At 44.9% G+C, this 57,671-nt stretch carries 55 protein-coding genes and 1 tRNA gene (1 of these 56 running past the window's edge); 21 read left to right on the top strand and 35 right to left on the bottom strand.

Translation table 11 applies throughout. The features are described from left to right. From WCK19_RS05800 to obgE, 4 genes are all read left to right on the top strand, one after another. Positions 1–554, top strand: the 3' portion of a protein-coding gene (locus WCK19_RS05800) for a RimK family alpha-L-glutamate ligase (protein WP_342396426.1). The gene continues 295 nt to the left of window position 1, outside the view; only the last 554 of its 849 coding nucleotides appear in the window; the start codon falls outside the window, past its left edge; the stop codon is at positions 552–554. A 175-nt stretch (positions 555–729) separates the two neighbouring features. After that, on the top strand, positions 730–1,470 hold the full coding sequence (locus WCK19_RS05795; protein WP_342396425.1) for a hypothetical protein: 741 nt from the start codon (positions 730–732) through the stop codon (positions 1,468–1,470). Positions 1,471–1,609: 139 nt separating this feature from the next. Continuing rightward, positions 1,610–2,752 (top strand): sigma-70 family RNA polymerase sigma factor, encoded by a 1,143-nt coding sequence (locus WCK19_RS05790; RefSeq protein ID WP_342396424.1) that lies wholly within the window; start codon positions 1,610–1,612, stop codon positions 2,750–2,752. Positions 2,753–2,803: 51 nt separating this feature from the next. After that, positions 2,804–4,117: a GTPase ObgE gene (gene obgE / locus WCK19_RS05785; protein ID WP_342396423.1), complete on the top strand. Its 1,314-nt coding sequence runs from the start codon at positions 2,804–2,806 to the stop codon at positions 4,115–4,117. On the opposite strand, the gene WCK19_RS05780 is transcribed toward obgE, so the two are convergent. From WCK19_RS05780 to WCK19_RS05760, 5 genes are all read right to left on the bottom strand, one after another. Continuing rightward, on the bottom strand, positions 4,114–4,602 hold the full coding sequence (locus WCK19_RS05780) for a hypothetical protein (RefSeq protein WP_342396422.1): 489 nt from the start codon (positions 4,600–4,602) through the stop codon (positions 4,114–4,116). The two genes, obgE and WCK19_RS05780, sit on opposite strands and share 4 nt — an antisense overlap. Before the next feature lie 41 nt (positions 4,603–4,643). Continuing rightward, entirely contained in the window at positions 4,644–5,342 is a 699-nt protein-coding gene (locus WCK19_RS05775; protein WP_342396421.1) for a response regulator transcription factor, read from the bottom strand. Between the two features lie 29 nt (positions 5,343–5,371). After that, the gene (locus WCK19_RS05770) at positions 5,372–6,634 is read right to left on the bottom strand and encodes a PAS domain-containing sensor histidine kinase (protein ID WP_342396420.1); all 1,263 of its coding nucleotides are present in this window, start codon (positions 6,632–6,634) and stop codon (positions 5,372–5,374) included. A gap of 110 nt (positions 6,635–6,744) precedes the next feature. Then, complete coding sequence (locus WCK19_RS05765) at positions 6,745–7,155, bottom strand: universal stress protein (RefSeq protein ID WP_342396419.1); 411 nt, start codon at positions 7,153–7,155, stop codon at positions 6,745–6,747. A gap of 488 nt (positions 7,156–7,643) precedes the next feature. Further along, complete coding sequence (locus tag WCK19_RS05760; RefSeq protein ID WP_342396418.1) at positions 7,644–8,432, bottom strand: type III pantothenate kinase; 789 nt, start codon at positions 8,430–8,432, stop codon at positions 7,644–7,646. 505 nt (positions 8,433–8,937) lie between these two features. Between WCK19_RS05760 and WCK19_RS05755 the strand changes: the two genes are divergently transcribed. Next, positions 8,938–9,120, top strand: a complete 183-nt coding sequence (locus WCK19_RS05755; protein WP_342396417.1) for a hypothetical protein — start codon at positions 8,938–8,940, stop codon at positions 9,118–9,120. Positions 9,121–9,289: 169 nt separating this feature from the next. Here the strand turns inward: WCK19_RS05755 and WCK19_RS05750 are convergent, their stop codons facing one another. Both WCK19_RS05750 and queG read right to left on the bottom strand, forming a co-directional pair. Continuing rightward, positions 9,290–10,555, bottom strand: a complete 1,266-nt coding sequence (locus WCK19_RS05750) for a hypothetical protein (protein WP_342396416.1) — start codon at positions 10,553–10,555, stop codon at positions 9,290–9,292. 65 nt (positions 10,556–10,620) lie between these two features. Further along, positions 10,621–11,682 carry a tRNA epoxyqueuosine(34) reductase QueG gene (gene queG, locus WCK19_RS05745; protein WP_342396415.1) on the bottom strand — a complete coding sequence of 354 codons (1,062 nt, stop codon included), beginning with the start codon at positions 11,680–11,682 and terminating at the stop codon, positions 10,621–10,623. Positions 11,683–12,027: 345 nt separating this feature from the next. On the opposite strand from queG, the gene WCK19_RS05740 reads away from it, so the two are divergent. Next, positions 12,028–13,041: an MBL fold metallo-hydrolase gene (locus tag WCK19_RS05740; RefSeq protein WP_342396414.1), complete on the top strand. Its 1,014-nt coding sequence runs from the start codon at positions 12,028–12,030 to the stop codon at positions 13,039–13,041. Then, entirely contained in the window at positions 13,031–14,398 is a 1,368-nt protein-coding gene (locus tag WCK19_RS05735; protein WP_342396413.1) for a type II CAAX endopeptidase family protein, read from the top strand. The genes WCK19_RS05740 and WCK19_RS05735 overlap by 11 nt, the downstream gene beginning before the upstream one ends. 145 nt (positions 14,399–14,543) lie before the next feature. Here WCK19_RS05735 and WCK19_RS05730 read toward each other — a convergent pair whose 3' ends face one another. From WCK19_RS05730 to WCK19_RS05715, 4 genes are all read right to left on the bottom strand, one after another. Then, a complete protein-coding gene (locus WCK19_RS05730) occupies positions 14,544–14,960 on the bottom strand; it encodes a response regulator (RefSeq protein ID WP_342396412.1) in 417 nt (138 codons plus the stop codon). A 306-nt stretch (positions 14,961–15,266) separates the two neighbouring features. Then, positions 15,267–15,662, bottom strand: coding sequence for a response regulator (locus WCK19_RS05725; protein WP_342396411.1), 396 nt, complete (start codon positions 15,660–15,662; stop codon positions 15,267–15,269). A gap of 277 nt (positions 15,663–15,939) precedes the next feature. Further along, on the bottom strand, positions 15,940–16,335 hold the full coding sequence (locus WCK19_RS05720) for a 2TM domain-containing protein (protein ID WP_342396410.1): 396 nt from the start codon (positions 16,333–16,335) through the stop codon (positions 15,940–15,942). Between the two features lie 50 nt (positions 16,336–16,385). Then, the gene (locus tag WCK19_RS05715; protein ID WP_342396409.1) at positions 16,386–17,138 is read right to left on the bottom strand and encodes an RDD family protein; all 753 of its coding nucleotides are present in this window, start codon (positions 17,136–17,138) and stop codon (positions 16,386–16,388) included. Positions 17,139–17,351: 213 nt separating this feature from the next. Here WCK19_RS05715 and WCK19_RS05710 point away from each other — a divergent pair, with 213 nt between their 5' ends. From WCK19_RS05710 to bchF, 4 genes are all read left to right on the top strand, one after another. Beyond that, positions 17,352–18,539, top strand: coding sequence for an aspartate aminotransferase family protein (locus tag WCK19_RS05710; protein ID WP_342396408.1), 1,188 nt, complete (start codon positions 17,352–17,354; stop codon positions 18,537–18,539). Positions 18,540–18,682: 143 nt separating this feature from the next. Further along, positions 18,683–19,879, top strand: coding sequence for an AI-2E family transporter (locus WCK19_RS05705; protein ID WP_342396407.1), 1,197 nt, complete (start codon positions 18,683–18,685; stop codon positions 19,877–19,879). Positions 19,880–20,058: 179 nt separating this feature from the next. Next, positions 20,059–20,739 carry a tetratricopeptide repeat protein gene (locus WCK19_RS05700; RefSeq protein WP_342396406.1) on the top strand — a complete coding sequence of 227 codons (681 nt, stop codon included), beginning with the start codon at positions 20,059–20,061 and terminating at the stop codon, positions 20,737–20,739. A 157-nt stretch (positions 20,740–20,896) separates the two neighbouring features. Beyond that, positions 20,897–21,364 carry a 2-vinyl bacteriochlorophyllide hydratase gene (gene bchF / locus WCK19_RS05695; protein ID WP_342396405.1) on the top strand — a complete coding sequence of 156 codons (468 nt, stop codon included), beginning with the start codon at positions 20,897–20,899 and terminating at the stop codon, positions 21,362–21,364. 150 nt (positions 21,365–21,514) lie between these two features. Here the strand turns inward: bchF and WCK19_RS05690 are convergent, their stop codons facing one another. Together WCK19_RS05690 and WCK19_RS05685 are read right to left on the bottom strand one after the other, a co-directional pair. Next, entirely contained in the window at positions 21,515–22,006 is a 492-nt protein-coding gene (locus WCK19_RS05690) for a hypothetical protein (RefSeq protein ID WP_342396404.1), read from the bottom strand. A 195-nt stretch (positions 22,007–22,201) separates the two neighbouring features. Beyond that, positions 22,202–26,581, bottom strand: coding sequence for a tetratricopeptide repeat protein (locus tag WCK19_RS05685; protein WP_342396403.1), 4,380 nt, complete (start codon positions 26,579–26,581; stop codon positions 22,202–22,204). A gap of 194 nt (positions 26,582–26,775) precedes the next feature. Between WCK19_RS05685 and WCK19_RS05680 the strand changes: the two genes are divergently transcribed. Beyond that, positions 26,776–28,083 carry a bifunctional diguanylate cyclase/phosphodiesterase gene (locus tag WCK19_RS05680; protein ID WP_342396402.1) on the top strand — a complete coding sequence of 436 codons (1,308 nt, stop codon included), beginning with the start codon at positions 26,776–26,778 and terminating at the stop codon, positions 28,081–28,083. Positions 28,084–28,134: 51 nt separating this feature from the next. Here WCK19_RS05680 and WCK19_RS05675 read toward each other — a convergent pair whose 3' ends face one another. The 11 genes from WCK19_RS05675 to rbfA form a co-directional block, all read right to left on the bottom strand. After that, positions 28,135–28,278: a hypothetical protein gene (locus WCK19_RS05675; RefSeq protein ID WP_342396401.1), complete on the bottom strand. Its 144-nt coding sequence runs from the start codon at positions 28,276–28,278 to the stop codon at positions 28,135–28,137. Positions 28,279–28,299: 21 nt separating this feature from the next. Next, complete coding sequence (locus WCK19_RS05670; RefSeq protein ID WP_342396400.1) at positions 28,300–29,871, bottom strand: sugar transferase; 1,572 nt, start codon at positions 29,869–29,871, stop codon at positions 28,300–28,302. Positions 29,872–30,321: 450 nt separating this feature from the next. Then, positions 30,322–31,458 (bottom strand): FlgD immunoglobulin-like domain containing protein, encoded by a 1,137-nt coding sequence (locus WCK19_RS05665; protein ID WP_342396399.1) that lies wholly within the window; start codon positions 31,456–31,458, stop codon positions 30,322–30,324. A 286-nt stretch (positions 31,459–31,744) separates the two neighbouring features. After that, positions 31,745–32,983 carry an ABC transporter permease gene (locus WCK19_RS05660; RefSeq protein ID WP_342396398.1) on the bottom strand — a complete coding sequence of 413 codons (1,239 nt, stop codon included), beginning with the start codon at positions 32,981–32,983 and terminating at the stop codon, positions 31,745–31,747. A 34-nt stretch (positions 32,984–33,017) separates the two neighbouring features. Next, positions 33,018–33,743 carry an ABC transporter ATP-binding protein gene (locus tag WCK19_RS05655; RefSeq protein WP_342396397.1) on the bottom strand — a complete coding sequence of 242 codons (726 nt, stop codon included), beginning with the start codon at positions 33,741–33,743 and terminating at the stop codon, positions 33,018–33,020. 2 nt (positions 33,744–33,745) lie between these two features. Then, entirely contained in the window at positions 33,746–36,328 is a 2,583-nt protein-coding gene (locus WCK19_RS05650) for an efflux RND transporter periplasmic adaptor subunit (RefSeq protein WP_342396396.1), read from the bottom strand. 294 nt (positions 36,329–36,622) lie between these two features. Next, the gene (locus tag WCK19_RS05645; RefSeq protein ID WP_342396395.1) at positions 36,623–39,391 is read right to left on the bottom strand and encodes a hypothetical protein; all 2,769 of its coding nucleotides are present in this window, start codon (positions 39,389–39,391) and stop codon (positions 36,623–36,625) included. A gap of 6 nt (positions 39,392–39,397) precedes the next feature. Further along, on the bottom strand, positions 39,398–40,252 hold the full coding sequence (locus WCK19_RS05640; RefSeq protein ID WP_342396394.1) for a polymer-forming cytoskeletal protein: 855 nt from the start codon (positions 40,250–40,252) through the stop codon (positions 39,398–39,400). Positions 40,253–40,407: 155 nt separating this feature from the next. Next, the gene (locus WCK19_RS05635) at positions 40,408–41,223 is read right to left on the bottom strand and encodes a DUF2085 domain-containing protein (RefSeq protein ID WP_342396393.1); all 816 of its coding nucleotides are present in this window, start codon (positions 41,221–41,223) and stop codon (positions 40,408–40,410) included. Beyond that, a complete protein-coding gene (gene mtnP, locus WCK19_RS05630; RefSeq protein WP_342396392.1) occupies positions 41,224–42,096 on the bottom strand; it encodes an S-methyl-5'-thioadenosine phosphorylase in 873 nt (290 codons plus the stop codon). Between the two features lie 21 nt (positions 42,097–42,117). Beyond that, complete coding sequence (gene rbfA / locus WCK19_RS05625) at positions 42,118–42,495, bottom strand: 30S ribosome-binding factor RbfA (protein WP_342396391.1); 378 nt, start codon at positions 42,493–42,495, stop codon at positions 42,118–42,120. Between the two features lie 283 nt (positions 42,496–42,778). On the opposite strand from rbfA, the gene erpA reads away from it, so the two are divergent. Further along, positions 42,779–43,150, top strand: coding sequence for an iron-sulfur cluster insertion protein ErpA (gene erpA / locus WCK19_RS05620; protein ID WP_342396390.1), 372 nt, complete (start codon positions 42,779–42,781; stop codon positions 43,148–43,150). Positions 43,151–43,374: 224 nt separating this feature from the next. Here erpA and WCK19_RS05615 read toward each other — a convergent pair. The 4 genes from WCK19_RS05615 to pheA form a co-directional block, all read right to left on the bottom strand. Further along, positions 43,375–43,447 (bottom strand) — tRNA-Val (locus tag WCK19_RS05615). Positions 43,448–43,574: 127 nt separating this feature from the next. Next, positions 43,575–44,162, bottom strand: a complete 588-nt coding sequence (locus WCK19_RS05610) for a secondary thiamine-phosphate synthase enzyme YjbQ (protein WP_342396389.1) — start codon at positions 44,160–44,162, stop codon at positions 43,575–43,577. A 188-nt stretch (positions 44,163–44,350) separates the two neighbouring features. Continuing rightward, complete coding sequence (locus tag WCK19_RS05605; RefSeq protein ID WP_342396388.1) at positions 44,351–45,046, bottom strand: HEAT repeat domain-containing protein; 696 nt, start codon at positions 45,044–45,046, stop codon at positions 44,351–44,353. Next, positions 45,043–45,903: a prephenate dehydratase gene (pheA, locus tag WCK19_RS05600; protein WP_342396387.1), complete on the bottom strand. Its 861-nt coding sequence runs from the start codon at positions 45,901–45,903 to the stop codon at positions 45,043–45,045. Before pheA ends, WCK19_RS05605 begins: the two co-directional genes overlap by 4 nt. A 278-nt stretch (positions 45,904–46,181) precedes the next feature. Here pheA and WCK19_RS05595 point away from each other — a divergent pair, with 278 nt between their 5' ends. After that, positions 46,182–46,592, top strand: coding sequence for a PaaI family thioesterase (locus tag WCK19_RS05595; RefSeq protein ID WP_342396386.1), 411 nt, complete (start codon positions 46,182–46,184; stop codon positions 46,590–46,592). A gap of 11 nt (positions 46,593–46,603) precedes the next feature. On the opposite strand, the gene WCK19_RS05590 is transcribed toward WCK19_RS05595, so the two are convergent. The 6 genes from WCK19_RS05590 to WCK19_RS05565 are packed head-to-tail and all read right to left on the bottom strand — an operon-like array spanning position 46,604 to position 51,334. Beyond that, complete coding sequence (locus WCK19_RS05590) at positions 46,604–47,749, bottom strand: glycosyltransferase family 4 protein (protein WP_342396385.1); 1,146 nt, start codon at positions 47,747–47,749, stop codon at positions 46,604–46,606. Then, positions 47,746–48,603 carry a methyltransferase domain-containing protein gene (locus tag WCK19_RS05585; protein WP_342396384.1) on the bottom strand — a complete coding sequence of 286 codons (858 nt, stop codon included), beginning with the start codon at positions 48,601–48,603 and terminating at the stop codon, positions 47,746–47,748. The genes WCK19_RS05590 and WCK19_RS05585 overlap by 4 nt, the downstream gene beginning before the upstream one ends. A gap of 43 nt (positions 48,604–48,646) precedes the next feature. Continuing rightward, entirely contained in the window at positions 48,647–49,081 is a 435-nt protein-coding gene (locus tag WCK19_RS05580; RefSeq protein WP_342396383.1) for a hypothetical protein, read from the bottom strand. A gap of 7 nt (positions 49,082–49,088) precedes the next feature. Then, positions 49,089–49,643: a hypothetical protein gene (locus WCK19_RS05575; protein WP_342396382.1), complete on the bottom strand. Its 555-nt coding sequence runs from the start codon at positions 49,641–49,643 to the stop codon at positions 49,089–49,091. Further along, positions 49,627–50,016 (bottom strand): ACT domain-containing protein, encoded by a 390-nt coding sequence (locus WCK19_RS05570; RefSeq protein ID WP_342396381.1) that lies wholly within the window; start codon positions 50,014–50,016, stop codon positions 49,627–49,629. The genes WCK19_RS05575 and WCK19_RS05570 overlap by 17 nt, the downstream gene beginning before the upstream one ends. 13 nt (positions 50,017–50,029) lie before the next feature. Beyond that, a complete protein-coding gene (locus tag WCK19_RS05565; RefSeq protein ID WP_342396380.1) occupies positions 50,030–51,334 on the bottom strand; it encodes an adenylate/guanylate cyclase domain-containing protein in 1,305 nt (434 codons plus the stop codon). Between the two features lie 224 nt (positions 51,335–51,558). Between WCK19_RS05565 and WCK19_RS05560 the strand changes: the two genes are divergently transcribed. From WCK19_RS05560 to WCK19_RS05540, 5 genes are all read left to right on the top strand, one after another. Continuing rightward, complete coding sequence (locus WCK19_RS05560; protein ID WP_342396379.1) at positions 51,559–52,206, top strand: isochorismatase family cysteine hydrolase; 648 nt, start codon at positions 51,559–51,561, stop codon at positions 52,204–52,206. A gap of 289 nt (positions 52,207–52,495) precedes the next feature. Continuing rightward, positions 52,496–52,765: a hypothetical protein gene (locus WCK19_RS05555; RefSeq protein WP_342396378.1), complete on the top strand. Its 270-nt coding sequence runs from the start codon at positions 52,496–52,498 to the stop codon at positions 52,763–52,765. A 42-nt stretch (positions 52,766–52,807) separates the two neighbouring features. Next, entirely contained in the window at positions 52,808–53,803 is a 996-nt protein-coding gene (locus WCK19_RS05550; RefSeq protein WP_342396377.1) for a CHAD domain-containing protein, read from the top strand. 369 nt (positions 53,804–54,172) lie between these two features. Continuing rightward, entirely contained in the window at positions 54,173–54,409 is a 237-nt protein-coding gene (locus WCK19_RS05545) for a hypothetical protein (protein WP_342396376.1), read from the top strand. A gap of 42 nt (positions 54,410–54,451) precedes the next feature. Beyond that, positions 54,452–55,096: a maleylpyruvate isomerase N-terminal domain-containing protein gene (locus WCK19_RS05540; protein WP_342396375.1), complete on the top strand. Its 645-nt coding sequence runs from the start codon at positions 54,452–54,454 to the stop codon at positions 55,094–55,096. A 123-nt stretch (positions 55,097–55,219) separates the two neighbouring features. Here the strand turns inward: WCK19_RS05540 and WCK19_RS05535 are convergent, their stop codons facing one another. Further along, complete coding sequence (locus tag WCK19_RS05535) at positions 55,220–55,816, bottom strand: TetR/AcrR family transcriptional regulator (RefSeq protein ID WP_342396374.1); 597 nt, start codon at positions 55,814–55,816, stop codon at positions 55,220–55,222. Between the two features lie 148 nt (positions 55,817–55,964). Between WCK19_RS05535 and WCK19_RS05530 the strand changes: the two genes are divergently transcribed. Beyond that, on the top strand, positions 55,965–56,798 hold the full coding sequence (locus tag WCK19_RS05530; RefSeq protein ID WP_342396373.1) for a M50 family metallopeptidase: 834 nt from the start codon (positions 55,965–55,967) through the stop codon (positions 56,796–56,798). A 290-nt stretch (positions 56,799–57,088) separates the two neighbouring features. Then, a partial coding sequence (locus WCK19_RS05525) for a hypothetical protein (protein WP_342396372.1) occupies positions 57,089–57,671 on the top strand: 583 nt, incomplete at its 3' end.

Below are 57,671 nucleotides of genomic sequence, written 5' to 3'. Positions count from 1 at the left end.
CTTTTGTGGAAAATAATGTGCCTACACCGCGCACTCAAATTTCCTTTAACTTAGAAAGCGCTATGACCAGCATCAATGAGTTAAGCTTCCCGGTTATGCTTAAACCTATCACCGGGGATAAAGGCTCATTGGTAGCAAGGCTAAACGATTATGATGCTGCTAAGGCTGTGCTAGAATACAAAGATCAGCTTGGACAGTACGACCATGCCATCTATTATTTACAGGAATATCTCCAAAACCGCCCCGGTAGAGATATTCGCGCTTTTGTTATTGGCAAGCAGGTCGTCAAAGCAATTTATATGATTGCCAACCGCGCTACCAGCAGTGGTGACAAGAATTTGACCGTAATTGATTGCCCGCTCACTCCACAAATAGTCGAAGTAGCGTTGGCAGCTGCAAATGCGGTTGGTGGGGGAGTATTAGCGGTTGACCTGATTGAAGATGGGGATAGCCTCAAAGCAATCGAGGTTGATTATACAATCGAGTTCAGTTCGCTAGGTTTGGCAGAAGAACTTGCGCCGCTTATTATTCAGTATGCCCTCGCACAAATATAAGCAGCACGTCCCGACACCGGATTATAACTCCGGTGTTTGGGCAATTTGTAAAAAGACGCTTTTGCTGGAAAAGAAGTAATGTAGTTTTTCATAAAGATTTATAATGAGGGCATCTAGAATTAAAGTTGTAATCTTAACCATATTGGCCGCTTTTTTTCTTACTGCTTGTAGCACGATGCCGACTCCAACTTTACAACTAAATACACCAACGCCTTTAACCACTACAGCTTCAGTAACAGCTACCCCAATCTCCAAAAACGATTTGGTGGTATTGTATGATGGTGCGCTTGATACGGGAATTCCCGATACACAAGGTTTTAAGATGTTGAATATACCGATGGTAGGTTCCAGTTCAAAGCAGTCTTATAACGCTGGAGTTACAACCCTTGATACTCATCAAGCAGATAACGACCTCACCGGATATTTTGCCAAACCCAATCTGGTGCCTGTTCTCTACCAAGAAAAAGGGTTTACCCTAAGTTTCAAAATTCAGATTGTTAAAGAAGAACACAAATATGGAGACCGTAACAAAGATGGAATATCCGACCGGGCAGGTTTTAGCGTTGCGCTATTAGGCAAAGATAAAATAGGAATTGAACTTGCCTTTTGGACAAATCAAATTTGGGCGCAAAATGACGGACTTAAGCACCCGAACACTAACGATGTAACATTATTCACACATGGGGAAGGCGTTGATTTCAATACCACTGCTGCCCTAACCAACTATGAGCTAACCATTAAAGACGCTACCTACACGCTTTCAACCGACAACAAAGTTTTGCTCAGCAATAAATTGCGAGATTATAGCGATTTTGGCTTTCCTTACGACCATCCGAATTTTCTTTTTTTAGGTGATAATAGCGGTTCAGCCAGTGTAATTGTAAAAATTGCCTATGTCGCAATTACAACGCGATAACTCCAATCTAAGATGAGATTTATTACGTGATGTGTTAGAATACTCAAAATTGAACAGCTATCAGCAAAATAAGACTAAAAGTAATATACTTAGCAAGTAGAGAAAATAATAATTTCTCTACTGAAATAAATAATTGTATATGATGGAACAAAAGGCAGCAAATACCAACAAGCACATAAATAGTAAAGCTCAGACCGAGCAATTCGGCGAGGATACATTGCTAAACGGGAATTTATCAGAAGAAACTGAAGAAACAGACGAAACAGAAGAGAGTGCGCTTGACGAACAGCCTACTCGCGCTATGTTGGCAGAAGTTGAAGACCTTGAGAAAGATGCCATAGGGGAAAGTTTTACCCCTGACGATAGCGTAGCTGCCCCAGTTGTTCGTCATTCTGTTGCTTATGACCATGACCATGATTATTACAGTGACGATAGTGTAGCCAGTTACCTCCGCGAAATAGGCAGGGTAGCTTTACTTACCTACGCACAAGAAATTGAACTCGCTAAACGTCTGGCAGAGGGCGATGAACGCACTCGTGAGGAAGCGCGTAACCACCTAATGGAAGCAAATTTGCGCCTCGTGGTTAGTATTGCGCGTAAGTACAGCAACCGTGCGGGTGGTTTAACCTTACTTGACCTTATACAAGAAGGCAACATCGGGTTGATGCGTGCTATTGACAAGTATGATTATAAGTTGGGATATAAATTCTCTACTTATGCCACTTGGTGGATTCGCCAATCGGTAACACGTGCCATAGCTGACCAAGGAAGGCTAATTCGGCTACCTGCTCACCTAAATGAACAACTCGCCAGAGTACAAAGAGTGCGTCGTGACCTAGTTTCCCGCCTAAACCGCGAACCAACCCTTGAAGAACTAGCAAAAGACCTTGAAATGCCGCTTGTAAGGCTTGAGAGGTTACTGGCTGCCAGTCAGGAAGCGGTCTCATTGGAAACTCCGGTTGGCGATGAGGGAGAAGGCACTTCTCTGGGAGATTTTATCGAAGACCCCAACAGCATGGATCCGGTAGCGCAAGCTGGCGTGGAGGCAATGAAAGCAGCGGTACAAGAAGCTCTGGAAAAGCTTACCCCTCGCGAACAGCAAATTATTAAATTGCGTTACGGACTGGACGAAGGCGGCAGACCACGCACCCTTGAAGAAGTCGCGCGTGAATTTGGTATTACCCGCGAACGAATTCGTCAGATTGAAGCAAAAGTATTGCGCAAGTTGCGCCACCCCCGTATCGGCAAAGTCCTGCGCGCCTTCCTTGACGACCAGAGCTAAATCCGGTGGAGGAATTAAAAAGCTACGGTTAAGCAGGATTAACAAAACCATATGTTCTATGACAAAGCTAAAATCCATTTAAAAGCCGGTGATGGCGGAAATGGTTCCGCTTCTATGCGACGTGAAAAATTCGTGCCTTTTGGAGGTCCCGATGGTGGAGACGGTGGGCGGGGCGGCTCAATTTACCTTAAGGTAGATGCTTCCCTGAACACTCTTTTGCCATTCAAATATAAACAACACTATAAAGCGCAAAGCGGCGGCTATGGTAGAAAACGGCAGATGCACGGCTCGGCAGGGTATGACCTCTATATAAGTGTTCCACCCGGCACTATTTTCTATACTGAACCTGAACCTGACCATCCAGAAAAACCGATTTTACAAGGTGATCTCACAGAACCCGGTCAGACTATTATGGTGGCACGAGCGGGGCGCGGTGGTCTTGGCAATACCCACTACAAAACCAGCACCCATCAAGCGCCGCGTATGGCTCAAAACGGTGAGCCGGGCGAGGAACGCTGGCTACGATTGGAACTAAAGATTCTTGCCGATGTTGGGTTGGTGGGTTTCCCGAACGCCGGGAAAAGTACCTTGCTTTCTGCTATTACTGCCGCTACTCCCAAAATTGCCGATTATCCCTTTACCACCCTAGAACCAAATCTTGGGGTAGTAATTATTGACAACGATTATACCTATGTAGTGGCAGACATCCCCGGCTTGATTGAGGGCGCTTCTAAGGGAGTAGGGCTTGGGCATGAATTTTTAAGGCATGTCGAACGTACCCGTATTCTGGTGCATATGCTGGACGGTAGCGGTTTTTCCGGGCGCGACCCCATAAACGATTACGAGCAGATAAACAAAGAATTAGAGGAATACAGCCCAGAACTAGCCGCAAAGCCCCAGATAGTAGTTATCAACAAAGTTGATATACCTGAAACGCAAGAAAATCTTGAACGCTTGAAAGAGTATTTCCGCAAAAAAGATATAGAACCGCAAATTATATCCGCAGCCGGGAGGCAAGGTACTAAAGAATTGATTTTGCAGATAGCTAAAGCCGTTAAGGAATTGCCGTCAGCTACCGTATTGACAGCTTCAAGGGGAGGTGAATTGCCAGTTCTGACACCTGCTACCCTTGATGACGATGCTTTTACCGTTATAGCCGAAACTCCGGGTGTGTACCGAGTGCGAGGTAAGCGAATTGAGCGAATAGTTGCTATGACCCCGATGGAGAATTGGGAAGCGTTAGAGCGATTACAGTTAGTGCTTGATCGCATGGGCATTAGTCGAGCGTTAGAACGCGAAGGAATTAATGGTGGCGACTTGGTTAAATTCGGAGATAAAGAATTATACTGGGAAGCTAATCGCTAATATTCGTCTACCCACTTAAAAAAATCTGAATGATAGGGCTTCACTTGGGACGCAATTACTCCGTTACAATTACGCCACAAACGGTAGTAATTGCGTATCAAATCTGGCAAGCTCGCTACTACAGCAAAATCGTTGGAGAGAATTTTCTCTAAAATCTCCGGGTATTGCCGATATATTTCCACCTCATCCAATTTAAGCGGACGTACCCCCTGAATAGCTACATGCTCAAGTTTATTTGATAAACTTATTAACTCCGGCTCAGACTTACCGAGACGATATTCGAGTTTTGCCCAAGGTTTCGCAATATATTCGCCATCAGCCAATTTTCTAAAATCCCTGCCAGTGGCATAGACATACGAAACCCAAACCATTCCGGGTACGGGTAACCACCCAAAAGGAAACAAGGGAGTAGTAGATTTATCCCAAAATTGTATAGGCGTGTCAGGTTTTTGAATTGATTGCCAGAGTTGATCTATCATAATCAAAAAAGGCGAACTGCAATTGTTCGCCCCGAAGTCGAAAAAGCTTATTTTCCGCCAATTTTTACAAAGCGATAGCCTAAGCCACGCTCAGTAATCAGATAACGGGGATTTTCAGGGTCATCTTCCAATTTCTTGCGTAAGCGGCTAAGATAAGTTTTGAGATAATCCAATTGTTCTCTATACTCAGGACCCCAGACCTTATCCAGCAACGTTTCAAACGGCACTACACGCCCAGCGTTTCGCGCTAATAGAAACAATAGGCTATATTCGGTAGGAGTCATTTTAATTGGTATAGCCTTCTTCACCACTTCACGATTTTCAAAGTTAATTGATATATCGCCACTTACAAATGAAGGCATTGCATTCATGGGCGGAGGCATTTCGGCACGTCGCAAAACAGCTTTAATCCGGGCAAAAAGTTCAAGGTGAGAAAACGGCTTGGTAAGATAATCATCCGAGCCAAGCTCTAACCCTTTAACCTTATCGAGTTCATCACCACGCGCAGTTAGCATAATTATAGGAACATCGCTAGTGCGGCGAATTTCCTTGAGAGCAGTAAACCCATCCTTATGGGGCATCATTACATCTAGGAGAATTATGTCGGGGTTATTTTCATAAAACATATCTAGCCCCTTTTCACCGTCCGGAGCTGTTAACACTTCAACTTCCTGCCATTGCAATTGGAAACCAATAGTAATAGCCTCAACTATATTTTTATCGTCATCAACGACCAGAATCTTCATAGTTTATCCTTGCCAGATATTCTCTCAGTTTACCCACTGGAGGGGAGCGAAAAATAAAACTTACTCCCTTTGCCCGGCTCACTCTCGAACCAGAGCCGACCCCCATTTAATTCTACCAGAGCTTTTGCCATAGGCAAACCCAAACCCCCGCCAACTTCATTTGAATTTTCCGCAACCTGACTCTGGTAAAATTTTTCAAAAATCATACTTTGCTCTTGAATAGAGATACCGATACCACTATCTCTCACACAGAAAATAGCTTCATTTTGTTGGAATGCAGTTTGCCCATCTTGTGTTACAGAATAAACCTGCAACTCAAGCTCACCACCGGAAGCGCTAAATTTACTGGCATTAGAAAGCAAATGACCAAGTACCTGACTTATACGCCCGTAATCAGTATCAAGATAGACCGGATTAGTAGGTAAATCAAGCTTAAGAATTTGTTTTTTGTTCTCGAGATTAGCTCGAATCAAATTAACTGCTTTATCAACCAAATCACGCACCTCAATATGGTTGCGCTGCATCTTTACTCGCCCACTCTGGAGGTTAGTAAGTTCGATCATATCGTTTACCAAACGCTCCATCCGCATAGAACTTACCTGTATATTCAGCAACAAGCGACGCAAAGGGTCGCTAAAATCTTCACCTACACTTGCCAGTAACAAACCAATAGAGGTTTTGATACTGGAAAGGGGAGTGCGTAGTTGGTGAGAAGCTGTGGCTATAAACTGTGATTTAATCCGATCTTGCCGCTTTAAATCGGTTATATCCCTAAGTACAATTATACTATATGCTGGTACTTTATTTGGTAGTGTTAGTGGTAATTTATCATGCGAATCCCTAATTTCAGCATTTGTTTGGGTCAAAAAAGGCAAGGATAGAGGCGCAAAACTGGCGCTGACTTCTCGCCTTTCACCACTCTTCGTTAGCATAGAAATTTCATGATAATTGATGGGATGTAATCGATCGAATAAGGCACGTATATTCATCAAGGGGCATAGATTTACACATAGTGAAGTAGCGCTATCTGGATGTTGGCAGCCGAATATATCTAGGCACAATTTACCTACTAGGTCAGCTTCACTCCAACCAAACATTCGCACCAAAGATGAATTTATCGCGCGGATAATTCTGGAGTTATCTAATACCATGACACCTTCTGCCATGAATTCTAGAAATCCAAGTAAGGATTCCGATTGCTCAAGCGCGTTCTCATTAGACATTAGGGAGCTATAAACCTCGTCTCCTTCATTTTGCGTTCTTTGCCTACGTGCAAGTCTAGGGTGCTTCATAGCCTAATCTACCTTCCACCCAGTACACCATTCAACATTTTTACCTCAAGAAGTGTAAGGATAGGTTAATATTGGTAATTATTTAGTGAAAATTGGCAATGATTCTCTAATTAACCCAAACAAAAGAGATGAGATGCTAGTACAACTAGGTCCGCCTGAACTTTAGTAGCCAATACGCTCAAGCCCTCTTCCCCTTTATAAGGTTCAAGTAGCGCCGAAACCTCAGTCAAACCTGCTTCTTTCGCCTTCTTCTCCAAGCGGGCAAGAACCAAACTGCCTTGCACTTCCCAAGCCTCTTGGCTATTACATCCCATTACCCCAAACAGGTCAGTATCATTTGGGTCAGCGTAATAGACAAGGATTAAATTCCCACCGCTCTGCTGAACAAGATGTATTGAATTTAGCAAAGCTTTTTCAGCATGTTCAGTGCCATCTGTTGCCAGCAATAAAGTGCGGATTTTTCTCAAAGTAGGCGATGGGTGCAGTTTACTTCTTTCTACTTCAGCATCTTGCCTATTCATGGCGCTTCTCCTTTCTCTCAGGCTTTTAACCTGATCAGGAAATCCCCATTATTATAATTTAAGCATAGGTGTAATTTATTAAAGGGCAGGTGTACGTGAGTAAAAATGAGGTGAATATTATTGTCGTTGGCAGGTTTTATTGCTTTTATGTGTTTACAACCAATTAAGTTGTGGTTTAAATATTAAAGAGAAGAATTCTAATTACTCAAGTTTAATCAAGTTCAGCTTGTACAGTGTTTTTATGTCGTTGTAAAAGCATAATGCAAGGGAAATAGGGTTTCTTTTTTGTGTGAAACTCTAGCCAATTAATATGGAATCAAATCGCTCAAAATCAGCCTAGTTTATTTAAACCTCGAACAAAATGCTATTCTTTGCTAGGGTTAATTATGTAAAAGGGATAATAATTTGGAAATATTTGAAAGTAATGGGATTTCCAGAAATGAGGTGGAATTTGGAATAACCGCGCCTTATGCAGACGCGGCAAGTTTCTAGCCGTTCAATTCGTGTATTAGCCGTAAGCCCTGTAGTGTCAAATCCTGATCTACTACATCAATTATACCCGGCGCACCCTCTGAAACAATCTCCGCTAGACCCCCGGTGGCAATCACTTTTACTCTGATTTCAGTTGAATTGTATAATTCTTCCAGTTCGGCTCGGAAACGGCGCACTAACCCTTCTACCAAGCCAATATAGCCATACATTATGCCGGACTGCATGCTGGCAGTGGTATTTTTACCAATAGCATTGGCTGGAGGAATTAATTCTACTCGATAAAGGCGACTTGCTAACTGGAATAAGGCTTCGGCGGCAATACCAATACCGGGCGCAATAGCGCCACCCAAATATTCACCGTTGACTGAAAGCGCGTCAAATGTAGTAGCAGTCCCAAAATCAATCACTACCGCAGGACCACCGTAGTAATGGAATGCCGCTACCGCATTTACAATTCTATCTGCGCCCACCTCACGAGGGTTCTCATAACGCACTGCAACGCCAGTTTTGATACCCGGTTCAACCACCAAAGCTTTATCCTTAAAATAGGTTTCCGCCATTTCAACCAGCGCATTTGTCAAAGGTGGTACTACGCTACTGATAACAACCGAGCGCACTTCTTTAGGGTCTATACCACGATGTTCTAACAGCGTTAAAAACATCAAGCCCCATTCATCGGGCATACGTCGGCGTTCAGTTTGCACACGCCAACTAGCTTTAAGCTCATCACCTATGAAAACACCGACTACAACATTGGTGTTACCCACATCAATTGCCAGCAGCACGTTATTTCCTCCTATTGGTTCACAGAATATTTTGGAAAATATATGCTCAATTATACAATACTCTGCGGCAATGAAGCAGGTTATTTCATGGGTAGAAAAAAGACCGTGAAAACTAGCAGGTAAGCCTGTAAATTTCTACGGTCAATGTTGGTTTAGAACAGGGTTATCAGCACAAGCCAGTTCGTGCTTATATCACTTTAACGCATGAGTTTGTATATTCCATTACAAAGCCTGATGCTGTAATTACGGTTGTGTCATTTTTAACCTGTTTTTACTCAAAATCACTTTAATTTTACCGTATCTTTTTACCAACTCAGAGCTTGTGAAACAATTGGCTAAGAACACAACCATCTTGTAGCACTTGGCTTAAGTAGCCTACAACAGGTTGTACCAAAGGATAATTCTTTCACAGCCTCTGAGTAATCAGGTCAGAACTATTGGTAAAAAAGTGTTATCAAACCTTGCGATTTTCGTTGCACATCCCTAAAGATTGCAGCACGCTCCGGTGAGCTTGAAGAAGCCGATTACGCCAACCTACGTAAACACGGCTAATGATGAAGATATTTGGGACATTGGGGCAATAGCAGCTTTCTACGCCCTCTCAAATCGAATGGCACACTTGAGCAACATGCGCCCCAATGATGAATTTTATTTGGTGGGGCGTTTGCCAAAGAACAAGAACCAGTAGTTTTGCTAGAAGCGACCGCAAAGTTTTCCCCTGCGTTCGCTACACCAAAAAGCTTGAATTAAATAGCGCGTTTATCGGCTTTTGCAGAACTTGAGTGGTGCTTAAAATGTTTTAAAATTAAAAAGGACGTGAAATATCACGCCCTCTCTTTTGTTACGATAATTACAAGCTATTTAATATTCACGCGAACATTATTCATTATAGTTAGCATATCTGTATCATAATTTTGTGCTTCGGCATCCTTGAAAGCAACGTCGGGGCTAATATAAAGTATCCCTACCAGCATATTTTTACCTACATTGCGAAAGTAAATGCTGCCTAAAGAGTTGACCTGACCACCGCCATCAGAACGGACGGTAAAAGTTACTTTTTTGGTACCGTTAATATCTGCCACTGGCAAATCCACCTGCACATTTGAGCCTATTCCCGGCAAAGTAACAGACTGAAAGTAATCCATCACCGGCTTGATGCCATTTTCCCACTCAGAAGGTTTGGGCGTACCCTCGGCAGCAAATACATTCTGTACAAGCCCAAGTTGGATATTTGCTTCCGCCGAACTTTGACCGACCGGTCCTTTAGCGGCAGTTATATTAGATACCAGAAATAAACCGATGTCATTCTCGGTTGGGAATGGCTTGATACCCCAATTCCAGTTTACCGGGAACTTCCCGCTAAATGTTATTGTTGGCGTTTTTCCCGAATTGAGCGCGGGAGATGTCCAATCCAACAAGCCAACTTTCTTTCCCGAAGAGGACGCGCTGCCGGGTGTGGGTTGAAGCTTGCCACTATTAATAATTGGGGTGGTAGGAATTGTTGGCGTTAAACGAGGGTCGAGCAGCGCATCAGGCGGATTGAAGCTCAAAGACGACATCATTTGGAGTATGGGGCTTTTCAAGCGACTTGAATCAGCGGTGGAAAGCGCCCCAATCAATAGATAAGCTCGGTCTGCTTTGCTCACATTAACTTGTGTTACATATTCGGTAATGTCCTGCCCATTATTATACTGAACCTCGTTAACCGTCACTTCACGGTCAACCATTTTGAGGATTTGAGACGCGCCCAATTGTACATTGCCGTATTGCTGACGCAAATCATTGATATATTTATCACTCAGTGCGGTGGAATTGGCTTGCAGGCGGGTTATTTTGCTGGTACTAATCGTTAGTTGCGTATTGGGCAAAGCTAGTGGAGCATAGATAACCGAGTTAGCAGCATTGGTACGCTTTTGCCAATCGCTCAGAACCGAACCCTGAAAAAACAGGTCAGTGTCTTTTTCCACCCTGTAAGTAGTTGAGATAGTTGTAGCAGTAGGTTGGGGTACGTTAGTTGGGGGGGTATCATTGCTGCAAGCCGCCAACGTCAGTGATAAAGCTAGGATGATTGTTATAAACAGACCCGTTCTTACCGGGCGTGAATACCTTAGTTCAGACCACATTTAAGCGCCCTCCGCCCTGAATATTCCTGATAATAAGTAATGTGAGCTTCATGGCTTATCTTACATCAACTTACCATAACATGCAATAGTTTCTGGATTGCCCATTCGAGGTGTTCCTTTACTACCGGGTCGGTTTCCTCTACCAAAGCTGTATATAAGTAAGATAGCGCATCAGACCCACCTGTATTACCTAAAACAATAGCCAAGTTGCGGCGCAACCCTGTCCGCTTCGTGCGTAGTAGTGATGTGTCTTTAAATTGCGCCCTAAAACTTTCCTCGGTAGCAGTTAGCCGCAACCATTCCAACAACTCCGGCTGGCTTATACCGGGTATTGAAGGAATAAATTCAGGGTGGTTGCTCGGAACAACTTTAAAATTATAAGGGCAAACCTGCTGGCAAATATCACAGCCAAATATCCATTCGCCAATACTATCTCGCAAACTCGGCTCTATACTGCCGCGCTTCTCAATAGTCAGGTAAGAAATGCAACGAGCATTATCCAGTTTCCAAGGCGCTACAATAGCCTGAGTAGGACACGCATCGAGACAACGAGTACAGTTGCCGCATGTTCCGATAGCAGTAGTATCTGGCTCAAGTTCTAGATCGGTTAGAATTTCGCATAGGAAAAAATAGCTACCCAAACCTTTGCTAATCAGGTTAGTATTTTTACCGAAAAAGCCCACCCCGGCACGTTGCCCCACCGCCCTATCAACAATTCGGGCAGTATCCACTAGAAAACGCGCTTCTCGAACTCCCTCGCGTTCGCTTATCTTTTCAAAAAGACGCTCCATTTTAAGGCGCAATACTTTGTGATAATCCTGACCCCATGCATAGCGGGCTACTTTTCCACGCGGGTTATCCGGGCGATATTCTATACTTATGTCAAGTGAGTTATATGATATTGCCAACGAAATAATTGATTTTACTTGAGGAAGCAAATTAGCAGGGTCACAGGAATAACTAGCGCGTTCGGTGGTAAACCAAGCCAAACCACTAATCAAGCCTTCCTCAATATGTTCCAGCAAACGTTCACTGGTTTCAGTAAACGGCTCAGCCCCGGCTATACCTATGCGGTCGAAGCCTTCAGCCAGCGCATTTAATTTGATAAATTCTTTTAAATCACTCATTTGGGATTATTACCCAGTCTTTTATAGTGGCTCTACACGGTTTGTTGTTATGGGTCTAGAAATTTTTCGATTTGTAAAAGTAAAACAGGCTATATCACCTCAAAAACATATGATTATGCTACAATAAATCTGGAAAATTCAATTCTAGCTCATCTTTATAATACACTACGCTTGCTTGCATTAATATACACTAAAGTAGTGGGAATCCATTCTTGGATTTGGAGTAAAATAGTTGGAAAAGGAACAAAGCCCTGATAGAGGATAGGAGTTGTTGCCTGCACCATTGGGAAATATCTGGCATGCTAACTGTAAACAACTTAACACAGTAACCTTCGAGCATCATTCTTGAATAATCATCAGCCTCACGAGCATAATCCAGAACTGGAAGCGTTGGATGAACACCTACGCCGTCTTACTATTGAATCGTTTTCCGAGCATTGGTTTAGTGAAAAAATTCGTAAGCCCCGTGATAAGGGTAATTGGATTTGCTTTCTCGGCACAGGCGGTTCCCCTCGTAATTTGCTTACCCAAACAAGACGCACCGGGGGCTTTGTCCTGAATTTCCCCGACTTTATGATGCATATTGACCCCGGTCCGGGCGCAATTTACCATGCCAATCATTTCGGGCTAGATTTAACCGCGCTAGATGCGGTATTTGTTTCGCATGGACATACCGACCATTTTACCGAAGCGGGGGTAGTAATCGAAGCAATGAGCCATATAATGAGCCAACGTAGAGGTACAGTGTTAGCTCCCGGCGAGTTGCTTGAACAGGGCTATATAACTCGCTTTCATCAGGGCAAACTGCCGCCACCCGGCTTTGGACCATATCGGGGCGGACCGGCAGCAGTGCTGGCTATGCAAGCCGAAAACTCTCTTGAGTTGCACGGGGATATTATCCTGATACCGCACCGAGCATATCATGGTAACGAAAATTATGGTTTTACACTGGCATACAAAGGGTTAAAATTAGGCTACACTAGCGACACCAGCTATATACGCGCGTTCGAGTGCAAATCCGGCGAGATTGTGGAGGTTAATAGTGGACTGGCGTTAGGAGAAATGCGGGATTTTATACGAGTTCATCAGTACCATGAAGACCTAAAGGAAAATTATGGTGGGCTGGATATACTAATCGCCAATGTAGGTTTTCACCACACCTTCGCCCATCGTCACCTGACCGCCTACGGACTGATTCATCTCTTGAAGGATTCAGGCGCAAAGTTGTGCCTAATTACGCACCTTGACATCGCCTATTTCATCAATAACGGACTGGCGCAGGATATGGCGCGTTATATACAAGAAATGAGCGGAGTGCGCTGTATAGTACCGGAGGAGGGCGTTAAAATTGAGCTTTGAAGCAGCAAAAAAACCGCGCACTCCAAACACTGCCATATCCATTTTCTGCTTTTTTCTTGTTGCAGTGCTCTTTAATGTACTTGCCTACGCGGTAACACATTTCCTGAACTGGCGTAGTTTGTGGGCTTCAATTGCAGCGCAAATAACCGTTATTGCGGCTCTACCATTATTATTTACCCTAGTTTTTCGTTACGATTATAAAAAGACTTTCAGTCTACGAAAACTAAAAATCAGCACGTTACTGATTTGTATGTTAGCGGGGGTAGCCGCTCAATTTGCGGTGCGTTTTCCTGATATGCTGATGCGCTGGGGGTTACAGGCTATTTTTGGAACTCTATATATTCCTGACTCAAGTAACCTAAGCGATAATACTTTTCTGGGTATGGCGCTACTAACCCTCGCGCTGCTTATACTTGCTCCCACTTGTGAAGAACTACTGAATCGTGGCTTCCTGATGTCAGGTTTTCACCGAAATGGAGAATCTAGCTTCTGGCGCACCGTGCTATGGGTAGGTATATTTTTTGGATTATTCCATCAGTATATGTACACCTTCACCGGAACAATGCTTGGTGGTTTCGTACTGGCGTATCTAGCATTATCTACCGGCTCGATTTATGCCAGCATGGCGGCACACTTTGGTTTTAACCTGTTTCCAACAATAGTGTATTGGATACTGTTCATTTTTCAGAATAGTATCAATGATGTATTGGGGGATACATCTAAAGATAGCGGCTTGATGGTAATAACCCCTGAATTGGTCACAAGCTCTTTGATTTTATCCTTGCTTGGCTCAGGTTTGTTATTTCTGGCGCTACGTTCGGTCAGCAAACGAGCGTCTGCCAGCCGAACCGGAATAATTCTAGGCTATTCCGGGCTGGTGAAAGATTTATATCCAGATTCCCCTTACTATGTACAAGGAGATTATTACTCTCCGGGCTATCCCTATCTGTACGGGTTTTACGGCTATACCGGCGAAATCATTGCCCCCGACTATTGGTCTGCGCCCGGTGTAGAACAAGCAGGCGCACCTTACCAGTATGCACCAAACATTGCAACCTCACTAATGCGTAGCAGCCATCCTAATGTTGCTCCACCCGACCAGACTCGATATATGCCGCCGGGTAAACGCCCCCTACCCACACGAACAAGCATTAGGTGGCAAGCGCAAGCATGGGCAATTGTGGCGTTGGTTGTAACCTTGATTTTTTTCTTCTTAACATGTTTGACTGAGGTTAATTTGCGCTCAAGAGGACGCGATTGTGAGCGTGACCCTCGGAAATGCGAGTCTATTTTGACTACAGCAGCCGGAAATAATCCCATTCTGGTCAAACTGCCCGGTATTAATCTACAACCGTAAGAATTTTTTGCTTTTAGGGGATAATGCCCAATGTTAGGTAAAACCGCCCTACCGCTGCCTACAATTCAGGAGGAGCGCATCTAACCCCCACGATTCAAGGTACGCGAGCTAACAGTAGTACCTAACCAAATAATGGGAGTGAAATTCAAATCCTTGAAACATACCTTTGTGGTGGAGATTCCAGTAGGATGTTAATTTGCGCTTGCAATTGCTTGCGGTCATGAGGCTTTGTTATATAAACATCCACCCCACTATCTTTAGCCAATTCCAATTGATCGGGGGTATCTAAAATAGCCGAAAGCATAATAATAGGAGTAGAACAGCCTTTCTCACTGGTTCTTACAAAGCGTGCTAGGTCGTAACCAGACATTCCCGGCATCATAGCATCGGTCAAAACCAAATCAAACGGGGCTGATAAAAATAAATCCAGCGCTTCTGCGCCATCAGTCGCAGTGGAAATAGACCACCCGGTACAACGTAATTGAAATCTGAGTAGAGTGAGAATATCGGTATCGTCATCAACAATAAGTATGCGTTTAGGCAAATTTTCGATCATAGCCATGACATTTATTAAGGGTTGCTCTGATATATAGGTTGACTGCATCTTAGTTACCCTTTTGCCTCTCTTAAGTAGAAATAATACAAGCTACCTTAACCCTAATCATAAAACCAAGTTAGGTAAATTATATTACTTCGACATTACACAAGACATTACACAAACGAGAGGCGTATGGTACTTTATTGCTAGTCTTTTCTTAGTATTTTGAGTAGGACTTTCGCTTCAGAGGTGGTTTCAGGCAAGGAGCTTGCGCAAATTGTCTTTAAGCTAGGTTCATTTTTGCTGTTCCAAGCGAAAGTCCTGTTGAAATTAGTGGGTAGTATATTTGGATATAAGTTCCAACAAATTATGAAGATTAAAAGGCTTGGAAATAACTTCATTAATTTGGCATTCTCTGGTTTTTTTATTATCCACATCATCGCCCCAGCCGGTTACTAATACTACTGGGACATCTGACCAACGACTACGAATAGCAGTTGCAACACTCCAACCATCTATTTCTGGCATTCCTAGGTCAGTTAAAATTAAATCAAATGGGCAAGCGTCAGTTTCATTGCTAGTAGAAAAAAGGAGCGCAAGGGCTTCTTGACCGGAGGATACAATCTCAGCATCATAACCGCCAGTTTCAAAAATGCGCTTAAGAACATTTCTAATACCCGGATCATCATCAATTGCCAGAACTCTACCAGTGTTAGGATTATGCATTTTGACCTTTCAAAAAGTTGGTAATATGTTCAAGCCCGATAAAAGAAAATGACCGCTTTCTAAGATACTAATCCAGCATGTCATTTTAAGCTCACTTTCGGCTAATACTGGAAATACTACACCTCTTATAAGATTATACAAGCATATTTTGCTTATTAATTGTATTAAGGATTCATTAATTTTATTGAGACCTTTTTTGTGGTGCAAATTCAACTGACCATAATCAAGTAACCCTTATACTTTTAAATTATAGTACATTAGGCAAGTTATTGCTGCCCTAATATTTCTGCTCCTTGTTCGGGTCTGGCACATTAGCTTGACCATAATTAGTAGTAGGCCATTGTACGCCGGGAGGTGGAACTGGCGTTCCCATTTTCCTAAGCTCTTCCTCTATCATACGTTGTCGTACTACCGGAGAGTTATTAGATGCAAAAACGTAAACCCCAAGAAAATGAAATAATAACCCGATTCCCCATCCTAACATAGGCCACACAAACCACGGGTAATAAAGCCCGCCTACTGGCATAGTAGTGAGCAGATAAATAGCAATCAACATACCATTTACTATAACGTAAGAAGCCAAATGCCAGTAGAACCCGATTTTGGCTTTTACACGCCGTTCCGCCATACGATATGCTTCTCTGTATTCCGGGCTGGATACATCATAATTCATAGCTTTTCCTCCTGAAATAACTTCGCTTTACCGGAAGCAATTATTCTATGCTAAGATTTCACTACATAAGTTTTCGCCAGCTTATCATGCCAGCCTTGCCCATATTTATCGAATAAAACCCAAAGAAACCCAAGCATAAAAACTGTATTACTAATGAAATACCCCACAGTTTGACGAAGCAAAGCAGTTCCAAAACCGGGCGGTGTACCGTCCTGTCGTACTACTTTTATACCAAAAACCTTTTTGCCGGGTGTAGCCCCTCGCGCTGTGAAATATACAGAGTAGGCTAAGCACAAGAGGGTTGACAGTAATCCAAAGCCTCCTATAATGCCGAGAAGACCCCAAAGCTCGCCTCTCTCTACCATAATATTTTCAACCAGATTATCACAAGCTGTAGTTTCACTGGAACTATTACAGGTAGTTTCTAAGTCGGTATAATAGCGACTCACAAAGCCTGTTACCCAAAATACTAGCGGTAGCCCTACCACTACCAAACTGATTACCCCTGTGATAATACTATCTATGATATATGCCCCCAACCTTGCCAACGGTATTGAATCATTCTGTGCAACTCCAACCGTTGAGGCTGGATAGTACACATAACCAGATGAATAGTTAACAGGTGTGGAAAATACATATTCACTACCGGGCGACCCGGGCTGAAATGGGCGCACCGGAGGAGGGTTATAGATTGGCTTTTCTTTCTCCTTGCGCTCCTCTTCCGGTTTAGACAAAGGTTTCTGGCACTTACTACATGTGTCGGCTTCCTCTTCATTGGAAGCGCCACAAAATGGACAAAACATACAAGCTCCTGAACCAATACACCCAACAGATGTTAGAGTTACCCTCGCTTAATTATACTTTAGAACTAGCTGGATTGCGTCTAATTTTACAATTTTAGATTGACCAGCCACCGAAAAAATTATACAATTCATTCACTCTTTAAGACCATATTCCTTAGATATTTGTTTCAATCTGGGGCGTAACCCACGCCTCTATTAAAAAGGAGAAAGCCTGTGATTACCTCAAGCTGGCCCGATTTGGAAAAGAAATATTTGATGTTTAACATCAAACGCCCCCCTATGGTTATTGTTAAGGGTGAAGGCGTGCGCTTGTGGGATCAGACCGGGCGAAGTTATCTCGATTTTGTGGGTGGCTGGGCTGTAAACGCGCTAGGACATTGCCATCCTGCCGTAGTCAATGCCATCCAACAACAGGCTGCTACTCTTATTCACACCTCAAACCAGTATTATACTATTCCCCAAATTGAGTTGGGACGCTTGCTGGTAGAAAATTCGGCGTTGGATAAAGTATTCCTATGTAATAGTGGCGCAGAGGCAAATGAAGGCGCAGTCAAGCTGGCACGCAAATATGGGAAAGTCAAGAAAAACGGGGCATACGAAGTAATTACCACCCTGAAGTCATTTCACGGGCGTACCCTTGCTATGGTAGCCGCTACCGGCAAACCGCATTATCAAGAGCCTTACCAACCGCTACCGGTAGGTTTCCTCAACGTACCCTACAACGACCTTGAGGTAATCAAACAAGCTACCAACGAGCGCACCATAGCAATTATGATTGAGCCGGTGCAGGGTGAAGGTGGCGTAAATGTGGCTACTCAGGAATATATGCAGGGCTTGCGCGATTGGTGCGATGAGAACGGGCTTTTGCTAATGCTGGATGAAGTGCAAACCGGAATCGGGCGCACCGGCAAACTTTTTGCTTACCAGCACTATGGTATTGAACCGGATGTTATGACTCTGGCAAAAGCGTTAGGAGGCGGTGTATCAATCGGGGCGCTCTTGTCCAAGCAGCATTGTGCGGTGTTTGAGCCGGGCGACCATGGCTCAACCTTCGGCGGAAATCCGCTGGCATGCGCTGCAGGGGTTGCGGTAATGAATGAGGTGTTGCAAAATAATATTTCTGGACGAGCAGCCAGTATCGGCGAATATTTGGTCAACCGCTTAGGTGAATTGAAAGAGAAATACCCACTAATCACTGAGGTGCGCGGGCTAGGCTTGCTTTGTGCCTTTGATATTAATAAAGAAGTAGCGGGCGATGTTATGTTGCGCTGCTCCGAAGAAAGCTTATTGATTAACATGGTAAGCCCAACAACAATTCGCCTAATGCCTCCGCTAATTATCACCGAAGATAATGTTGATGAAGCAATAGACATTCTGAGCGAAGTTTTGTCCGAATTCTAGAAATAGGCGGGGGCAGTGTACCCCGTCAAAATACAGCTTACATATGACATTGCAAATTCAGACACAATACTTCACGTAACCTATAGGGAACGGATCAAAACTAAAAATAAAATCCAATCAGACCTAAAATCTAGTGTGAAAATATGTATCCAAACCCTTCTGACAAAACGCGGCGCTGGTGGCGCATCGGTTTGCTGGGAATTGCCTTCCTATTTATTGGCTGGGTTTTTTTAAGAGCGCAGCATGGTTTGACCCCCTTCATTGTGGGGTTGACACTGGCATTTGTACTAATGCCGCTGGTAGATACGCTGAACCGCTTGATGCCACGCGCCCTTGCCATTCTGCTGGTTTATATTATGATTATCGGGGCGTTGGCAGGATTCTTTATCTACCTTGTGCCAATTATAGTTGATCAATCTAACAAGCTAATACATGATACGCCCCGCTACATTGACGAGGTTCAGAAGTGGCTAAACCAGACTTATATCGAAATTGCTAAGCAAATCCCTTCCGATTATCGCCAACCCCTGACCGATTTTGTCAATGATTTCAGCAAAAATGCCATCAACTTTGTACGCGACATCGTAACGGGCTTAATCGGTGGCACTTTTTCGCTGGTATTCGGCACTATCGGCTTCGTAGTAGGGGTATTAATTGTACCTTTCTGGCTATTTTTCGTGTTGAAAGATAAATCAAAAGGTATGCAAACCCTGTTTAACATTGTTGCGCCTAACCTACGCGACGATGCCCGCAGAGTGATTAATATTATCAGCTTTGACTTGAACGATTACATCCGAGGACAATTAATACTGGCAGGTTCTGTGGCGATACTCTGTTCAATCGGTTTGCTAATTGTTGGGTTTGATACCTCAACCTCAATATTTCTTGGCTTTATAGCCGGAATGTTTGAAGTGCTACCGATTCTTGGACCAATTCTTGGCGCAATCCCGGCAATAGTAGTTTCTTTTTTCTATGGTACAACCGGCAATGTTGATTTAGTGATTAAAGTTGTAATCCTGTATATAATAGTCCAACAGATTGAAGGTAACATTCTCGTTCCCAAAATCGCAGGCGATAGCACCAAACTCCATCCGGCAGTGGTGATGTTGGTAATCATAATCGGCAGCGAAATCGGAGGGCTACCGGGCGCAATTGCCAGCGTGCCTTTTACTGCGCTTATAAGAGACGTTTTCGTTTACCTTTACCAACGTACCGTTCTAGGGGTCAGCCCAGAAGAAGCCGAAATTAAAACGCCCGGTCGTCGGGATGCGCTTCTAGCCGAACGACAAAGACGAGCGCGTCGCCAATTAAAGCGCACTGAAAAAAATATTGCTCAGTAGTAGCCTTTTCAAGGGTGAATTGAAGTACAACCAACACTTGTTTAGCTGCTACAGGGTCAAAGTAAGGTGGTTTTTGGCGGCTGCCTCTTGCCCTTAATACCCTTATAAAACGTCCTCTTAGTAAAGAGGCTACCATCCTTGAACACACTGCCAATTTTTGATAAGGTTATAATAAAGCTATGGAAAAGGAAATCCTCAATAAATATCTTGAAGAAAAGTACAAACAGGCGGAAGAATTGCGAGACACAAAGCAATTTATTCCTGCCATAGCCCTATACTATGAAGCAGCAGCAATGGCAGCTTCTGAAGCATGGCAAGAAAAAGAACTAGAAGCTCACTATTTCGCCGGATTAGTACGCCAAGAAAGCAATGACCTGAACAGCGCAATAGAGGATTTTCAATCTGCCCTTGAGCTTGCTCTACAATTAGGTGAGCCAGGAAATATACGGACTTTGTACATCACTCTCGGTTTTGCCTACGCTGGAGTAGAAGCTAATGAAGAAGCGATTAAATATCTTGCTGCCTCCGCAAATAACCTAGAAGGTCTGGATTTTGAAACGGCGTACTCCACTTTGAACACACTTGGCGTACTACTCTCGAATGAGAACAAATCCCTAGAAGCGGTGCAATACTATCAGAAAGCGTTGGTGTTGGCTCGCACACAACCGGATGAATTGGTCGCAATAGCCGATACTTTGGCGAATCTAGGAATAGCCTACGAGAAGGCAGACAAGTTGTCCGAAGCGATAGACTCCATCGAAGAATACCGAAAAATACTGTTTGAAGCCGGAGATATTAAAGTGAAAGAAGCCGCTTTATTACTGAAACGGCTCAAACACAAAGCAGGCTATAAAGACTAATTCTCAACAACAAACCATCTTTAGTTCCTCTTCTCTTTCCTCAAACTCAGATACTTTAAAATGGGGAATTGTAACCTCAGCTACATTCTAAGGGTTTAGTTAGGTATATATTCATCACAATAAGTTGTGATTTGATTAATCAACCGAAGGAGATGCCATGAATCGCTATACCACCGAGCAAATGGAACGCAAAGCTAAAAGCAAATGGACTATTGTGCAGTACATTGGAGCGCCGATACAGATATTGATACTTTTCATCAGTTTGGGCTTTGTAATCTATACGCTCACAACCGATAAGCTGTTTGATATAACCAATTTTACCATTATCTTCAAAACTGCATTTCTGTATTTCATGTTCATCACCGGAATGTTCTGGGAGAAAGAAGTTATCGGCGCGTACTACCTATCCCGCGAGTTTTTCTGGGAAGATGTGGTATCAACCATTGTTCTTATACTGCATACCGCCTATGTAATAGCTCTCATAACCAACTTAGATCACAAGGCTTTGCTAATACTGATATTGGTCGCTTACTTTACGGTGCTAGTTAACGCTATTCAGTATTTGGTTAAGGCATTGAAGAACCGGGCTAACAAGCAACTCATTCCCGCAATGCTGCAAGACTGAATAAAAAACTTGCTCTATACTATTTTCATTAGTATCGGAACATGAAGATGCAAAAACAAAAGTGGCAAGCTCTACTCCAGAGGTTCGCCACTTCGTTTATCTTTAATAAAATTTTGTCGCTAATTGTACTGAACAGGAAATTACCCTTAATTACCAGCGATATACCTCAAATTCAGGGTTGCGGAATGCGTTTATCAAGGCTGCTTTAAGCGCGGTTTCGTCAACCGAGATATGGTTTACTTCTTTGCCTGTAACCACCAGATAAATTTCTTGGGAGTCATCATCAAAATCTGCCCCGACATTAATATGATTTTTGCCACCCGGAACGGGCCAAGTCAATGATAATTCGTGTCGCACAGTATAAACCGGCTCAACCCTACCATCGCGATTAAGCAATTCACGATTCATTTCCTCAAGCAACTCAACACAATGTACCCGATTTAATTCAAACATCAAGCGGGTAACCATCGCATCACGCCTATACTGCAAAACAGCTTCAGCCTGCCTCTTAGCTTCGAGTTCGGCTTTAATTTCATCCAGCCAACTCCCCTCAGAAGAATCAGTTGAGTCAAAGCGGCGAAGATTGCCAGTATGCTTTTCAAAACGGGAGGGCAACCCTAAAGAATCATTAGCGAATTGCATATTTACCCCAAAATTCGGTAAAGTTAGCTTTGCGAGCTTTACCCCTTGTCATTCTTAAACTTAGTGATAAGGTTGTTTTAACAAATATAGCGGAACTTCAAGGTTAATGCAACCCCTACGCAGATTTAACGCATATTTTTTGCACTGATTAATTTAGCAAAATCACAATTTAGGAATTTTTATAGGGAAAGCCGCTTATTGGTTGCCAATGCGAGTAAGTGCGTCACGGGCTTGCTGATTAATTATTGGGTCGCCGCTTTTCAAAGCCTGACTTAACGCAGTGCGTGCATCATTATAGTGACCGAAACTTTCAAGTACCAAACCTTTTTGCAGATAAGCAGGGTAAAAAGTTGGGTTCAATTTAAGGGTAGCATCATATTCTGCCTGAGCCTGTTCACGCTGGTCTTTGACCCGGAAAGTATTTCCCAATTCATAATGTGCTTCTACCCGGCTAGGGTCGAATTGAACAGCATTCTTGAAAGCTTGCAGCGCATTGTCAACTCTATTCTGGCGCGAATACAATATCCCCAGATAATACCAAGCAAGCCCACGATCATTCTGGCGTTTGACCACTTTTTCAAACTCGGTGGTAGCTTGGTCAAATTTACCCTCCAAAAAGTAAGCACTGGCAAGTTGGTAATTTGCATCGAGGTTATTGGGGTCAGCGGTAACTGCTTTCTGATAATTGGTGCGTGCAACCGCCATCTGACCTCTAGCAAGATATACATTACCGATACCAACATAAGCGGGGGAAGGATTAGCCAATTTAAGGTTCAAAGCCTTATCATAAGCCACCAACGCTTCTTCCCCATTACCGCGAGCTTCCGCAATTTGCCCCAGAATTAAATAATAGTTAGAGGCTTCCGGTTTCAAACGGATTACCTGATTTATATCTGCCTGGGCACGGTCATACTGTTTCAGAGCTATATAAGCAGTGGCACGAAGATAATAACCTTCGAGATAGTTCACATTCAGCGATACTGTTTTATCAAACGCTTGAATAGCGTTGCGATAATCCCCTGCTTGGAGGTAAACATAGCCAAGCGCACCATAGGTTTGAGGGTTAGTAGCATCCAAGCGAGAGGCAATCTGAGCCGTTGTAATAGCTTCTTGCTGAGAATTGCCAACATTTTTATTCGCCAAAAGACGGGATAATTGGGTATAGGCGTTTACCAAACCGGGTTGTAGCTCAATTGCTTGTCGGTAATAACGTTCGGCGGTATCATTCTGCTTCTTAACTTCCCACAACAAACCTGTGCTATAAGCAGCAACATAGTTCTTAGGGTCATACTTTAACACTTTTTCATAGGCTTTTATAGCGTCTTCCAGATTATTTACTTGACTATAATATTGCGCTAATTGTAACCACGCTTCAAATTGCCCATCATCCTGTTTAACCGTATTAAGATATTCAGTTACCGCCTCGGACGGATTGCTATAACTATCTTGCAGAATACGTCCTATAAGATAGTGAGCATAGGGGTAAGCATCCGGCTTAAGTTTGGTTACTTGTTGCAAGGCTTTTAAGGCTTCGGCTGGTTGACCGAGCTTATAGAAAGCCAACCCCTGTTCATAAGGAATATCCGGGTTATTTGGTTCTAGCTGCGAAGCGCGTTGGAAGCTGGCATCGGCATCTTTATTGCGACCTAATGCGATTTGGGCGCGTGCTTGTACCAGATAAGTGTAAGGGTCACGATTGTTGCGGCGCACCGCTTCAGCCGCAGCATTAAGGGCATCTTGAGGTTGGCTAATCTTGAGATGCAAATCCGCCAAAGCCACATAGCCTTCCGATGAGTTGGGATATTTCTTGGTATAATCCTGAATCTGTGATACCGCTTCTTGTTTCTTGTCTTGTTTCACCAAATGCTCGGCAACAGTGGAATAATACAATACACGTGGATTTGGTTTGCTCTTGGCAAGCTCATAATTAGCATTGGCATTATTGACATCACCTAACAAATAATAAGCTTCGCCAAGATAAAAATAACCATCGCCAAACTCTTTGCGGTCGTTAGTTATTTGCTGGAAGCGTTCGCGTGCATCTTCCAACGCAGTTTTTTCACTCTTAATCCAGCGTAAAGCTTGGTCAAAAACATTGCCAACTTTGTTACCTTCTATTCGACCACGTTCCAGAATATCACGCGCCAAACCGAATTTAGCTTGGTCGGCTTCACCGCTGGCAATTCTGGCAAATTCTTCCAATGCCGGTACAAGTTTATTTCGGTCTTGAGTCTGGCGCACCGCATTAGCATAGGCGCTGGTGCGTTCGCGGCGAGCGTTGGCACGATCAAACCCGCTCTGAAGTTGAACACGGGCAGTATCCAGTAGCACGATGCTTTCAGGAGTAGTACGCCCTAAGTAGAATTTATAATAGCGATCAAGGGAGACCATTCCCAACATGTTATAGGCGGGCGGGTAATCCGGCTTTAATTTCTCAACATTGGTGAAAGCTACCTCAGCCTGATTGTAATCCTTTAAACCGTAATATGCTAAGCCGAGATAATAATACCCTGCCCAGAAATCGGGGTATTTTACTAAGGCAACGCTCAACTTCGCGCTCATATCCAGCAAAAGCTGCTCATTACTCAGTCCATTAGCTCTGTCTAACTGTAGATAGAGATAATTAGACAGCATATGGGGATTATCAGGGTGATTGTTAGAAAGCTGGAGTAAAGTATTAGTGACTTCAGGCAAATGGTCAGGCAGGTTCAGCAAAGCAAAAGCACGGTTGCTAGTAACCTGATCCGGATCGAGATTAAGAGGATTTAGTTTTTCCCGTATCAGTGTTAATGCAGTATCATATTCCCTTACCGCACCATCGAAGCTCCTTAATAACTGAAATGAAATACCCGCCAACACATGCAATTCAGGTATATCCTGCTGTCCTAATAGTTGTGAAGTAGCCTGAAACTGCGCTCCAGCAAGGTCATAATTACCACTGTAGTAATTTGAAAGAGCTAGCACCAATTGCTCTACTGCCTTAGAATCAAGCGGGAATACCAGCGACAAACGCGAGGGTTCATTCAAGTACATCTCTACCGAGATACGCCCTCCCCCGCCCGTATCAAAGGGTCCATTGGGAGTGAGCAAAACTTGCATGTGAACCTGATTTGCATCATCGAGATAACCATACAGCGCGGTATCAGCTTTAGTACGCTGCAATTCCCGAAGTGCCTGTTGCTCATTTTCTACGGTATTATCGGCAAAACGCACGTCTGCGCCTGCCGAAGTCACCAGCATTTTTTGCAAACTAACCGAAATTTCCCGTCCTTGCTGGAATGAGCGGTAAGTTTCACCTTGCCCCAACGGACCTAATACCACCGAAAAAGCATCAATCGGCGCACGATCAATTTGCTTGCTCAGGAACACAAGCCCAAAAATAATAGTGAAAATTACAAAAAGGCTGCCCAATGCCACAGTTACTATTGATTTGCGATTGCGTTGGCGGAATAAGGCGCGGAAAGGCGCGAAGGGGTCACGTCTTATCAAGCGGCGTAGGCGGCGGCGTTCGGCGCTAGGGCGGGTGAAAAAGCCTATTGTTCCGGTGTAGCCATAGTTGAATAGCGGCTCACGTACCAGCGGCTCGTAGGTTGGCTCAACTACTACTTCCTCCGGCGGGATAGGTTCATCGAGGATTATTCCCTTTCCCATGCGGTAAAAGAAGTCCTGTGCATCTATTTCTAAATCCGACTCACCAACTACGTGCAACCCATTACCATTCTTACCGTTTTGGTAATGTCCGTTACCATTTGAGCCACCGTTAATTACAAAATCCCTACCTTGCTCGGTTCGCTCAAATAATCGCCCACTGAAAGGAAGTATGCCAGAACCCGAAATCCCTGAAAAAAAGCTGGTGTATGGGCGGTCAGCATATTCTAGTTCAAAGTCAAGCTCTTTGTGAACCGATTTGTCCGCTAATTTTTCGTAATCAAACGAGGATACTGCTTCATAGTCAAAGCCAACATCAGTACCTCGTTCTACGAACTCCCGTCCGGCGGTAGTTTGAAAAGTAGCCTTTCCGAATTGGCTACCGCCAGTGTACAACCTACCCGTAATCACAGAGGGGGACACAACCGCCCCAAATTCGTTAAGGCTTTGCGGCAAATCAAACCCGGTTGATTCGAAGCTGTACTGGGGGTCAGTAGCAGGTATTTTCGGCACATCGTCAGTAATGTCATAACCGGATGCAGCCAAGACTTGCTCATCAGTTATCTTAAATACTCTTGAACGCAACCCGGCGCGGCGTAAAGCGCGAGGGGTCAGCTTAGGAACATTGCGGTCTGGGTCTCGTGGGCGGACTTCTGGACGAATCCGGCGTGGACGGGTAGCCCGCCCCCGGATAGTGCCAAATATACCGGTCAATTGCGTGGCAGAGCGATTCACTAAAGTAGGATTCAGTTGCTGGGTATGACGAGGTATAGAGGTAGTATCGTCATTTTCAAGAAGCGGGTTATCTTCAATACTCAGTTCAGGGCGAGCCAAAGCCTTACGTCTGCGGCTAAAAATTAGCAAGGCTACAACAAGCAGCGTAACGATAATTGGTGCCAAAATTATGAACAAAAGCGAATTTAGCATGTCCCCGATTTAACTCTTAATAGAACACCCTTTCAAATATTCATCTTAACATAAGAATCAAAAAATTTCCATATTTGTACAACTCAAGGAGACATTAATAATCTTTAAGGCTATAGATATATATATTGTAATGTAGTAAATTTATAATAATAACAATATAGTATTACGTAACGGTAAATCGAAAGCATAGGTATATGAAAAAAATTCTTGACCCGGTAACAATGGAAGAAGCGGCAAGACGTTCTGGTTTTTTAAGCAAAGTAGGCAACTCAATGGATAATTCGCAAGTTAAAGAACCGCTTGCAATTATTTACATTAATATCGATCTTTTCAGATTAGCTAATATAGAATTGGGATATATAAATGGCAACCAATTAATTTCAGATATTTTCCGTCGCCTACTTTCCTGCTTTGGAATTGATGAATTTATCGAACATTTATATTTCGACAACTTTGTAGCTTTTATTGCCGATGGGTCTCGCACATTGCCGCTTATAGAAAAAATTCAAGAGGCTCTCTCTCTACCATTTACAATTAAAGGTAAAGCCATCAGTGTTAGTGCTACAATAGGAGTAGCCGTAAGCCAAAAGAAAGAACTGGAAACCCCCGAAGAGCTACTTAGAAATGCCGAAATTGCTATGTTCTATGCCAGATCGCATGGGCGCGGTAACTTTGAGATATACCAGCATGAAATCCGTACAAATTTCACCCAACGTTTTGAAATGGAACTAGAGCTAAGAAGGGCAATTTTCAATAACGAATTTTTGGTATATTACCAACCGGTTGTAGCTTTTGGTAGCAATGAATTCATGGGATTTGAAGCGCTGGCACGTTGGAAGCATCCTACTAGAGGGATACTGACCGCTGCACAATTTCTGCAAGTAGCTGAAGAAGCCAAGTTACTAGAAGTAATCAGTTATACTATTTTAAGGCGTGCCTGCAACCAAACCAGAGAGTGGAAAGCAAAGTTTGGTTTGTATCCAATGCTCTCGGTTAATGTAAACCTTTCCACCGGACAAATCTTGGATCCGAACCTAGTAATGGAAGTTGAAAAAGCTCTAATACAAACCGGACTTGAAGCTTTCAGTCTTCACCTTGAAATTAGTGAGGATTCCTTAATGGTTAATCCAGAATTAGCAGCCCGACAATTGCTCAATTTAAGGGTATTAGGTGTTAAAGCGGTATTAGATGGGTTTGGGGTTGGCAAATCTTCTCTAAGCTGGCTTAGTCGGTTTCAATTGGATGAAATTAAGTTTGACCGGGGGTTTCTATACCAATTGCTCGAAAACCGTAAGACCATTCCGCTGGCAGAGTCGGTTGTAAATACTGCACGCAATCTTGGCATGAAAGTTGTGGTAAAAGGGATAGAAACCGAAGAGCAAGTTAAAAAGTTCGGCAATCTGAAATTCGATTACTTCCAAGGAAATTTTTTATCATTCCCACTCTCTCCAGAAGATGCCAATAATTGGCTCGAATCTCAGTTAAACGCAATGAGTTCATAATTCCAAAATTCAGGAGAAGTTTTGGGGTAGGCAACCGCTACCCCGAAATTTTTAATCCTCTTCAACATTCGGGTTCACAATGTTGAGAACTACTTCGGCAAAGTTGGTAATGCTACGCTCGTCTAGATTACCTAAATTAATAACCTCTCTAGCAGTCCCTTCGGTGTAGATTGCTTTTAGTAATCCGGCTACCAAATCGGTAACATAGCTTCGAGCTTAGAAAGCACCATCGCCATTCAATACTGCCGGGATTGTCTTGAGAATAATCTTCAAATCCAACCAAGGCGACCAATGTTCTGCGTAATAAATATCAAGCTTAACCATCTCTTCGTAGCTGATATTACTGCGTCCGCTAACCTGCCATAAACCAGTCAAACCGGGTGTAACCTCTAGGCGGCGATAATGCCAATCATCGTACCGCTCAACTTCGCAAGGTATAGGTGGGCGAGGTCCTGCAAAGCTCATCTGACCAAGCAAAATGTTGAAAAACTGAGGCAACTCATCCAAGCTGGTGCGCCGAATAAACTTGCCAACGCGAGTGCGGCGTGGGTCATCTTTCATTTTGAAGGTTGCGCCGCCGGTCTGGTTAAAACCCTTCAATTTTGCCAACATCTCGTCCGCATTTACATACATTGAACGAAACTTGAAACAGGTAAACAGTTTGCCGTTCTTACCTACACGAGTCTGGCGGAAAAGCACCGGACCGGGACTATCAAATTTGACGGCAAGCGCCACCATCATCATCGGGATTGCAGAAACCAAGATTGCTATTAAAGACAATATTATGTCCATACTACGCTTGAAAAAATAATTCCAACCGGTTAATTTATTTACATCATAGCTAATCAAGGGAACGCCATTAAGTTCTTGTATGCTCAGAGTGTTAACCTTGAGCGCATATATATCTGGAACTAGAGTAAAGGCGACTTCCATCATACGGCACTGCTGTATTACTTCGTCAATCAGTTCATGTTCACTGCCGGGCAGCGCTACAAAAACCTGTTTAATATCATTTTTGCGGATTAATTCGGTCAGTTTGTTGATAGAACCGAGTAGATTTACTTCACTACGTTTATCACCGCGTTTGCCATAATTAGCACGCAATGTCCACTTGGAGAAGCGTTCTTCATCATCTACATATCCGACAACACGATAACCGGTGGAGGGGCGTTGTACAATCCCATGTATCAGGCGCATCGCCACATCGGTAGTGCCTACCACTAGGGTATTACTAACCCAAATGCCGCGAGACCATAACGCCCGATAGATAGCACGAACACCCAGACGTTCCAGAGATAACAAGATTATGGACAAGACCAGTAGATATACAAACATCAACCGCGAAGGGTCAAACGGACGCATAATATAGAGAGCGACCATCAGAATACCCATCGAGATAAAAGTAGAACTTATAATATTGCCAACCTCATCGAGAAATCCGGCAATGCGCTGCACTCGGTAAAAGCCTCTCAAGTGCAATATAACAAACATACTGAGAGTAAATCCAAGTTGAATGCCTAGATAATCACTTAAAGGAGTCTGGTATGCAGGATAAACGTCACTGCCAAGTTGAAAATAAAAGCGCAGGGCATAGGCATTTACAAAAGCAGCATTTATAAGACACAATTCCAGAACATATCTGCCCAATCGCATCCAACGAGGTTTCTTCAGATTTGCTAAATCTGCAAAAGGCTTATTTAGAGTAATTTCATTCATTTTATCTTCGATTTTATGCAAACCTAAGCTAGGTTTGAAATCAAGGGTTTCGTTCCGTTTTACATAATCCATTAGATTTATTTCCTTCTCTGGCTACACCTAACCATAGACATATTAGCAACACCCAACTTCTCAAATATCCTTTTATGCTGTTTTTCTGTTCTATAGCCAACACTAGAAAGATTAACTTCTTTTATAGAAAAATTGTATATAATTTTCCTAACTATTTGGTGAAACATATAACAAATACAGATTACATAATTGAAAGGCTTCGATAAATTATCGCAGAAAATTTGATTGCAATAGGCTGAGTAATTACTTTAATTATTTCTTAAGTGTGCTATTTACAAAAAAAGTGAGGGCTGAAGATTGTTATGGAAGCGCAAAAACACCGTGAAATCAGGATGGTTAGCTCTTAAAATAGGGGGAGGGCGTAGGATAAAAACTCAGTCAGATTCTATTACCACAAATATTTCGGGATTTCATCCCGGTAACTTTATCAGTCTGGGCGCATCAAGGGTGTTAATAGCTGATTTTGACCTGTATTACTTTCAAGCGGTCAGCACGTAGAGCTATTTTCTCCTGAATCAAGCCCACATACAGCACAATACGCTGCTCATTCCGGTCTATTCGGATTTTACCTGTGATTTCGGCTTCCTCACCGGGCAAGAGAAATTCTTTGCCAAAGCCCCAACGCCAAGGGTAGCGCACCGCTCCCGCACTATTGTTCGCCTCAAAATCCACCCCGATACGCCAGAATCCGGCTTTCTCATCATATTTGCCGTTCTCAATACTGCTATAGACTTCACGAGAGCTATAACTGAAACCGCTATAGGGATATTGCGAACGTACCGGAACTTTGCCGGTATTCTTAACCTTAATATGCAAAGTTACTTCGTTCCCGCTGATTATTTCTTCAGGTCCAATCTCAACCGAGGTGACTGTTACATTCGGCTTGCCGCCGCCCTTTACTTCGAGGGTGCTGCTGCGCCGTGTCACCTGCCCGTAAGCATCAGCCGCTGTAATTGTGTAAGTATAGATACCATCGGGCAGAGGGTCGCCTTTAAGGTCGCGCCCATCAAAAACCAGTTGGTCTTCTTGCGCGGGTTGGTTTTTGATTGTTTTCAGCGTTTTGTTAAAACCACCCTGCCCTGAAATCGAAACCGTCACAGTAGCAGGGCGTGATGTACGCCAATTCAAGGTTGTAACATCATCAAGCGCATCAAAATTGGGACTGATAACTGAGGGGTAGGCAGAAAGATTGCTGATTTCTGGCGCCCCTTCGGTGGAATTGCCGCTCAAACTCAATTGCCCTTGCTCGGAACTGCTTTTATTTCCAGAAGTAGCCAACAACACATAGCGGTAAGTTCCATTGGGCAAAAGGCGACGTTGGGGCAGACCATTCTCTTCCAAATCAAACAACCCGTTAAGGGTAGTGGTATAGCTACCGGGCGGGCGTGTTTCATCCTGACGTATAATGTAACGGGTGTTGCCAGAACCTTCTAATGTGAGGCTAACTTTCGAGGTTTCATTAATCCGGTAGCTCAAATTCACCGCTTTAGGTGCGCCAAGACCATCCACCGCCAACGCAGGGTTATCAAGGGCTATACCGCTGAGCGGCACAGAATCGCCACTAGCGCATGCGGCGAGCGCCAGCAAAATTATAACGCATATTCCCGTTAAAATAAGATAACGCATAAGTGAAAAGCGAAACAAGGGGTGAATCAACCTCCATGCATTGTTTTTACCATACCCGCATGGCAGTTTAGCACAGGCATAGATAGGCTGCAAACCGTTCCAAAAATTGATAATGTATCCTTCTGTAAAGGAATGGAACGTAGCAATTACTTCCAGATTTATCGAAATTATGCCGAACTGGTCAACCAATAGAAAAGAGCGGGGCTGTTAAAGACAAGGGGCATAAACCCCTTGCCTGAAGGAATAACTAATCGTAGCGCAGAGCATCTATGGGGTGGAGTTTTGCGGCGCGGCGTGCCGGGTAAATACCAAAGAATAACCCCACTGCAATTGCAAAACCAACCGCCATAAACATCACCGAGACGTTTACCGCCGTATGGATAAAGGTGACATTCACAACTTCTGAAGCTATTACTCCCAGCACAACCCCGATAAGCCCACCTACAAAGCACAGTGTTATGCTTTCAATAATAAACTGGAGCAAAATATCAAACGGTTTTGCGCCAATGGCTTTGCGGATACCGATTTCGCGGGTACGTTCGGTTACAGTTACCAGCATAATATTCATGATGCCGATACCACCGACAAATAGCGAAATCGAAGCGATTACTATCAGGAAGGTGTTAAGGGTGTTTTGCTGGTCACGCGCTGCCTGTAATTGATCCTGCTGATTAGTGATAGTGAAATCGTCCTGAGTACCCTGTATTTTGTGCAGGTCTCGCATAACTAGTGTGGCTTCCCCGATGAGTTTTTCCACATCATTTGCGCTGTTGGCTTTCAACACAATGCTGTCCACGCGCTTGGCAGTGGTGGTTGCCCCTTGGTTACGTGCGCCAAATAGCTTGGTTTGCGCGGTAGTAATGGGCATGTAAACCTGAGTATCTACCGAACCAAAGCCGGTACCTCCACGCACAGTCATAACTCCCACAACCGTAAAACTGGTACGATTGATACGAACCTGCTTGCCAATCGGATCATCGCCTTGGAAAAGAGTATCAGCAATGCTAGAACCTAATACTACTACCGTGCTATTGCTGCTAACATCAGAGTCGGTAAACCAATCACCGCTGGAAAGGGTCTGGTCGTGTACCGTAGGATAGCTTTGGGTAGTGCCAATAATGCGTCCATTAGCATTTAGTGAACCGAAGACAATTTGCCCACCGTTAGTAAGCTCTGGATCAACTCCGGCAGCTGCGGTCAGGCTAGGGTCAGAAGCAAGAGTAAGGTAATCCTCATAGGATAGAGTTTGGTTAGCAGCGCCGGTAGCAACACCGAGAAAAGATTGGTTGGAAGGGCTAATGGTAATTAGATTAGTACCAGCGCGTTGCACCTGTGCCATCGCATTCTGGATAGTTCCTTCACCGATGCTCTGCAAAGCAATTACCGACCCCACCCCGATGATAATGCCCAACATGGTTAGCATAGAACGCATCTTGTTACTGACCAAATTGTATAGGGACATCCTTATTGATTCAATTATATTCATACTTCTTGCTCGTCACTCGAATAAGGGTTGGTAATTATTTCAATAAAGCCGCAGCAGGCTGGTAAGCCAACTTCTGATTTGTTACCGGTATATCACTCTCGATTACGCCATCTCGGATACGTACAATCCTACGAGTAAAGGCTGCTACATCGGGTTCGTGGGTCACAAACACAATCGTCATGCCCTCGTCATAGTTTAGCTGCTGAAAAATGCTCATAATTTCCACGCTACTCTTGCTATCGAGGTTACCGGTTGGCTCATCTGCCAAAATAATAGAAGGGTCATTTACTAAAGCACGCGCAATCGCCACGCGCTGTTGCTGACCGCCAGATAGTTCTTTAGGCTTATGGTGCATTCTTGTACCCAAGCCAACCGCCTCAAGCGCCGCCTCAGCCCTTTCGCGCCTTTCTATCCGGTTAAATGCGCCGGTATAAAGCATTGGCAATTCCACATTGGCAAGGGCGGAGAGCTTTGGAAGTAGGTTAAAACTCTGAAATACGAAGCCGATTTTCCGGTTTCGCAACTCAGCTAGTTGATTCTCATTCATATCGGCAACCTCTTCTTCGTCAATTTCGTAGCTGCCGCTAGTAGGCTGGTCAAGCGCCCCTAGAATGTTCATCAACGTAGATTTACCGCTACCGCTAGGTCCCATAATGGCGATTAACTCGCCGTCCTGTATGTCGAAGGTAACGCCCCGAAGGGCGTTGACTTCCACATCTCCCATCCAGTAGGTCTTGGTTATGCTATGGATGTTGATCATGCTTAACCACCAGCCCTTCCGCCACCACCGGGTATAGCGCCGCCGCCAGTTCCACCGAACGGATTAGCAGCGTTGTTGGTGTTAGTTCTGGTAGTAACTGTCACAGTTAAAACCACCTTGTCCCCTTCTTTCAGGTCGCCACCAGTTACTTCGGTGGCACTATCACCCTGCAAACCAAGAGTTACGCTCTTTTTGACTGTGCTACCGTTAGTATCCTGTACTTGTACATAGCGATTTACCTTGCCGTCAACAGTTTCTGTCTTGATAGCGCGGGTTGGTACGGATAACACACCGGCTTTAACGTCCAGACAGAAAATAACGCTGGAAGTCATACCGATTTTGGGCTGTATTTGCTGCTGGTTGCCTCCGCCAAAGGAGGGGATGTAGCCACAGAAACCTAACTGGGTGCGTAATTGGGCAGTTTGCGCTTGGAACTGCGCTGCGCCTGCCGCAGCACTCTGACCACCAGTAGTAGTACCGGGAGTTCCGACAGCGCCAGTAACAGTACCAACAGCGTTAGCACCTTGTCCACCTTGCCGTCCGGCAGTACCCTGCCCACCTTGCCGTCCCTGCCCACCAGCAGTAGTTGCGCTGGGAGATTGCGCCACTTCAGGAGTAATTACACCGGGAGATTGCGCCGCGTCAGTAGTAGCTGCCGCACCGGGGCGACCTTGACGTAGATTCTGTTGGATTGCGGCGAGATACTTCTGATACTGGTCAGGATAAGCATCTTGAAGGCTGTTTTTGCCTTGCCCATCCATCGTTACAGTAACGAGGTAGGAAACAACATTGCTTTGAACCACAGCTTTAGGCGATATAAAGGTGACTTTGCCAGTAAAGCTGCGGTTCGCGATTGAGTCGAAGTTGAGAGTAACGCCCATACCCAATTTGATTTTGGCAATGTCTGACTCACCTACGTTCACATCCGCGTGCAATTCCGAAATATCAACAATTTGCGCGGCAGTAGTGCTTGCGCCCACTACCTGACCGACCACTAACGGCAGCGAAGAGATGATGCCATCGAACGGGGCAACAATTAAGGCGTTGGTAAGCTGCGCTTTTGCTTTATCGAAGTTTGCTTGTGCCGAATCTAGCTGCGATTGTGCCACTGCAAGGTCGCTAGAGGTAGTCCCGTTTTTCAGGTTTTGCAAAGTCAATTCCTGAAGCTTGACATTTGAATCGGCAACTTCAATGTCGCTGGCAGTACCGCCGGATGTTAGCTTGGCGAGGTTGGCAAGCGCGGAATCGAGCGAAGCCTGATCCGAAGCAATCGTAGAATCGGTAGGGGTCAACTTGGCAAGGCTGGACTGAGCGTTGTTCAGCGAAGCAGTAGCCTGATCAACGGAAGCGCGGGCAGTGGATATATCGGCAGCGGTTGGACCTGCCTTCACCTTATCCAATTGCACTTTCGCGTCATCTGCGCTGGATTGGGCGTTACGTATTCCGGCATCATAGTTTACTTTTGCATCATTCAATGCCACGTCCGCCTTGTTGTACGCACCCTGAGCATCCTGCAAGGTACGTTGGGCAGTGGTTTCTTTAGTAATATCAGCATCTTTTACGCCAGATTTGATCGTACCATCTGGGTTGTGGTTATTATTATAGATAGAACTGTAGCTATCTTGTGCGGTTTTCAAGGCATTTAATGATTGGTCACGGGAAACTTGGGCATTTACTACCGAAGCGTAAAGGTTACTTTTGGTTTTGTCCAAACTAGAGACAGCCTGATCGTATTTTACTTGTGCCGCCGAAATTGTAGCTGCATCGGGACCAGCCAGCAAAGTATCCAGCTTTGCTTGAGCCGAACTCAGGTTTGCTTGTGCTGAGCTAACCGATGCTTGCGCCGCTGCTTTGTCATAATCGCTACCGCCCTGTTTATCCAACGCCAAGCGTGCTTTAGCCGATTCAACTTGGGCTTGTGCGCTCTTAATATCGGTAGGAAGGGCGTTGCCGCTACGGGTTTTTTGCGCCGAAATCTGAGCCTGTTTTAACTGCTCTTGCGCTTTCTGCAAATCAATATCGGTAGCGCCAACTTTAAGTTTATCGTAATTTGCTTTAGCTGAATTGAGGCTTGCCTGTGCGGTAGTAACCGCTGTTTGTAAATCCCTATCATCAATTTTGGCTAGTACATCGCCTTTTTTGACAGTATCGCCCTGTTTTAGCAACACTTGTGTAACGGTTCCGCCAGCGCCAAAGGTTAACGTAAGGTCGGCTTTAGCTTGAACCTGCCCGGTGGAAGTCACAGAAAGCCCTACGATTGAACTCGCACTTACAGTGGAAGTTTGAGCGGGAATAGCATTAGAATTTTGGGAGTTATTAAACCAGATGAAATAGGAGGCTGCACCCGCACCTGCCAGCACAACCATTGCTACTAGCCAAGGCAATACTTTACGTTGTTTGCGTTTGGAAACAGGCTTACCCAACCGAGAAATTTTCTTTGATGCTGGCACACCACTATCCGCACCGGATGTTGCAAGTTCGCCGGGGCGTTTAATATCGGCGTTGGTGGCAGCTTTTTTGCCTCCCTTAGACGCTTCTACTTTTGAAGCTCTTGTTTCGGGTACAATACCCTTTTCCTCATCCATTAATAAGATCTCCTCGAAATTACCAGAAATACTAAGGCTTTCGCTTCATGCAAGAGGTCTAAGCCCCTTGATTATATCTCAGAATCGTTTTACTGCTCCAGCCGAAAGTTCTAAAATATAAAAAGCAGTTATTACTTACCACTGTAAATGATAGCAAGACTATGTTAAAAAATGACATAAATTTACAAAGCATTTGCAAAGGATAAAATAAACAAATCGCAAAAAATCAATGAAAAAAGGCTGGAATTAATTTACTCAGCCTAAAGCGCTAATCTATTATCAGGAAAGCATAATCTACTTCTTGGCGCGATATAGGTTGGTAACCCAACCGCTAATCCAATCGTTTTCCACCAACCAATCGAGCGTATGGGGCAAGATATTTATCTCCCCGGCAGGGTACTCCATTTGGTTCACTTGCAAAAGCTTCTCCAGTTCGCTATCTTCGGTTAGCTGAAAAAAAACGGCGGGGCGGTTGGTAAAAAGGAAGCGCCAAATAGAATCTTTTGAGGTCTCTTGTTTTGTAATTGCCAAATAACAATTTGCGAAACCTACGCTTTTCTTATGCCAAAGGGGGCGTTCGCTCAACTGTATGTACCAAGCAGGCACATACATATCGCTGGTGTGGCGTACTGCTCTGTCACCCCTTACACTGCGTTCAAACTCTCGAACTATACCGGAGATATTAGTTTCAAGATTTTGGCGTAAGGAGGTTGCTTCTTCAAACAATCGGTGGGACAAGCGCAGGTGTTTTTGCAGGAATCTTTCCGAGATGTCGCAAAGCTCCTGCATACTGCGTAAACCCACTTCCAAATGCTCTATTTCGGCATCTCTGGTTTGGATAAAAGCGGTAATATGTTCTCTTATCTTTTGCAACCGTTCGACTTTTAGCTCTTCCAGCCGCGCAAGAATCAGATTATGCTTGCGCTGTAACTCTGCTATGGCTGCCGCAACTTCACCCTGAACACGCTGTGTTTCCTCATCATTCTGACTGATGAGCGCTTCGAGTTGGGATAATTCCGCTTCAAGTTCGCTCAACCGTTCCTGAGTTCGTGCAATTGACCCGGCTAAACCGCCTAGTTCGTCCAACTCACGCTGCAAGCCAGCCGCAAGGTTATAAAGGTTCTGGAAAGTGGCGGGACGCGACATTTCCGGGCTATGCGGAGCCATCACTAGGCTACTATGCAAACTGCTCAGGGCGGTTTCAAGCCCTTCTAGGTGGCGTTGTGCATCGGCAAGTTGGTTGTTATAAGCGGATGCGCCCAATTCCCGAATCGCTACTTCCAGACCACACCATTGCAGATTAAGCCGCTCCAATTCCTTATTGAAATCGAGATAGACCGATATAGCTTCGCCAACTTCTCCGGCTATAGCCAGTAACTGCCCGCTATTGCGAAAATTACTCAGGTTGCTAAGCCATTGACTGGATTGCCATTTGGTACCGCTTCCAATCTGCTGACGCAACCGCCCCAACTCATCGAGCGGCTCAAAGCGCAGACGGGCGTAACGGTTTAGCGCATCATTCACATCGCTAGTCGCCAATCGCGCATCGGCTCTTAACTGAGTCAGTAAGCGCAGAACTTCTTCGCTTTCCTGTACCAACGGTGGCACACCGTAATCGCTGCGGAAGTGCAGTGTAGTAGGTAAGTTATAACTACGCTCGGTTAAGTCAGTCAGCAATTGTTTGAGATTTTCAAAGCGCGTATTGGTAGAGTTATCCAATTGAACGCGCTGGTCGTTCAGATGCTTTAGCTCAGCTTGTAGTACGCGCTGCTCGTCCAGTCTTTCCTCTAACCCATTGCCTAGCTCTTGATGTTGCCGTTCGAGGGTTGCGAGTATGCCATCTCTATTGGCTTCCAGCAATTCAGTCTGCGTGGTATAGAAACGCTGCACCTGTGAACGGTAAAAAGCCGATTCAGCATCCAGACGTTGTACCGCCGGGCGCACCTCCACTTCCATCGCAGACTCTACTTTGGCAAAGCCTTCGCGGGCTGCCACAGTTACCAGTTCGCAGCGTGAAAACAAACTCTGGTTAAATAATTTCTCGCGTTCGGAATGGTCGTACCAACGATTGATTTCGGTTGCTACAAGCTCAAGATTACCCTCAACTTTGGCGGCTATCTGGTTATGGATAGTGGCAATACCTTCCTGACCAAGCGCGAGTGCATCATCTAGGCTCGAATAATCTTCAACCTCGTGTGTCAATAATTCCAGAGGTTCAATCTCTCCGACTTGCGGAGGCACAGGCATTGTCTGCTGCGAAATTTCGGCAATATCTTTGTCATCAAGCGATTGCAACCAAAGGTTATCCAAAACCAGCGTTTTATCAGCTTGGATGTAGGGCGTAGTTGCTGCCATGCTTGCGGTAGATTTCAAGGGGGCAATCAGATGGCTAAGCTCGTTAAGGGTACGTTTTTTGCGTCCGGTTTCTTCCTCATCCTCCGGTTTTATTTTTGTGCCTAGCTCATCACTATCTCGATATAGCGCAAAGAAATTATCGCGCAATCCGGGGAAATCCGGCACAGGTACCGTAGGGTCAACCCAAACCGAACCGCCGCTATCCAGTTGGATGCTTACAAAACGCCGATAGAAGCGCCCGAACGATACAACTCGCGGCAAAGTGAACCAAGCGTAAGCAAGAGCAAGCAGCAATAGCACGAAAGTAAGTGCTGCACCGATTAAGAACAAATTAGAGACGCTGTTTTTAGTTAGTAAACCTAACAAACCGGCAATTAAAAATAGAGGGGTTAGGGCAGCGAAAAGGTAAATAAACCAGCGGCGTGGCTCCCACCAACTTCGGCGATGGCTATCATATTCGGCATACAATATGGCAGCGTCAAGTTGCGGCTCATCATGGAAATTATCAGAGCCATCAATCAAACCACGAAAGGAGGTGGCATCAGGTAGCACTTGCGTAGCATTTTCTGAGGCAAGTTTATTGACGTTGCCTTGCAATGTCGGGTTGTTACCGTTTGGCACGTTAGCACAAACCGGAATTTCTTCACTTCCAGCGTTAGATAACGCAAAAGCCTCGCGACGAGTTATTTCAGGCTCAGAGGGGGTCATAGCCAATTATCTCTCCAGTGTAGCCAGCTCAGCCAGCATTTTTTCCAATTCAACGTCACTGAGTATGGTGAGAATAGTCCCCTGCGCCGGACGCATACCATCCTGATACGAACTAGGAGCGCGTGCCAGCCTGAATGTCCCATCGGAAGCGTGTGACAGATAGAAAAGCTGACTGGATAGGTCTGCCAAGCGTCCGCTATGCCCCAATTTTACCGGAATACGTGTATCTACTTCCCCGTTTTGGACAAATAGACTGTGCATATCCAGTTTTAAATAATCTTTTTCACTACCCTGCAACGAAATGCTTTTAACCGCAACCAACGATTGGGCTTCAAAAGTACCGTTTAGTTTGAAATCCCCTTGGCACACAACGGGTCCCTGCACTTTTACCAGTCCGGTGATAACGATTTCTTCGCCCGATACTGTGCCTTCAACCCGACAGCCATCTGCTATTTGCAGGCTACCGCCCGAAATTAAATGACCTTCCACCACGCAATTTGCGCCAACCGATACACTTTTTATGCCTATTACGTTCCCTTTTATTCGAATATCCCCGGTTAGCCTGACATGCTCTCCCAATACCGGAGCGTTAATTTGAGCGGGTCCTTCCAAAGTTATGGTTTTTTCGAGTTCTTGCTTACTGGTAGGATACCAAACTTTAGCAATTTGGGCTTGGATATTTTCCGAAACAAAGGGGTTAAAATTGAAGTGTAAGAGACCCAAATCGAAACCGGGGTCGGTTTCTGCCACAAACTTTTGGAAGGCAGACTCAAATTCAGCCAGATTATTCTCGAAATCAGGCTGTGAAGAATCAGATTTAGGCGAAGAGCTTCCGCCATGTCTAGGCGAATAATAGCTCATAGTAATTTTTTTGATTACCTTTTTAAAATGAAGGGATTTGACGTTTTGCACTGAGTCCTAGCTGTTATTATCGCTTGTCAGGTTGCGCCTTGTCAAGGTTTTATGCAACTATTCGGCACTTTTTGTGATAATTTATCAGTTTTAGGGCTTTAATTTCACATGTATAGAGCAGCGCCCAGAAAAAGATGGCGAACGGCAGCGGTTACGGTAAATTCAAGTAGGCTGAACAGAAAAACCGCCACCAAAGTAGGCAGTAAGTCCCAAGAATCGCGATACAGATTTTCGCGCCGTGCCAATACCACATAAATGAGCAAATTAAAAACGCACATCATCCAAAGACCGCCTAGCACTGTTAGCGTAGCCAGCGGCAAAAACAGCCAATCCCAGCCCGACATTACCAACACCATCAGCGTTGCGCCTACCAGCAGTAACACGCCGAGTTCAGCCCATTTTTGGAATGGGGCTATTTTCCACGGGAATCTCCAGATTGCGTAATTGTAAAGGGGATAAATAAGCCCTGCCAGCCCGATACCGCTCAAAGTGCCGGTCAATAATCTAAACCAATTTTGGGGCTGGTAGGGGTGAAACCATCCAAAATCGTAGAAAGTGGCGTTAAGCCCATCCAGCAACATTGCCAACACCAACAACGCCAACAGCAGATTTATGCCACGCTTGGAGAGCTTTCCGGCGCGGGTGCGTCCGATAAACCATAGAAATATCCAAGTGAGCAGGAAACCACAGAAAATGCCGACCATGCGGGCTTCTACCGGCAATTTTTGGTTGCCAAGATAATAGGTATGGGCGGGACGTTGGGCGCAAGAGCCGCTGCAAATCAGCAAATATTTTTCACTGATGCTGCCGGGCGTAAATACCAGCAATGCGACCAGTATCAGGGCAACCGCTCCCGCCAGCAATGAAGGTTTTAGGCGAGAGCGGACAAGTTCTACCCCAGTAGGCGGTTTATCCAACATCTACAAATATTTATTGACCAATAAACCTAACTTCGCAATCGAGGAAGCGGGAATTTTGCTGCGGTCGGTCATAATGGCATTTTCAAGGGCGTTGTCACAGCCACAACCCGCTTGGATTAGTTCTGCGATTTTTGGAATAGCCAAGCGGATGATTTGCTTAGCGCGTCCCACGTTCTGCGTCAGGTTATTAATCACCATCTCAATTGTTACGCTCTCTTCGCCTTCATGCCAGCAATCGTAATCGGTGGAACAAGCTACAACCGCATAATGGATTTCGGCTTCACGAGCGAGTTTTGCTTCCGGCAAAGCAGTCATACCGATAATGTCGCAATCCATTTTGCGATAGAAATTGCTCTCGGCACGGCTGGAAAAAAGAGGTCCTTCCATACAAACGTAAGTGCCTTTGTTATAAACCTTACGCGCTCCGGTTTGGGAAGCCGCTTCGTACAGGATGTCTCTAAGCGTATTGCAAAAGGGGTCAGCAAAAGTAACGTGCGCTACGATACCCAAATTGTCGCCAAAATAGGTGCGAGGTCGCAGGCTGGTGCGGTCAAAAATTTGATCGGGAATAACAAGGTCAAGCGGAGCAATTTCCTCACGCAATGACCCTACCGCGCTGATAGAAATTATCCATTCCACGCCTAGCATTTTGAAGGCATAGATATTGGCGCGAACCGGGAGGTCGGTGGGGTTAAAGCGGTGTCCCTTGCCATGACGAGGCAAGAAAGCCACTCTTTGACCTTCAAGCGTGCCAACCGTAATTGCATCACTTGGTTTACCCCAAGGTGTATCAGGATAGAACTCTTCAATGTCCTCTAAACCTTCGATTTGGTACAGACCACTACCGCCGATAACGCCGATCTTTGCTTCCACGCTGCCGACTCCTTCCTGTTTCTAGGATTCTTTCGTTTCTGAGGGTTGATTTTGTTTTTCTTCTTGCTCTATGGCATGCAGAATACGTTGGATTTTATCGCCATGTTCTATGCCACCATCAAACTCGAAATGAAGTTCCGGGACATACTTCATTTGCAAATGGCGGAATAGTTCGCGCCGTAGATAACCGCTCGCGCCTTTTAATGCTTTGAATGTATCTTTTCTGGATTCTTCGTTTCCCATAACGCTAAAAAATAGTTTAGCGTGTTTAAGGTCGGGACTTACCTCTGCGCGGGTAATGGTAACGAAGCTCAGCCGCGGATCGCGCAAATCGCGCTGAATCAGCGTACTGACTATTTCTTTTATCATTTCCGCTACTTGTTCTGTTCTTCTTGACATTGCTCTTTTTTTTGTAGCTCAGGCTATATTTCACTAAAATTAAATTATGTTTCAATTATAGCACACTCAAGTTAATCCTATCGAATTGGTAGGAATTGTATTGACTAAGCTACAGCCTATAGGTATAATTAAGCTTGACACAATCGTGGTATTTTACCCAACAACAATGTTGTACCAAAAGGCATGATTAAAATATAGAACCCGATTGGGTTCTGTTTATTATATATATTTAAGCTAACTGAACAACACAAATTTGTTTTTAAGATTTGGGAGGTCTCTAGAGATGATAACCTTAACCGATTCGGCGACAGATCAATTGAAAAAGATTATTGAAGAAGAAAACGATTCGACGCTTGGTTTGCGCGTGTTTGTAGCAGGCGGCGGTTGCAGTGGCTTCCAGTATCAGATGGTGCTGGAAAACGAAACCCGCGATGGAGATGAAATCACCGAACTCAACGGGGTTAAGTTGTATGTTGACGCTTTCAGCCAAAAATATATTGAGGGCGCTGAAATTGATTTCGTCAATAGCCTGATGGGCGGAGGTTTTACCGTACACAATCCGAATGCAGTTTCAAGCTGTGGTTGCGGTAGCTCTTTTGACACCGCTGATGGAGCCGGCAAAGCCAGTTCTCGCTCTTGCGCCTCCTGCAATTAGTCTCAATTGCGCGGGTGAATTATCGGAATAAAAGGGGCGGTATAAGCCGCTCTTTTTTTATTCGGTAATATTCGCTTCAAAGATAGCTTCTCAGTATTCTGCTACGGAAGCAACCTCGATGGTATTATCAAATATTGGTTTTTCAGCAGTGCTTGGTTTTTGGATAAAATTTATTAAAATATAGGGTTGTGAAAGGGGCTATTTGGCGTAGTTTGCACAAAAAATGGGCAGTACAGGACTCGAACCTGTGACATCCACGGTGTAAGCGTGGCGCTCTACCAACTGAGCTAACTGCCCGAAACAACGGCTAATAATATACCAGAAAAAACAGACCTTGGCAAATCGTTTTAGGTACTAATTTACCTCTTTGTGATTATACTAGGTCTGCTTAATTTCAGCTTACGCAAAAAGTAATATTTACTGCTTAGATACCAGAAACCATCACCGAAACTGTACGCTTAAGTGGGCGATCTAGTTCTACTAGGAAAATGCTCTGCCAACGTCCTATATCCATTTGCCCTTCCACCACTGGAATAGTTTCGCTAGTGGATAACGCTAAATGTTGACAGTGCGAATGACCGTTAGGAGATTCCCCCGGATTCATATTATGAGTACGAATGCTGAAATCATTGTGACGATAGTAATCTTCAGGCGGAAAGAGCTTGGAAAGTCGCTGGCACATATCAATCAATAGCAGCGGCTCGTTTTCATTTATGACGATGGAAGCAGTGGTATGCTTTGAATAAACCGTAACAGTACCCATTCGGATGCCGGACTCGGCAACTACACGGCGTACAGCTTCGGTTATATCCGTGAAATTTGGAATATCTATCTGAGTTTCAATACTCAGTTGGACTGAATGGCAACGATAGTTTCCGCTTTGAGTTACCGCAGCGTTTGTATTGGTATTCTTGGATTCATTTGATACGGCATGATAACCGTCTAACGTACCCAAACCGTTAGTCACAACAGAGTTCTGATTTTCAACTACAATATCAGGCTGAAAGGGCATCTATTACCTCCATAATTCACTTATAAACTTACAATAGCCAATTGTAGCTAGAAAAATCGAAGTCGGCAATAATTAAAGTTGCTAAATAAGCTATATGCTACTATTTATTCTCGAAATCAAATCATTTACTAATTTTTGTTCGGGATTTTTAGCATTTAGAGTGAGGATAGAGCTAATAAAGTCCACTATCAGGGAATTTGTTTTTGGTTGAGCTTTCGCAAGGCTTCATCAATTGCGCTGCATTCGACGCAATCAGAGCCGGGCAGGTGAGGGTCACTATGGTGGGCGCGTACCAGCGCAGTAATCGCAGCAGGGTCGCCTAATTCGCCTAGCGCAGTGGCAACAGCAGCTTTAACAAGGCTGTTCTCATCTTTAAGAACCGCAATAAGGGCTTGAACGGCGCGACGATCTCCCATTTTGCCAAGTGCCTCGGCGCTATATTGCCTAACCAGATAATCATCTGACTTATTTTTCAGGTTCAAACTGTCTAGCAAGAGTTTGAAAGCGGTTTCGGAGTTAAAACGGGAAAGAGCAGCCGCAGCTTCTACCCTTACCATCGGTTCAGAATCTTTCAAAGCTTTTGTAAGAGCAGGAAGTGCCGTAACATCCCCGCATTTTCCTAGACAGCCTACCAAACTAATTTTTACCCCCCGATCGGTCTCTTTATCCAGTAGAGCCAAAATTGCCGAGCTTTCCGGTTTACCCGCGGTAGAAATTAATGCGCGAGCGGCGGTACGGCGGGTAACTCCCGGATAATCGCCCTCTAAAATTTCCAGCAATCCGCGAATGTTACCTTGCGCTTCAAGCTCAGTAATCATCTGGGCATAATCGCGCAGAGGACGAGTGGGTGGTCTGAACTCTGGAAACTCCCAATCCCCACTCATGCTTTGACACTCCGGTTCCACCAACCTAGAACTTTCGCCCATGTAGTTTCGGAAGCCAATTCATGCAGAGCGTTAGCTACATGGGGTTGTCCGGGTTGTCCTTGCAAGTCGATAAAGAATACGTAATCCCATGCTTTTTGCTTGCTTGGACGGCTCTCGATTCGCACCAAATTAATATTGTAACGCATAAAAATATCGGTGACTGCGTGCAAAGTTCCGACCTTATCTTTTATTGAAAGCATAATAGCGGTAATTGGCACACCCTCACTGCTATTATTAAGTACGGGCATGGGCCAGCGTGGACGGTGCTTGTATATAACGAAAAAGCGAGTTTGATTGAAATCTGCATCCTGAAGGTCTGAGGCAAGCACATTCAGGTTGTAAGCTTCGGCGCAGAGAATCGGGGCTATTGCTGCGGCATCAGCTCTACCCGCTACTAGTTCGGCAGAACGTGAGGTACTGGTTTCCTCTACAATTTCAACCTCTGGTAGGTTATTCTGTAACCAACCTCGCGCTTGCCCTAGCGCCTGTGGGTGGCTAAGCACCACTTTAATTTCATTGAAACTTTTAGGACCGTTCTGCGCTACCATCAAATGGCTACGTATCGGTAGCATGATTTCGGCGCAAATCATTATTTCATCCAAATCAGCCCGCCCGAACATGTCCAGCGTATAGGTAACACCACCCTCCAACGCATTTTCTACAGGCACAACTCCGTAATCAAGCTGTGAATTTTCAACCGCTAAAAAAACATCGGCGATAGTCCGCATTGGAATCAACTCAGCTTCACCGCCGAATTGTTTCAAAGCGGCTTCATTAGTATAAGTAGCGGCAGGTCCTAAATAACCAACTTTCATGGAATATAATCGCTTTTCCTTATCAAGGACAAATTATTGAATCACTAAGGGTATGATAGCTACTTTCTGCTGGCTGTCAAGAAAGAACCAACTTTGGAATTACACATATTTAAAAGAGAAGAGGAAAAGGTAAGAAAAAGCCGGCTTTGCATGATAAAAAAGAAGCGACTAAACCAACCCTTTATCCTTCTCTCCCTTATGATATAATCCGATTAAGACAAAGGGCTTAACCCCTTCCTGAAGCGAAAACCCGATTTATAACAAAACAGGCAGGAAAAATGACCGCTATTCATCCATACCTGAAAAATGACCGCTACGCCCAATATTTAAATATAGAGTTGCTTGAAGCTGCCAATGGCAGAGCTAAAGCTACTATGCTAATAGAGCCACACCACCTGAACAGTCATGGCACAGCACATGGGGGCGCAATCTTCTCGCTAGCAGACGCAGTTCTCGCCGCCGCTTCCAATTCGCATGGCGTTGTCGCAGTCGCCATCAACGCGAATATATCATATCTCAAAGCGGTTACTTCCGGTACGCTCACCGCCATTGCGGAGGAAGTTTCACTCAATGCTTCGTTGGGAGTGTACGACATCCGCGTTACAGCCGATAGCGGCGAGTTAATCGCTACCTTTCAGGGGATGGTTTATCGCAAGAAAGGGCGCACCATTGAAAGCGGTGGCGATTAGATTTACATGTTCTAACGGGCAATGCGCGAGTAAACATTAAACACGCGCTCGGTCACATGCTCCCAAGTGAAATTTTCCGCCACATATTGCCGCCCTGCCTTGCCCATTTGGGCTGCTAACGCTGAGTTGCACAGCACCTTGTACAACTTTTCCGCCAAATCAGCCGGATTCTGGGGAGTATAGTGAAACCCTGTCTCGCCATCTTTCACTACTTCAATGAAGCCCCCAAAACAGCTGGCAACCAACGGACGTTCGCACGCCGCCGCCTCGCACAACGCAATTCCAAAGGTTTCATTGGCAAAACTCGTACCGACCACCACCTCACTGATAGCGTAATATGCGGGCAATGCTTGATTCGGCGCTAATCCAAGCCACTCTATCCGATTACCGACCCCCAATTTTTTCGCCAGCTTTTCGAGTTCAGGGCGATATTCGCCATCACCCGCCACCAGCAATTTCACTTCCAAGCCCTGCTTTGCCAGCAAAGGTAACGCCTCAATTAGATATTGCAAGCCTTTCCAGCGCACCAATCGCCCCACCCACATGATAATTTTTTCGCCGGGTTCAGCGTAACGGGCGCATAACTCAGGGTCAGGTTCACGCGGGGAAAAGAGCTTAACGTCAATGCCGTTATAAATCACTTCCGGCATCAGCCCAAAATGCTCCTGAATTGTTTCGGCGTTGTAGTGGCTGCACGAAACCGCCCCATCCAACTTTTTGCTGAAAAAGCGGTCGAGCGGGAAAAAATCCTTGCCGTGACACCCAAAAAGAACTTTGCTGCCGCGCAGCAAGCGTATCAATTTAGCAACAGGCAAATCATAGGGCTTCTGGATATGCAAAATATCGTAGTTCTCGCGCCAGAGCAGAGGCAAAGTGGCAACCGCGAAAGAAAGCCGCTCTAACAGCTTGGTCAAACCGTACTGCGTCCTAAGAATCGGAACACGCCGCATCGCTTCCCGGCTGATAAAAGGTCGAGTGATAATTCGCACACGCTCACCGGAGACAGGGGGAGTGAAACCGGGAGAACTCTTCCCGCCGATTATGTCAACCTGCAAATCGGGATATTGCAAGGACAGATGCCGCGCCAGTTCCCATACAAAACTCTCCACCCCGCCCGTTTTGGTAGTGGTAGTGACATTATAAAGCGCAATTTTCACCGCTTGACCACCATCAATTGGTAAGTACCTTTGTAGAAATAGCGATACAGCAGATAGACCGGACGCAATAACCCGCTCTTTTTGAACAAGCCCTTTACCCCGCTATAAGTACGGGTGGCAAGTTCCAGTTCGCCCAGTTCGCGTATCCCGGTAAAGCCGTGTCGCGCTGTCAGGCTGGAAAGTTGGTCGTAGCGGTAATAGTGCATTTCATTCAAGGTCTGACGATCGCCAAAACGAGAATTATCTTTATCGCGCCGCAGCAATTTCATAGCAGATTCGGCAAAACAGCGCGGCAGCCAGTTCACAAAGCGCACATGATAATGCGGGTCGCTGAAAGCAAAGCGATTGATAGCGGTGATAAAGCACACCCCGCCCGGTTTCAGGCAGCGCGATATTTCGGAGAGTAGTTTCTCCGGGTTCTGCACATGCTCAAGCACATCGAGGCACACGATATGGTCAAAATGAGCGTTGGGAAAGGGTAGCGCCTCGCCTGCCCCGTTTACTGGGCTAAAGCTCAGGTTGTAGCGCATACCACGCAAGCGAGTGATACGGCAGTAAGCGCGGTTATAGTCGTAGGGCTGCACCTGCGCCCCTTCCAACGCCAGCGCGGTACTGAATCCGCCCATTCCGCAGCCTAAATCCAGTATTTTCTTGCCGCGCAAATCATCTTTCAAAGTTGCTAAGCGCAGAAACAGGCGCAGGGTATCCAGATTTCGCGCTTGCTTTTTCTCCTGCCAGATACGACCCTCGCGCCACTTGGCGAAATCGGGTCGCCACTTCATATGCGTAAGCCAAGGTTCTATTTCAGCTTCAAGTTGTTGGCTAATTTCTTTATCGGTCGGGGTAATGGTCAAAACACCGCTCTCCTATATATAAAAGCTCACAAAAGGACTTTTTTCAAAATCTAACCAGCAACGCTACCACTAAAATAATTAGAATCAGAATAACCACAGAAATTAGCGTAATTATTAGCGGGTTTATCGGCGGGTTTTTCTTTAGTGAGGCTGTAGCCTGAGAAAAAGAGGCTGCCAAATCGGCAACAGGTTGCGTCATATTAATCGCTGCCCCTGAAACCCGCTTGGATTCTTCAGCTTGCAACCATTGGCGGGCAGCGGGCAAATCTGGATTATCCGGATTCAAACGCTCGGCACGCCGGATAAAGCTTTTAGATGCAAGAATGTCAGGGGAAGTGAATGCTATCCAAAGCATCAGATGTGTATCGGCAGGATATTTCTTGTGCAGTTGGTTAAGGACTACGTAGGCAGTCTCTTTCATGCCGGATTGCGCCATCGAAACTGCCTCATTAAAATTTTGCGAGTCTTCTGGGGTCATAATTTTCTCATGGCTGATTACTCAAATCCTGAAATTGATCGGGTTCTTCCAGCAAAACCCCTCGTATATACAGGGTTACACCGGGACGGATATAGTTGTTTACTGCCCCTCTGACTCTGGTTTTTTTGCCCGATAACGCTTTCAAGGTGTTAATATCAAACTTGCCCAAATCTTTTGCAAGTATCACCGCTTCAATACCGATTTCAAAGCCCGAATAATAGGTCAATACCAGCCCCACCTCCGGCAAATACGGAATACCGCCGGATTTTTGAGGAGTGGTATTAACGCCAAGCAATAGCCCTTCAATACAGCTATAGGTGTTGTACTCCAGCTTATTGAAGCCAGCCACGCTTGCCACATTGATACATTCAAGCTCGGTGAAAGGCTGCGACACAGGCGTAGGCGCAATGGTTAACGGTGCTTTGGTAGTGTAGGGCGCAGACGTGACAACCCGATTGGCTATAGTCGTTGTATCAGGCGCAGGCGTGGCAGTCGCAGCGCCACAAGCAACCAGCAACAAAGTTAGCAGCAGCGCCGGGAACAAACTAGCTGTTTTCTTCAACCTCGAACCCTTCTTCTCGCAACGCAGCAATGGCTTTTTCAAGGACTGTCTGCTTCACCAAAATATAATCGGTGTCGTAAGTAGAAATTGCAAAAATGCTGACTTCCGCTTGTGCCAATGGAACTGCTAAAGCCGCCAGTACCCCTGTCATTGAAAATTCCAGCGGACCCTGTACTTTCAAAGCACGCCACCCGCGCTCACATTTTACCATGTCGGGCGCATTTTGTTGAAGGCAGACCACCGAAAGCTCTTTATGAGCGCGTGTTACCGAGAAAAAGCCTCCCAGCAAAGCCCAACCGGGAACAGGGGCATTTTCATTGAGACGGCACACCGCCAGCGTTTCCGCTATTACAAAAAGTTTTAGATTTGTCATAGTTGTAGCACCCCTAGTCTAAACGGTATAATTGCACCGGATGCTGCCGCCCCTTAACCAGAACAGGCTCAAGCGCTTGCGCTTCGGGCTTCATTTGGTTAAGTTTTTCCCAGACGACATCGGAAATCAACATTTGCGAACCGAATTGCTTGTTTAATTGTTCGATTCGGGAGGCGAGGTTTACCGCATCTCCGATGATGGTATATTCCTTGCGATTGGTCGAGCCGACATTACCCGTAACAGTTTCTCCGGCGTGCAAACCGATTCCAACTCGTGTTGGGGGAATTTTACCTTCTTGGCATAGTTGCGCTATTTGTTGCAAAATCTCCAGAGAAGCTTCCACCGCGTTCTGACAATCGCCCCCATCTGAAATCGGCACTCCGAATACCGCCATAAAGCCATCTCCTAGAAATTTATTAACTATGCCGTTATAGCGGTTAACACTTTCAATCATAAACTCGAAAAGTGTATTTAAATATTCCACTACTTCCTTTGGGCTGCGGTTCTCGGCAAAAGCTGTAAAGTTGCGAATGTCAAGAAACATCACACACACAAAACGCGCTTCGCTGATAATTTCGGTCTTTTGCTCCAGCAAGCGGTTTACCACATCAGGCGAAACATACTGCCCAAACATCTGCACAATTTGGTTGCGCTCTTGCAAGTGCTGCACCGAATTGATGAAACGCTGGCGCAAACCTCGCGATAATAGCCCTGCTATTATGCCGGAGAGAAAGAATAAAAAGCAACGTAGTAGTTGCATAGGAAGGGCGGTAAAAGTGGTGGTATCGGTAAAAGGAGGAATTTGATCTAGATAGTAGATGATTCCAAGCAGATAACCGATTGCCGCAACCGTTCCGATAAATACGCTAAGAGCAAAATCCATTCCCAGCACGGTGAGAAACACCAGTATCAACGATACAAATACATGCGGTCCCTGTAGAGCATCCTGCGCGTTGACATCAAAGCTGATAAGCAACGCCAACACCAGATTAGGGACATTGATTTCGATAAAGTAGTTGAGATAGATAAACAGTTTGGGGAAATGCCGATTTTGTTTTATATAATAGGTAAATACACTGATTGCGGCTAACTCGTAGAGGATAAAACCGAGGATGAGCAGGAAAATTGTATTAAAGCGAGTAACCACAAACTCGCTCAGGTTCAACCCACCCTGCAAAAGAAACGCCCCCAATAGAGCTATGAAAAGCCCTGCCACCGCCGCCATCTGAATCTTCAAGCGGCGTTGCTCACTCAGCAAAAGCTCATGCGCGAAGGCTTTCTCAAAGTCAACCCCTGACACTCTACCCAAGCTGTTCATAATCTATCGCAGCCTCGCTATAGAGATTTCCCTCTGATATTGCTTAAATTCTGCTGTATCAACAGCTATATATTGTACCTCATCCGGCGAAGAAGTGTAATGTGCGAATAAGAAAAAATATATTCCTTGCCGAGTAGCATTGCAAGGAAGCTGAGGACTTCTCTATAATATAAACGGGCATTGCCCCTCTTGAAATAAATTAATTACACGAAGGAGTGATGAATATGAACCCGAAGAAAACAGCAGTAGTGTTGATAGAATACCAGAACGACTTTACTTCACCCGGTGGCAGCCTTCATGATGCCGTGAAGGGGGTTATGGAATCCACCAATATGCTTGCCAATAGCGTTGAAACTGCTCAGAAAGCGCGGGAAGCAGGCGCGGTAATCATTCATTCGCCTATTTCTTTTACCGAAGACTATCATGAGCTTACTTCCAACCCTTACGGTATCCTAAAAGGGGTAGTTGATTCTCAATCATTCCGCAAAGGCACATGGGGCGTTGAAATTGTGGATGACCTGAAGCCTGAATCAGGAGATATTGTGCTAGAAGGCAAGCGCGGTCTGGATGCCTTTGCCTCCACTAACCTCGACTTTATTCTGCGTAGCAAGGGTATCGAAACAGTTGCAATTGGCGGTTTCTTGACTAACTGCTGCGTTGAATCGACCATGCGCTCTGCATATGAGAAAGGCTTCAATGTCATCACTTTGAAAGATTGTACTGCTACCCTTTCCGATGATGAACAACGCTTAGCAATTGAAAAGAACTATCCTATGTTTTCACGTCCGATGGCGCACGATGAATTTTTGAATGAATTGGAAGGCAAAGAACCTGCCTCTACAGCCAGTGGTAGAGGTTACACCGCAGAGTAACTCTGTTATTGCCCCTTACCTACTTAGGTTGGGGGCTATTTTTCAGGGTGAAGAGAAGATAGGGATGACCAAAGCAAAAGCGGCGCTGGCGAAGAGTCTTGATTGGCAAGAAGCCCTGAACGAAGTTCTGGCGGAGTTGGCTTCATTTGGAGAAATAGACCGGATTAAGCGAAGCTGATATAAATGCATGGCTACTGATGTCAGACTCTTTTACTACAGGAGATGCCGAGCCAATTATCAATGCGCTGATGTTCTATTGCTACAGCCCTACTAGTCACCGGGTTTGAAAGTGCCGGGACCGGAAGCGTGTGGCTCAATCATAGGATTTTCGGATGTGCATACTCGCGCCCACCTCTACTGTGCCATTCTGGAAGGACTGGCTTACGCTTTGCGCGAGGGGCGCGACCGGGTGGGAGAAGAAATGACCAAAACCGCCCGCACCTTTGAACCAAATCAACACACCTGCCAAATCTATGACGAGTTGTTTTACGAGGTATATTCTAAAATATACCAACGGCTGAACCCGTTGTATCACAAGATGCACCTCATTATCCGCTAATCCCGATTCTGGACAAATCATAAGAAAAAAGGGTGCGAAGAAATGGCTCAGGAAAATGGGAAAGAACAACTTTCTCAGGTTATTATTACAGATAACTCTCACATTACTGCAACTGCTGATTTTAAATTGCATTCCGAAATGCTTATGGCAGACGCAGGTCGCCAAATACTAAGGCGTAACCTGCGGAAATTGTTAGAAAATGAGTCGGCTGCTCGTGAAGGAAATGACCCAGAAGGGGTACACGATATGCGGGTGGCAACTCGCAGACTACGCGCAACCCTGAAATTGTTAGAAGAAAGCGTCTTTGACCCGCTAATAACCCGGCGATTCCGAAAACAGTTACGCAAACTAGCTAACGTTTTGGGCGCAACCCGTGATAGTGATGTATTTTTACAACACCTCGATGAATACATTAACAAGCAATCCCCCGAAACAGCTTCACAATTGGAAGAATTTCGCCAAGCCATCGTTAAAATAAATCAAAAAGCCCGTCTTACTATGCTTGGAACATTAGGAAGCAAGGTGGTGCAGAGTCTTTTACTTGAATTAGAAGAACTTATCGAGACGCGCGGGAAAGGCGAGCTAAAACCGAGAATAGCCGAACATGAGGTTGCGCCAACCTTAGTACGACACTTTGCAGGTAGCTTTATTTGGAAAAGTTATGAGGCGGCACTGGCTTACGAAACTGCAATGCCCGCCCCATTGCCTGTATTACATCGGTTGAGGGTGGCATGCAAAAAATTTCGCTATACTCTTAATTTTTTTGAGGAGGCTTTACCAGAAGAGGCGCACAAACTAGCTGAGGAAGTATCGCATGTTCAAGATTATCTGGGACAATTGCAAGATCATTGTGTGGGGATTGCGCTGGCAGAACACTTGCTTTTGAAACATCCAGATAATGATGCTATTTCGCGTTACCGTGATGAGCGTCTGGCAGCGTTGGAAGAAAATCGAAATGGCTTTGAGTTGATTTGGAAGAACCTTGCGGGTGAAACATTCCGGCAAAGGCTGGCAATGGTTATAGCCGGAGTAAGCTAAAAAGGAATTTGACTGACTTTCGCTTTGTTCAAACCAAACTTAGAACCTCCCAAATTGAACCTAACCTACTAGAAGGTGTCACTATGCGAGTCTGCCTGCCGAACGGTTTTGTTAAAGGATAGATGGGTAAGAGGGTAAGATTTGCCTCTTGCTAATAAGCAAATAATTATATATATTTAAGTCGTATTTTTCCCAAGACACACGCTAATGCCTTTGTGCAAACCAATTTTCAAATTCTAAAACGATAATTTACCTATTTTGGGGTATAATCGATGTTAGTCATTAACTCTACATGTTTTGTCACTATTCCCAAGAATTAAGGAACGGTTAAACAGCCTCGCCGGAAAGCTGAGCGGTGGTAAATAACAAATGGAGGCTATTGAACGCGGTTTGATAGCTCGCCCATCGCTGTTAATGATTGAGGAACTTTCGCAGGGACTTGCTCTGGTAATAATTGAAACCTTGCTTGAAATAATCCAGACTGTAAACTGCGAAGGTACAACAATTTTGATTGTAGAAGCAGGATGTACAAACCACATTGGAATACGCCAATCGTGGGTATGTGCTGGAAACCGGGCATATAATCCTGACCGGAACTTCCGTTAGCTTAATGGAAGATGACCGTGTCAAGAAGGCGTATCTTGGGTTATGATCCACTTTGCTAAAATTAAAGAGGCATTATATGAACAAACTGTTCGCACTATTGAGCTAATCGAGGATTTAAAAGAAACTGACTGGCACTTGCAAAGTCGGTTGCCCGGTTGGGATATACAACTCTTGGTCGCCCATGTTTTGCGTGCCTTGACGCTTTTTAATGAATACTTGGAAGGACCGCCCCCTGAAACGCCACCTACAAAGGATCGCCTTACTTATTTTCACTTTGAAGGCACTGAAATGGCTGGATCAGTTACGCATCGCTCCCTTAAGTTGGCGGAAGATATTACAGCTGCCGATACTGTAGGCTTATTCCTAAACAATCTTGATATTTGCATGGAAAAGTTGGATAGTGTCAACGCCGCGCTACCGCTGCGGTGTGTTTTTGGCACCATTACGGTTGCTGAATATGCAGCGACAAGAGCTTTTGAAATAGGTGTGCATACCCTTGATTTGCAAGCATCATTGGGTCTATCGCTTGAACTAGACCCTACGGCACAAGAAATTATAGTCGAAATTCTTCAATTGTTGCTAGATAAGCCCCGCCCACCGGAACTGGTGAATGATATTGACTTTATCGAGGCTGCTACAGGACGCAAACCATTTCCCGGCTTAAAACTTTCCGCTTTCAGTTCCTAGCCAGCATGCTATGGCTGCTATTAGACGCTCTTTATATCGGGCAGTAAGTTGTCAGGTGTGTTATTGTGGATGAGGAAGGTAAAACGGGGGCAAAGGGGCGGAGAAACGCTCTGATGTCAAAGGTTAGCGAGCAGCACACCCTCCTAGAAACAGACTCACTAATTTAGTTGCCAAGTCACGATTGTCCAATTTTTCAAAGGGCGATATTGGTTCTGCCGCAAAGCCTTCTACCAAATACAAAAAAGAACGAGCAAGAAACGCAGGGTCTAACGCTTGGAGTTCACCTCGCCGGATACCCTCGCGCATTACTCTTTCAAGGTTACCCGCTACCCCGTTGTTAAGGCTTTGTACCACCCCTTTAATAGTATTTTGATACTGGTCGAGCGGGTTAAATTGCATCACTTCCCGCAGTATTGATACCCGGTTGTGGCTCTCCTCAAACAATACAATTGCCAATTCTACCAGTTGGTCGTGCAAGAGCTTTTCTTTGGTGGCTTCTTGCATACGCCTAAAAAAACGATCCAGCTTGCGCTTCATCACTTCGATAAAAAGAGTCTTTTTATCCTTGAAATAATAATAGACGGTTGGCTCTTTAACCCCAACTCGCTCCATCACATCGCGGATTCCCGTATCCTCATAACCTAACTGATCAAATAATTCTTCTGCTGCCGTTAGTAATTTGCGTCGGGTTTCGGTATCACGCGGTTTTTTAACTTCCATCTACTATATTCTCTCCTGAGTCGGGTAATATTAGAGTTTAGGGGCAAGTATATCAAATAGCAGTAATGTGCGAAACTAAGTGCAACCACTCTTCGTAAATTTTGCGTTAAGTTGTTTATCTCAAAAACATAGTAGGCGAGGTGTTTATATGGCTGGCGGCGGAATCAGGAATATTTTCAAAAGCAATACGGTTAATTCGCTGGACAAAAATTTTGTAATCGGGATGGGTCTGGCTACAATAGCGGTAATTACCCTATGGTGGACACCGCTACTGTTCCCGTTTCGCATGATGACCACCACCGTGCATGAGTTGAGCCATGCCATTACGGTTATCCTTACCGGCGGTACGGTGCAGAGCTTTGATGTAAATTTTAACGGTAGTGGGGTAGTATCTTTCAACGGCGGTTTCTTGCTGTTGGTTTATTCTGCCGGGTATCTAGGTAGCGCTATTTTTGGTGGGGTTATGCTACTGGTAGCCAAAAGTGCGAAGGGTAGGCGCGATGCTCTTTTGTTTATGGCTATCGGCATTATAGTAGTTCTGTTGGTAGCAGGTTTGTTGCGTGCCATCCGTAACGGCAACCCGGTTGATATTATCATTTTCCGCGACCTGTGGGCATTTTTGATAATGATTATGCTGGTGGGCTTATTATGGCTGATAGCTTTTAAAGCGCCTGATGTGGTTTCAGCCTTTATTTGCTATACGCTGGCGCTTCTGAGCGTTCTGTACGCCTTGTTTGACCTACTGAACGTCTTTACAGCCAGTTTTAGCCCTTGGGGCGGTTTTAACGATGCCAAAGGTCTGGAATCTGCCACCCATATTCCGGCGTTTATCTGGGCGGGGGCGTGGTGTACAGTAGCAGGCGTGATTCTGTGGCAATTTTTCAGAGCAGCTTTGCGTGGCAGCAGTTCGAGTGACAAGAGCTTGCCCGGCAAAGGTTCTATGAAATCACCTTTGGACAAGTATAATGATAAATTTATGTGAAAGTTCAGGCGAGTAAGTTATAAAAGGTGGGATGACCAGAAAAAGTGTTTAGGAGAGCAACCAGCAAGTTTTCACCTTGCTTTGTCATGGTGGAAAATTAGCCTCTAATTCGGCAAAAGGTTTATGCGTTTGGAAATAGATGCCAACTCTAATACCCTTACTTTGAACCTGCCAATACTTTAACTTGCTATATCTCTTTGCAAGAAATTTGAGCTAAACGCATTTTCTCTGATTCAGCCAGAATAAAGGTTGAGAATTAGTGAATTGGCTGTTATCATAAGCTAATCACAATGATTCGAGAAAATAGCGCCATGTCGGTTGACATCGAAAAACTGGAAAAAATCTTAAAATCCGAAGCCGCTAATAACTGCCAGAACCGAATAGTAATGGGAGGTCTGGAAGGTTTTATCGGAAATTGGGTGAATAAATCCCGCTTCTCCAATCCTTCCTCTCTGGAAGCAAGGCTTATTGAGCGTGTTTCTGAACGACTAATTGATTACGGGAGTTATACTCAAGTAGGGCGCATACAGGCAATCCGGGAAGTTTTAGAAGCAATTGTGCAAGTGCGCCAGAGCAATACGCCAAATCTCGAAAAACCGCCGATAAAATCACTTGCTCAAAAAAGCCCACAAATAACTGAAAAAGCCCCTACGGATATTTCCCCAAAACCGCGCCAAACACCCGATAAAAGCAGCACAACGCTTGAAAAAAAGCCTGTAGCAACGCCTAACTTAGATTTTAACGCCCCGCTTATCAATGTAAAGGGGGTAGGAGAAGGTTCTGCACGATTAATGGAATTGCTCGGCATGACTACGGTGGGGAAAGCCTTGTATTATTTCCCTTTTCGCCACGAAGATTTCAGCAGTTTCCGAA

The organism is Candidatus Chlorohelix sp., from assembly GCF_037138995.1.
In the GTDB taxonomy this organism is placed as follows: domain Bacteria; phylum Chloroflexota; class Chloroflexia; order Chloroheliales; family Chloroheliaceae; genus Chlorohelix.
This window is presented reverse-complemented; position numbering and strand designations above follow the sequence as displayed.

Coding starts and splice junctions, on each gene's coding strand:
- WCK19_RS05790 (WP_342396424.1), top strand. CDS start 1,610: ATGATGGAACAAAAGGCAGCAAATACCAACAAGCACATAAATAGTAAA.
- WCK19_RS05650 (WP_342396396.1), bottom strand. CDS start 36,328: ATGGATGAGGAAAAGGGTATTGTACCCGAAACAAGAGCTTCAAAAGTA.
- WCK19_RS05705 (WP_342396407.1), top strand. CDS start 18,683: ATGTATCCAAACCCTTCTGACAAAACGCGGCGCTGGTGGCGCATCGGT.
- rbfA (WP_342396391.1), bottom strand. CDS start 42,495: ATGTCAAGAAGAACAGAACAAGTAGCGGAAATGATAAAAGAAATAGTC.
- WCK19_RS05690 (WP_342396404.1), bottom strand. CDS start 22,006: ATGCAATTCGCTAATGATTCTTTAGGGTTGCCCTCCCGTTTTGAAAAG.
- WCK19_RS05670 (WP_342396400.1), bottom strand. CDS start 29,871: ATGGATTATGTAAAACGGAACGAAACCCTTGATTTCAAACCTAGCTTA.
- WCK19_RS05580 (WP_342396383.1), bottom strand. CDS start 49,081: ATGACCCCAGAAGACTCGCAAAATTTTAATGAGGCAGTTTCGATGGCG.
- WCK19_RS05565 (WP_342396380.1), bottom strand. CDS start 51,334: ATGAACAGCTTGGGTAGAGTGTCAGGGGTTGACTTTGAGAAAGCCTTC.
- WCK19_RS05765 (WP_342396419.1), bottom strand. CDS start 7,155: ATGAATAGGCAAGATGCTGAAGTAGAAAGAAGTAAACTGCACCCATCG.
- bchF (WP_342396405.1), top strand. CDS start 20,897: ATGAATCGCTATACCACCGAGCAAATGGAACGCAAAGCTAAAAGCAAA.
- WCK19_RS05660 (WP_342396398.1), bottom strand. CDS start 32,983: ATGAATATAATTGAATCAATAAGGATGTCCCTATACAATTTGGTCAGT.
- WCK19_RS05550 (WP_342396377.1), top strand. CDS start 52,808: ATGGCTCAGGAAAATGGGAAAGAACAACTTTCTCAGGTTATTATTACA.
- WCK19_RS05605 (WP_342396388.1), bottom strand. CDS start 45,046: ATGAGTGGGGATTGGGAGTTTCCAGAGTTCAGACCACCCACTCGTCCT.
- WCK19_RS05540 (WP_342396375.1), top strand. CDS start 54,452: ATGATCCACTTTGCTAAAATTAAAGAGGCATTATATGAACAAACTGTT.
- WCK19_RS05720 (WP_342396410.1), bottom strand. CDS start 16,335: ATGAATTATGATGTATCCAGCCCGGAATACAGAGAAGCATATCGTATG.
- WCK19_RS05795 (WP_342396425.1), top strand. CDS start 730: ATGCCGACTCCAACTTTACAACTAAATACACCAACGCCTTTAACCACT.
- WCK19_RS05530 (WP_342396373.1), top strand. CDS start 55,965: ATGGCTGGCGGCGGAATCAGGAATATTTTCAAAAGCAATACGGTTAAT.
- WCK19_RS05610 (WP_342396389.1), bottom strand. CDS start 44,162: ATGCCCTTTCAGCCTGATATTGTAGTTGAAAATCAGAACTCTGTTGTG.
- WCK19_RS05535 (WP_342396374.1), bottom strand. CDS start 55,816: ATGGAAGTTAAAAAACCGCGTGATACCGAAACCCGACGCAAATTACTA.
- WCK19_RS05730 (WP_342396412.1), bottom strand. CDS start 14,960: ATGGCTATGATCGAAAATTTGCCTAAACGCATACTTATTGTTGATGAC.
- WCK19_RS05545 (WP_342396376.1), top strand. CDS start 54,173: ATGGAGGCTATTGAACGCGGTTTGATAGCTCGCCCATCGCTGTTAATG.
- WCK19_RS05715 (WP_342396409.1), bottom strand. CDS start 17,138: ATGTTTTGTCCATTTTGTGGCGCTTCCAATGAAGAGGAAGCCGACACA.
- WCK19_RS05595 (WP_342396386.1), top strand. CDS start 46,182: ATGACCGCTATTCATCCATACCTGAAAAATGACCGCTACGCCCAATAT.
- WCK19_RS05725 (WP_342396411.1), bottom strand. CDS start 15,662: ATGCATAATCCTAACACTGGTAGAGTTCTGGCAATTGATGATGATCCG.
- WCK19_RS05570 (WP_342396381.1), bottom strand. CDS start 50,016: ATGACAAATCTAAAACTTTTTGTAATAGCGGAAACGCTGGCGGTGTGC.
- WCK19_RS05775 (WP_342396421.1), bottom strand. CDS start 5,342: ATGAAGATTCTGGTCGTTGATGACGATAAAAATATAGTTGAGGCTATT.
- erpA (WP_342396390.1), top strand. CDS start 42,779: ATGATAACCTTAACCGATTCGGCGACAGATCAATTGAAAAAGATTATT.
- WCK19_RS05700 (WP_342396406.1), top strand. CDS start 20,059: ATGGAAAAGGAAATCCTCAATAAATATCTTGAAGAAAAGTACAAACAG.
- queG (WP_342396415.1), bottom strand. CDS start 11,682: ATGAGTGATTTAAAAGAATTTATCAAATTAAATGCGCTGGCTGAAGGC.
- WCK19_RS05750 (WP_342396416.1), bottom strand. CDS start 10,555: ATGTGGTCTGAACTAAGGTATTCACGCCCGGTAAGAACGGGTCTGTTT.
- WCK19_RS05655 (WP_342396397.1), bottom strand. CDS start 33,743: ATGATCAACATCCATAGCATAACCAAGACCTACTGGATGGGAGATGTG.
- WCK19_RS05680 (WP_342396402.1), top strand. CDS start 26,776: ATGAAAAAAATTCTTGACCCGGTAACAATGGAAGAAGCGGCAAGACGT.
- WCK19_RS05560 (WP_342396379.1), top strand. CDS start 51,559: ATGAACCCGAAGAAAACAGCAGTAGTGTTGATAGAATACCAGAACGAC.
- WCK19_RS05645 (WP_342396395.1), bottom strand. CDS start 39,391: ATGACCCCCTCTGAGCCTGAAATAACTCGTCGCGAGGCTTTTGCGTTA.
- pheA (WP_342396387.1), bottom strand. CDS start 45,903: ATGAAAGTTGGTTATTTAGGACCTGCCGCTACTTATACTAATGAAGCC.
- obgE (WP_342396423.1), top strand. CDS start 2,804: ATGTTCTATGACAAAGCTAAAATCCATTTAAAAGCCGGTGATGGCGGA.
- WCK19_RS05640 (WP_342396394.1), bottom strand. CDS start 40,252: ATGAGCTATTATTCGCCTAGACATGGCGGAAGCTCTTCGCCTAAATCT.
- WCK19_RS05770 (WP_342396420.1), bottom strand. CDS start 6,634: ATGAAGCACCCTAGACTTGCACGTAGGCAAAGAACGCAAAATGAAGGA.
- WCK19_RS05635 (WP_342396393.1), bottom strand. CDS start 41,223: ATGTTGGATAAACCGCCTACTGGGGTAGAACTTGTCCGCTCTCGCCTA.
- WCK19_RS05685 (WP_342396403.1), bottom strand. CDS start 26,581: ATGCTAAATTCGCTTTTGTTCATAATTTTGGCACCAATTATCGTTACG.